Below are 57,671 nucleotides of genomic sequence, written 5' to 3' on the forward strand. Positions count from 1 at the left end.
CCCTTCTTTTCGTTGACCGGGATCTGCAGCACGCCGGGCAGCTGGTATTCGACCGGATCTTCGATGGTAATGAACTTATCTTCGCCCTGGTTGATCTCGGTCAAGGCCGCATACAGGGTAGTGGTCTTGCCGCTGCCGGTCGGACCGGTGGCCAGCAGCATACCGTGGGGCGCGGCCGACAACCGGCGCAGTACACGCACGGTGTCGGCATCGAAACCCAGCGAGTCCAGCGTCAGGCGCTGCACCTGGTCGATCAGGGCTTGCTTGTCCAAAATCCGCAGCACGGCATCTTCGCCGTGGATGCTGGGCATGATGGAGACGCGGATATCGATATCGCGGCCCTTGGCGGCAATGCGGAAGCGGCCGTCCTGCGGGATGCGCTTTTCGGCGATATCGAGTTCGGCCAGCACCTTGATACGGGCGATGGCCTGTTCGGCCAGCGCGGTTTTGTTGACGGTGGCAATGCGGTTCAGCACGCCGTCGATACGGAACTTGATCACCAGGCCTTGCGGGAGCGATTCGAGGTGGATATCGCTGGCTTCGCAGCGCAAGGCATCGAACACGGTCGAGTTGATCAAGCGCACGGCCGGACTGGCCTCGCCCTGGATCGATGCCAGGGTCAGGTCGGCGCTGGCGTCGCGTGCCAGTTCGATCGACTGGTCCAGGCCGACCGCATCGGCCACGGCGCTGAAACCGGCCTCGTGCCGTTCCAGTTCGGCGCGCAGCAGGGCCGGATCGGCCAGGTAAAGCGCCGTCAGCGGCAAGGCTTGGGCGGCCAGCCATGGGCCCAGCCGGCTATCCAGCGGCTGGCCGATGGCGGCGCAGAGCCGGCCGGCGGCGTCGTGCCCCACCAGCAGCACTCTTTCCGCCATGTCGGTGTAGGCCACTTGCGCGAAGTCCGGCTGGAGCGGCCAGCCGCTGGCGCAGGCAAGCGGCGGATAGGCCAGCAGGGTGGCGGCCTCGGCCAGCACTGCCTCGCGCGATTGCGGGGAACGCTCGGCCAGCCAGCTCAGCCAGTCGCCGCCGAGGCCGGCGGCTTGGCAGGCCTGCGTCAGTTCGGCCAGAGTCAGGGGGGCATCAAAGTGCATTGGCCATCTCGAAAATCGGGGTATACAGCATCAATACAATGGCGCCGATGACCAGGCCGATGCCGACCATCAGCACCGGTTCGATCAGCCGGCCAGCCACATCGAGCCAGGCAGCCACTTCCTGGTCGTAGAAATCGGCGATCCGTTCCAGCATCTCGTCCAGCTGGCCGGATGATTCGCCGGCCAACAGCAAGCGGTCGGCCACTTCGGTACTGAGGCCTTGCGCTGCCATCACCTGCGACAAGGGGTGCCCCTCGCTGACCGCCCTGCCCGCTTGCTGCAAGCGCGCCTGCATGGCCAAGGGCAAGGCGGCCTCGCTCATCTTCATGGCGGCGAGGACGCTGACGCCGCTGCGCAGCAGCATCCCCAGGGTGCGATACAGGCGGGCCAGTTGCAGGGTCCAGACCTTGTCTCCCAGCCAGGGCGTGCGCAACACGCGGCGGAACACGCCGGCGCGGACAGCCGGTTGCAGCGCCACCAGCAAGCCGCCCAGGGGCAGCGCCAGGCACAGCCCCCAAGCCAGCCAGGGATACCCGTTGACCAGGCTGCCCCAAGCCTGCACCAGGCGCGACATATCCGTCTGCCGGGGCACATCCTCGAATACCGCGCTGAAACGCGGCACCACATACAGCAGCAGGAAGGTCACCACCATATAGCCGACCCCGACCAGGATCGCCGGATAGACGGCGGCGGCCAGCAGTTGGCCGCGAATGGCATCGACCTGGCGCTGGTAGTGCATAAAGCGCTGGATGGCGGCGCGCACGCTGCCGGTGGTTTCGCTGGCGCGCAGCATGGCCAGGTAAAGCGCCGGAAAGACCGAGGGCAAGGCCGCCATCGCTTCCGATAGTTGTTTGCCGTGCCGCAAGCCTTGCAACAGGCTGTCGTAGACGGCCCGATGCCGGCCGGTCCGGTCGTTGCGGCCCAGGATCTCGATCGCATCGACGATGGGCTGGCCGGCTTCCAGCAAGGCGTGCAACTGCTGGTTGAACACCAGCAGCTTGAAGGCCGCGGCGCGCTTGAGACGCGGCAGGCCGTGCCGCACCGGCAGCAGGGTCAGCAGCCGACCGCCGCTTGCTGCCAGCACGCGGCGCGCTTCCGCTTCGTCGGCGGCTTCCAGCTCGACCTGCGTCACTTGGGCGTCGGCCTGGAGGATCTTGGCGCGATAACGCAGCATCACTTCGGCTCGACGCTGTCCCAGTTGGTCACGTCGGCATCGTCGCCGCTGCCGCCGGGCTTGCCATCCTTGCCGTAGGCGATCACATCGGCGTCGCGGCCGTTATCGCCCGGCGACTTGTAGACATAGGCATGGCCCCACGGATCGGCCGGAACGCGCTTCTTCAGGTACGGACCGCGCCAGTTGCCTTCGTTGGCCGGTGCCGCCACCAGCGCGGCCAGGCCTTGGGCAGTGGTCGGGTAGCTGCCGACATCGACCCGGTATTGGTCGAGCGCCTTGTCGAAACCGTCGATTTGCGCACGGGCGACCTGGGTTTGCGATTTGCCGATCTGCGAGAAGTACTTGGGACCGACGAAACCAGCCAGCAGGCCGATGATCAGCAGGACGACCAGCAGTTCGAGTAGGGTAAAACCAGCGTATTTGGGTCTCATTTTCCGCTTTTTTCCGGTTCGGTCGGGGCATCCGGCCCCGTCTCGGGTTGATAGATAAACTGCCAATCTCGGTAGTGCTTGGCGTCCTTGAAACTTGCCAGTTCCGCCGGAAAGCCATCGATTTTCTGCGGCGCCTGCATGGAGAGGGAATACACCCCCATGATGCCGCCGCTGGGGGCCGTCACCAGGCCCAGTCCTGGCTAGCCCGGATGGGGTCACGATACAGGCGGCGCAACGGCCGCTGCGGCCGCAGCGGGCGCTGATCCAGCAGCAAGGCTTCCAGCGTGGCCGGGTAGCGCACGCTGCCGCTGCCAGTGCGGTAATAGGTACGGATGGCAGCCCGGTAGGCTTGGCCGACATGGAGCAGCTCGACTTCGCGTTCGCGCAGCTCGGCCGTACGGCTGTTTTCCAGTGCACGCGTGGTCAGCACCGCCAGGATGGCAACCAGGAACAGTGCGACCAGATAGCTGAAACCGTGCTGGCGACGCATCACCAGTCCTTGAACCAGCTTTTGTCGCGCGCCTGGCCGGGCGCCGCGCTGCGTACATCGGCAATGGCGCCGTTGCCGCTCTCGGCCGGTGCGATCGGCAGCCAGCTCTCCTTGCTCTGTGTCAGTGGGTCGACCGGAATGCGGCGCAGATATTTATGGTCGACCAAGTCTTGCAGCGCTTCCGGGTATTGGCCCCGGTCGGCATAAAATTTGTCGATGGCATCGCGCAGCAGGTACAGATCCTCGCGCAGCACATCCTCCTTGGCCCGTTCCAGGTTGCCGAAATAGCGAGGCGCGGCCAACGACAACAGCGTGGCAATGATGGCCAAGGTGACCAGCAACTCGATCAGCGTAAAACCCTTGGTGCGCATGCTTACCACTCCCTGTAGGCCACGCCGTTCAGGCCGGTCTGCGTGGAGAGCGAGTAGACGTCGAACACATCGTCGCCGGCCAGCGGCTGGTCCGGCGGCGAGTCGAAGCGGCGCGTGCCCCAGGTCTGTGCAGCCGGCGTGGTGGCGTTCGGATGGAAGGGATCGCGCGGCACCCGGCGCAGAAAATACAGCATGGCCCCGCCCTGGGCCTTCGCATTCGGCACACCGGCCGCCAAGGCGGCGAGCGTGGGGGGATAGCCGTTCTGGCTGCCGGCGCCATCCGCCTGGACGATACGTCCATCCGTCGTGGCGACCTTATAGGCATCGATCGCCTGGCGGATATCGCGCAGCGCACGCCGCAGCTCGTGCTCCTTGTGGCGCTTGAGCGTGGTCTGCGCCAAGGGCATGGCCATGGCCGCCAAGGTGGCGATAATGGCCAGCGTGGCCAACAGCTCGATAAAGCTGAAACCATCCGCACGCGAGGAGAGAGACAGGCGCGACATGGTCAAGGCAAGATGGCGAGCGGATGGTGCAGCGGCAGTACCGGCGCGGCGCGGGGCCCGACCGGCGCCATGCCGACCAGGCTGATCTCCGCCGCCAGGTCCGCCTGCAGCGGCTTCAGCTCGATCAGCAGCAGGTTGCCCTGCCCGCTCACCCCGTCCGGGCCGGAACCGGCCAGACCGACCGTGATGCGGCCGCTGGCCGAATCGACCAATTGACTGAAGCTGACCGGCGCCGTGCCGAAGAAATCGCCCAGCCGGACCGACACCACTTCAAGGCGACTGGGGTCGAACAGTAATTGCATCGGTGCGGCGCGCAAGGCTTCTGCGCTATCCAGCCGCAAACTCAGCTGGATGGTCTCGCCGAGCTTGGCTTGGCTCGGCCCTTGCCAGCTTAGGCGCAATCCGACGGGCGCCGGCACGGCCTCGGACGGCTTGGCGGCCGGCTCGGCCGCGGCGAGGGGCTTGGCCACCGCGACCGGCGTCTCCAGGTTGCGCAACTGCAAGGGCTTGGTCCGCAGGCTGGCTTCCGTACCGGACCAGAACGATTCCGCCGCCGGCGACTGCCGCTGGATATTGCGGATCAAGCGCGGCGTGATCGACAGGACGATCTCGGTCCTTTGCTTGTCGTCCTTCTGGCTGGAGAACAAACGGCCCAGCAAGGGCAGATCACCGAGCAAGGGGAGGCGATTGGCCGAGGAACGGTCTTCGTCGCTGATCAGGCCCGCCAGCACCTGGGTTTCGCCATCCTTCAGCCGCAGCACGCTATTGGCGCTGCGGGTGCCGATCTGGTAGGCCTGCGAACCGTTGGTGGTCTTGACCGCACCGACCAGCGAACTGACTTCCAAGGCCACCTTGAGGCCGATCTCGTCGCGCAGATGCACATCCGGCTCGACTTCCAGCTTCAGGCCGACATCCATGTACTGGATATTTTCGCTATTGAAGCCGGTCGAGGTGGACGTGGTGGTGACGATGGGCACTTTGTCGCCGATCAGGATCTTGGCCTTCTCCCGATCGCGCACGCGGATACGCGGATTGGCCAACAGCTTGGCATCGCCATCCTCCTGGTGGAAGGTCATCGTGGCACTGGGCAAGGTAATGCCCAATTTGCTGGCGTTCAGATTGCGCAGTTCGCTCAATTTGAAGCTCGGCGAGGCGGCATTGGTGGTCGAATTGCTGGCGTTGTTGGTGAGCGGTGCCACCGTCAACTGGTCGGTCAGCTTGACGCCGAGATCGAGCAGGCGCGAGCGCTTCACTTCCAGCACTTCCACTTCCAGCATCACCTCCGGCTCGTCCAGGTCTTGCAGTGCGATCAGTTTTTCCGCCAGGGCAATGGTGTCGGGCGTTTCGCGCAAGATCAGCATATTGAGCTTGTCGTCGACGTACACTTCCTTGAGCTTGAGCACGGTCTTGAGCAGATTGGCGGTCTGCTTGGCTTCGCTATTGGCCAGGTAAAAGGCCTTGACCAGCAGATCCTGGTATTCGCGGCTCTTGCCGCCGGTATTCGGGTAGATCAGCACGCTGCCCGCGTTGAGGATCTTCTTGTCCAATTGGTTGGTGGTGAGGATGACATCGATAGCGTCTTCCAGGCCGGTCTGCTTCAGGAAAACCGTCGTGCGCTGATCGCCTCGCACCTCGCGGTCGAAGATAAAGTTGATGCCGGTGGTGCGCGATAGGGCCTCGAACACCATCTTCAGGCTGGCATCGCGAAATTCCAGATTGATCGGTTTCTGATACATGGCCCCGAGACTGGGTGCGCTCAGCAAATCTTTCGCCTGCAGCGTCTCGATCTCGCGCCGCAGCGCCTTGGCCTCGGCATGGTTGGGGTTGTCGGCCAGGGCCCGCGCCAGCCATTGCGCGGCCTGCTCGCTATCACCCTGCTGCAAGGCGGTGCGCGCCCGCCCGGTCGCGTCGACGGCTTGCGCCAGCCGGGTGAGTTGCACCAGTCCTGCCTTGGCACGGGCATTGTCGCGATCGAAGCTCAGAATGGCGCGGTAGTGCTGCTCGGCCTCCGCCTCGCGCCCCGCCGCCAGTGCCGTTTCGGCCCGGCTCAGCAATTGCCGGACGGCGGTTTCGCGCTGCTGCAGCCAATCGGCCCGAAAACGGGTATCGCGCGGCTCCAGCTCGGCCGCCTGCTGCAGCTCGCGGATGGCCTCGGCGTATTGGCCGTCCGCCATGGCGGATAAACCGGCACGGTGGTGGCGATCGGCGGCGCAGCCACCCAGGCCCAACAGGACCAAAAGAATCAAAGTGCGCCCAGGCGCGGTAGTGAAAATCGGCATAGCGGTTTATTCCGAGGCAGCAATCGGGAGAATCTGCTTGTCCCCGGTCGGTAGATATTCGAATTCGATGTGCTGGGCATCCATGCGCAGCACCTTGTAGCGGCCTTCCAGCGTATCGCCGGGACGCGCCAATAGCGTCTGTTCGTCGTGGCTCAGGTACATGACCTGCGCACCGCCATCGTTGAAGCTGCCCATATAGCGGAACGGCAGTGCAGGTGGAGCAGGCCGTGGCGGCGGAGGCGGCGGCCCCACCAACTCGGCCTCCTGAACGGGGTTGGGTATCGGCGCTGCCACGGGCGGCGGTGCTTGCCAGTTGCGCGGGGCGAACGGGTCGGCCACGGCTAGCAACGGCGCTGCCGGCGCAAGCGGCGGGGTCGTCACCGACGCCGCCTTGACCAACAACGGCCGGGCAGCGCCAGGCGCAAGCACCCCTTCGACCAGCTCGACCTCATCCTCCTCGACCGGATAGACGATCGCCACCAGCGTAGCCGCCAGCAAACCCGCCCAGATCATCCAACGACGCCGCGCCGCGTTATCCATGGGACGGCTTCCGGTAAAACGCCGAAATTGTCGCTTCACAGCTCAGGTCGGCCAGGCCAATGTCTTCGCGGCTGCATTGCACGCCATCGATCACGATATTGGGCTGCCCTGCCTGCAAACCGGCCAGGAAACGCCGCACCGCCGGATAACCGGCCAATAGCGTCAAGCTGGCGCGATAACGGAGATAGGGCTGGTTCGCACTGTCGTCGAGCGTGAAGGACAGCTCGTCCAGCGGTAGCTTGGCTTGGTCGGCCGCCCGATTGAGCGCGCCGAGTAATTGCTTGCTCTCGAATGCCGGCAAAACCACCGTGCTATCGGCTGGCTTAGCCACCAAGGGCATCGCACGCGGCTGGGATGCTTGCCAGATTTGCGCGGTTTCCAGTGCCAATTGGCCTTGGTGAATATGGGTCGCCAGGGCCAGCAGGAAAGCCAGCACCGCCACGCCCAGCGCAGCCACCAGCCTCGGCTGAGCGTACAGCAGACGACGGGCTTGGAAGCGGTAGCGGGACAACAGCGGGGACATGACGAGCGGGTGGGAGATGAGGCAAAGGGCGCGGATTATATCGCAAGTCTTTTCTGTATGTCCTTATTAATTAAGGATTTTTCCTGAGCAGACCAACCACCACTTACAAATACCACACGGAAGTGTCGGCATGAAATCGAATGTCTTGGATTTCCCGCTAGAGGCGGTCACGTGTGCGCCTGCCGAGACGGTGTATCACCATCAGCATGACTTTGTCCGAGTGTGCGTGGCAATAGGGAATCGGCGCAGGTGACGTTGGATAATCCACTTCCAAGCAGTTACTGGAATAGTTCATTCAGCGAGTAAAAGTTCATTCATCCGCCTTTTTTAGCCCATCAATTATTTCATTCCAATAGCGAACTGCTTCAATATGCTGCTTCCTTGTAAGCATCACTTTATTGCTTGAATCAGTCGGATCCCCCCCAAGAATTATTGGGGTGATCTCAAATATCTCCATCCCTTTCGTAGATGGATCAGCAAGTCGCCGAGATTTGTGCGAAGACATTTTACTGCACCGCCAGAAAATCAATGAATTCATCAAAGCCTGAAGCCAACACTCGGATATCTTCCAAATCCATACCTATAAAAGGGACTTGAACGATCGGTGCGGGTGATTGGCGCGTATCGAAAGCAAACCCTTCTCCTCCCCCGTTCGATCCGATCAAGACAAGTCCAGGGGCGTATTTTTCCACCTGGTATTCCAAATTAAACTGACCCAATTCCTCGGCCGACCAAAGTATCAAGTAATTGTCGCCAATGAATCCTTCCCCCCCATTTTTCCATTCCAGGAACTGTTTGTAGTCAGCAGGGAGCAGCCAAGCCAGCTTGGCCTCCGCATCACTTATCGCATTTTTCGACGATCCCAGCTGATTGTCAAAATCAGCGAATGCATTCGAATCCATGACTCTCTCCTTTTCCCCTTATGGGAGAAATTGTTCTATCGATTTTTGCAAATCCGTCCACCATGGCGTTACTTGTTGGCGGTGAAGGGACCGGTCAATGATCACTTTATTTGCTGGATCAGTAGGGCTGCCGTTAAATTTCACCGGCTGAACCTCATGTATATCCACAGGCTTCCCCTTCAAATCCAGATCTTTGCGAAGCGCCTTGTTGGCCGCATCTGCGGCTTTACGTGCAGCATCGTACTCCGCTGAACCCTTTTTTAGTAGGCGCATCGGCTCCGTAGGCTTTGGCACACCTGGCGGATAGCCTTTCCAATCACTAACAGAAAAATCGCCTGGCTTTATCACACGTGGCCCAGTCGTAATTACGGCCTCAGGCGCCGATTTTGTCACCAATGGGCCAACGGGAATCACCGGTGCCAGTTGCTGCGGCGCGGGCCGTCCACCAATACCACCGCCAGCGGCCGCGGAAGTCATAGCCAGCTGCTGGCCTTCTTGGGAGGCTTCTGAGCAAGCCGCACCACAAAGTTCGCCAATCGATCCCGTCTGCATAGGGCCATTGCTAGCGCCTGCACTTCCCCCCGTGCCACCGCTTACGGTCGTACCGCCAATTGCCGAAGCTTTCCTCTCGCCACCGGCATTGCCGCGTTCGTCGTTGCCGCCATACGAGGTCATCGATAGCATCGTGCTGCCCGGCGACTCACCCTCCATTCGGACGCGACTACCCGTTTGGAAATCCTGATCCAGCTTCCCTATGACATTCTCATTGATATTGGTCTGCCCGCCCTGCCCAGCCGTGAACCCGGTCGGATCGGTCAGGTTGGTCGGATTATTCCATACGTAGCTGTAGCGGTTGTAGCTCTGGCTATGCTCCGGATCCTGGATGATGGGGTCGGCACTCATAAAGCGCGCCACCAGCGGGTCATAGACCCGGCCGTTCATATGCACCAGGTCCAGCCCGTCCAACATCTCGTGACCGGTAAAGCCCTTGTTGTCGATCACCCCGTCCACGTTGTTGGCGCTACCGTTCAGGTTGCGGCGTTTGCCCCAGGCGTCGTAGCTCAGCCTTTCCTTGAGCGCGCCGGTTTGGTCGCTGATGGCCACCACACTGCCGAGCCGGTCCTCATGGGTCCAGTGCTGGTCGGTGCTGCTGCCCTTATCAATTTCCACGCCCAAGCCGTTCGGCCAGTAGGTCTTGATGGACTTGACCGTGCTGCCGGTGGTTTCCGCTTCGATGGCGCCGGCGTAATAGATGGTGGTGCCATCGCTCTTGATCTGCTTGGCGCGCTGATGCTCGGTGCCGTAGGCGAACTGGCTCGATACGCCGCTGGCGCAGCTACCATCGGCGCTGATGCTGCCGGTGGTGATGCAGTGCGGCATATCGAAGCTGGTCCAACTGAGCTTGCGGCCGGCACCTTCGATCAGGTTGCCATTGGCGTCGTAGCGGAAGGCGCCCAGGCTGCTGATGCTGCTGACCGCGTGCGGGCCGCCGCTATTGGCGGCGCGCACGGCCTGGCCTTGTGGCGGGTAGGTGTAGCTGCCCACGCCGGTCTTGCTCTGCAGATTGCCGATGGCGTCGTACGCGAATTCCTGGACGGACGAGCCGATGGTGGCCTTGCTCAGGCGGTTCAATTCGTCGTAGCCAAACGTCTCCGTCAAGTTGCTGGCCGTCCAGAACTGGTCGCGTTGGATGATATTGCCCAGCGGGTCGTAGAAGTAGTTTTCCCGCAGTAACAAGGCGTCCTGTGGGCTCTTCAGATCGTTGTTGCTCAGGCGGCCGGTAAAGTCGTTGTAGCTCTGGATCACCTTGAGGCCGTTACCCAGCTTGGCTTCGACGACACGATTGGCGGCGTCTTGCTTGGTGGCCTCCCACAGCGCTACGCCCTGCCGTTCGATCTTGGTCAGATAGCCGAACTGGTTGTAGCGCTGGTCGAAGCGCTTGGCTTTGCTGATGTCGTTATCGCGTTGGTGAACCTGGGTTTGCAGCCGGCCCCAATCGTCATAGGTGGTCGTACTGGTGTAGGCCTTGTCGAGCTGCAGCGTGGTGGTCTTGAGCCGCCCCTTGTCGTCATAGAGATGCGTGCGTTGGTAGTCCTTGCTGCCGCTACGCAGGGTATACGCTTCGGCAAGTTGGCCGATGCCGTAGGTAGCGGTGTCGTAGACCCAGCGGCTTTCCAGGCTCGGTTCACTGCGGCTGGTCAGTCGGTCCAGATCGTCGTAAGTCGAACGGGTGACCTGCTGCTTGGCATCGGTCTGTTTCCAGACCCGGCCCAGCGGGTCCACGTCGTAGTGGATAGCGCCCAGATCGAGGTCGTTCAGATCGGTCTTGCGGCCCAGCAGATCATACGTAATACGGACGATATTCTTGCCCGGGTCGATCACCTGGGTCAGGTTGCCGAAGGCGTCATGGCCGTACTCGGTGATGCCGCCCTTGGCATCCTTGCTGACTTCCAACTGGCCCAGCACATTGCGGATATCGGTCTTGATTTGCGGCTTGGGGCTGGGGTTGGGATTGGTCAGGACGGTTTGCAGGCCCTGATAGGTGGTCGTGCTGAACTGCTCGCCGCCGCCTTCATTCCAGGTGGTGACCTTGATCACGCGATCCAGATCGTCGTAGTCGTTGCGGCTGGCGCGCACGGCGATGCCACCCACGAAAAAGGGCTGGTCGCTTTCTTTCAGGCGGCCGCGATGGTCGTAGCGGTTGTCAGTGGCGATGACGCGACCATCGAAGCCCCAGCTCTGGCTGCGCAAGGCATGGCCGGCGTTGTCGCTGTAGAGCAGGGTCGGGACGGCGATGCGGTCGGCGCCCTTGTAGCTATCCGTAAAGGCGACGACCGCTGCGCCGGCCAACGGGCAACTACCGTTGCATTGCTTCAGGTAGCTGCGCGTTTCGGTACCATCCGCGCGCAATTCGGCCAATTTGCGGCCGAAGCCATCGACGGTCCAGGTGGTTTTGAAACCGTTCGGGCCAGTCAAACTGGTTTGCGCGCCGGTGCGGAAGTCGTAGACCAGGCTTTCGCTATGGCCGGCGGCGTTCTTGCGGGTTTTGACGAAGCGGCCCTTGGCGTCGTATTGGAGATCTTCGACGGTACGGCTGCGGTCGTTGTTGCTGACCGGGTCGCGCCAGGTCTGGGTCTTTTTGTTGACCAGGCCAAAGGGGTTGCCGCTGCGGTCGAAGGTGGTCAACAGCTTGAGCTTGAGGCTGGCGTCGTTGGGCTCAAGGGTCTCGCTGGCCGGCAGGCCCTTGGCATCGTAGCCATAGGCGACGGTACGGCTGATGGTCTGGCCATAGCCGTCGGTCTTGGCATTGACGGTGCGGCTAAGCAGGCCTTGCAGCCAAGGTGCGTCGCCGGCATTGGCGGCCTGGTAGGTGTTGACCGTCAGGTTGCGGAAGGTCTTGCCGTTGCCGCTGATCAGGCTGTCGCTTTGCTTGAGGTTGCCCCAATCGTCGTAGCTGGTGGCGGTGACGGTATGGCCCAGCGGGCTGCGGTCCAGGTCGTACTTGTCGCCGATCTCGCTGCCGCTATAGACGAACCAGGTCGGGCTACCGTTGGGCTGCGCGAGGGTGCGGACTTGCGCATCGGCGGTGGTCTCGCTGAGGACTGCGCCGCTGGCGGCAAGGGTACGCTTACGTTCCAGCATGCCCCGGCTTTGCCACTGCGCCGGGTCCTGGCGGGTGGTGATCAGGCTGCGGATGCCGCTGGCCTGGGCGGTGGTCTCGATCACGCGGAAGCCGGGATTGGCACGGCCGGTTAGCTCGACCGCGCCGGCGGCGTAGCGATAGCTGGTAACGATTGGATCGGCCACGCCATTGTCGATGCGCAGCTTGCTGACGACCTTGCTGGGACCAGGGGCGATGCGGCGCAGCGGATAACGCACCGTATCGGCAGCGGCGGGGTCAAGCGCAGCGGCGCTGGTCAGGTGGAGATGACTGTCGCGCAGCGAACCGTATTCGACTTGGCTACGGCGAAGCGTGCCATCGGTGACGGCAAGCAACTTATCCAACGCTTCGCCAGGCTGGGCCGTTGACTCGGCGCTAAATACTTCCCATTTGCCGCCTGGCGTGTAGTTGACCAGGTCCATGCGGCCATCGCCGTTGAAGTCGCCGGTAAGAATGCGCGAGGTTTCCAGCCAAGTACTGCCAGGATAGTTAGGACGCCCTTGCGGCTGGGTGGGGTAACCCAGTTGCGGTAGCGTCCAGCTTTCGCATTGGTAGCCACCGCTGCCGGTGATCCGGCAAACGCGCTGCACGCCCAGATAGGGTTCGCCGGCCAGGATGTCGGCTTCACCATCGCCGTCGATATCGCCGACGGCGCGGATCCGGAAGTCGATCTGGTCTCCACCGCTGCCGGTGCGGTAGCCCGTATCGAGCAGGCTGCGGCAGTCCATGCCGGCGACCCCGCCTGTAGGGGATGGCGCACCGGTCGCATAGCACAGCCGCCCGCCGGTCTTCCAGTCCTTGTCGCCGCCGGACAAGCCGAACAGCAGATCGGTGTAGCCGTCGTGGTTGAAGTCCGCCACCAAGCTGCTTTGCCAATGGGCTTCTTCAGCCAGGCGATAGTGGATGGTATTGGCTGGTGGGTTCTTCTCCACGCTGAGCGTCAAATAGTCGATCAACTGGTAATCGGCTGCGCCGCGTTCGGTGCGAAGATTCGCCCAGACGCCGGTATGGGTATTGACCCAATTGCGGCTTTCTCTATCGTAGCTGGCCTGGGTGAGCCGCAAGCTGTCGGCGCGGCCGTCGCCATTGATATCGGCACTGTCACCGCTGTATTTGCGCTCGATCAGTACACCCACGCGGCCCACATTGAACACGCCGTTGCCTTGTAGCCGGCATTGGAAACCCGTATCCGTGGACAGACAGAGTTGGTCGTTATAGGAGGTACCCTCCTCCGCAGAGAAACTACTACCGGGCACCAACATATCGGTGCGGCCATCGCCATTGAAGTCGTAGGTGGTATGGAGGCCGCCCGTGTTGCCACCCGCAATGGCATCTGCCTCAGCCCACGCGTTGCAGGCAAAGCCCTGGCCTTCGCGAAAGCGCGCGTAGCAAATCTGGCGTTTGCTGACGAATCGGCTACGTACCACGCCAATGCCATCGACCATGCCTTCCGCGCCTAGCAAGTCCAGCTGGCCATCGCCGTCGAAGTCGCCCGTTTCCAGCACGGTAAAGGCGGCAGGCTGGCTGGTGAACACGTTCTGGCTGTCGAAACCACGGCCATTGCCCAGGAACAGCCTGTGCATCCGGCCACTGACGCGGCGCTTGTCCAGCATGTCGGTGTAGCCGTCGCCGTTGAAGTCGCCCATCACCACCATATCGCGCGGGTCATTACCTTCCTCGGCCACACGGAAGTTGCCCTCTTGCCGCCAACTCATGCCGGAATGCCAGTCCTCCAGAATGGGACCGTCCCAGTTGCCCAGGCTGACGAAACGCTTGGCCGTACCGGCTGCCGGTTCGCCCCATTGGAAGGTGGTGGCTGGCAGACAGCGGACGGCGCTGTTGCGGTTACGGTCGCCGTCGCAGCGCTGCACGCTGCGCAGCAGACTGCGCGCACTGCGCGGGCTTTGTACGTAATCGAGGGTATAGACACTGGCGATGTCGCCGCCATCGCCATTGGCCGCCGTATTGACCGCCGTGGTGATGGTCTTGAGCCGCTTCAGCAGATACGCCTTGCCGCCGGCGCCCCAGCCGGTGGTGTTGTCGGTGTTGTCCGGACGGTTTTCGTAGTCGAGCCGCACGATCACGTCGGCGTTGGTGGTGGCATGGCCGCCGTAGCGATACCAGGAGGGCAGGTTTTCACCGACGCTGGGGTCGTTCCGGTAGCCGAGGGTCATGCGGTTGCCGGAGCGGTCTTCCACTCGGTCCAAGGCCCAGCTGATGGCCTCCGTCTTACCTTGGGCCTGTACATAGCTATTGGCCTGGCCATCCAGGCCATTGACGCCGAAATAGCGGGTGTGGCCAGACTTGGTCTCGACCTTGAAGCCCAGCTTGCCATTGGCACTGAAGCGGCTGATGCGGCTGAAGCTGTCGATTTCGGTGCGGTATTGGGCGTTCTCCGCCCAGTAGTTGGCATCGTTCATCGCCAAGTTGACCAGAACCAGCCGTTGGCCATCCAGACACAGGCGGTCGCGCGTGTCGAAACGGACGGTGTCGTGCTCGCCATCCTGGGCAATGCTGCGACTGCAGCGTTGCACGCTGGACCGGCCGCTCAGGCTCCAACCCAGCCCGGCGAGGCCGCTGCTGCCGTTGCTGTTGTAGTTGAGACTGAGGCTTGGAGCCAAACCAGCGGTACCCGGCGGGACGGCAATCGGCAGGCTATAGCTGGCCGCGCCACCGCCAACACTGAGCTCGCCTGGCAGACTGCCGGCATCCACCCCGCCAGTGATCAGGCCATCTACATAGCTGGAGGCGAAGCTAATCTTGACGGGGGTATCACCGCCGCCTCCCTGACTGGCCGTCACGGTCACCGCAACCGGCGCACTGGTGGTCACGCCACCCAGACTATCAACCAGTTTGGCCGTCAGATTGGCATAGTTGCCCACCGGCACAGCCGTCCAGCTGTAGCTATACGGCGCACTGCTGTCCTCCCCTAATTTGGTCGCGCCATTGTAGAACTCGACACGGGTAATGCTGCCGCTGCCCACGGTGGCTGTGGCATTCAAGGTGATACTGGCCGGTGCCGTCAGGGTCTTGCTGGCTTCCGGGCTGCTCAGACTGATGGTCGTACTGGGGATGACCTGCACGTAGCGGTGGGCCGCATACAGCGTGGTATTGCCCTGCTGGATACGTGCAGTGATCAGATACGGTGCCGCACGAGGCGCGACCCCGCGTTTGGTCACATAGCAGGTGCCCGCTTCACTATCGGCCGTGACCCCTTGCGCCTTACCTAGCCATGCACCGTCGAACAAAAAGGACACGTCGTCGCAACTACCCGTGCCATTGCTCAGCTTGATCCGCATAAAGATATCGGACACACCCTTGTACACCGCCCCATCGGCCGGGGTGGTCAGGGCAATGCGCAGGCTGCCCGGCATGGTGCAGTTGCGGTCCTCGCAGGGCAGTACCAGGCTGCCGCTGGCGGCAGTGGCCTGGACGAAGATCGGGCTGCCGGCGTAGCTGCTGGTATAGGGACTCAGATCAAAGCGCAGGCTGTGGCCGACGCCGGGGGTGCCGCAGGCGGCTTGCACGGCGGCGTTGTCCAGCTCGTCGCTGAGGTTGGCCAGGTTGGCGGTGCCGATCGGCGTGCCGCCCAGGGCTTGGGTGGGGGCGTTCAGGAAGACCTGGTAGCTCATGGCTTGCGCCGTACCGGCCTGGCAAGTCCAGCCGACCAGCTGCGCCTTGCCGTCGGCACTGCTACGGATGCCGCTCAGGGCGCCCAATAGCGGGCTGGTGGTGATATTGACCGGGAACGGCGTGGAGTCGGTGCTGGCGCCCTGGTTGTCGGTGGCGCGCAGCTTGAACCGGTAGAAACCGGCCGGCAGATTGTGGACATAGCTCAAGCTGGCGGTGGGCGTTGTACCCAGCACGGTCTTGATGGGGGTGGCGCTATAGCCGCTGCCGCTGTCGAGCAGCAGTTCCAGCTTGGCCACTTGGCCACCGACGTCGCTGCCGCTGCCGGTCAAGGTGATGGCGGCGGTTTGGCCGGCCACGATCCGGACATTGCTGGGACTGGCGCTGAGCGTGGCGGTAGGCCGGGCCGGATTGGCGCCGGCAACCGTGTTGAGGAGTTCGACACTGCTGGTCGAACCGCCGGGACCGGTAGCGGTCCAGGTGCAGCTTGACGGATAGCCGACCCAGGCGGCACTGGCCGTGCCGGGGATATTGCCGCTGGTGGCCAGGGCCAGATTGCTGACCGTGTAGCCGGTACCGCTGGCGGTACAGCTTAACGACACGGCGGTGGCGTTGGTGGTAGACCAAGTGGAGGTATACGCCTGCCCCGCCGTCATGGTGGTGGGATTGCGCTGTACCGTGATGGTCGGTGCCGGCGGCTTGACCGTGGTCAGCGTTTCCCCCTTGCTGCTGGAACCGCCGGGACCGGTAGCGGTCCAGGTGCAGCTTGACGGATAGCCGACCCAGGCGGCACTGGCCGTGCCGGGGATATTGCCGCTGTTGGCCAGGGCCAGATTGCTGACGGTGTAGCCGGTACCGCTGGCGGTACAGCTGAGCGAGACGGCCGTGGCATTGGCGGTGGACCAAGTAAGGTTATACGGCTGGCCAGCCACCATGGGCGATGGCACGCGTTGCAGATTGATCGTAGGCGCGGGCGCAGCAGCGACCGTGGTGAAATAGTCCGGTGCGGCAGCGCTGCCGTCCGGGCCTTTGGCGGTCCAGATGCAGCGTGAGGGATAGCCGACCCAGGCGGCGCTGGCCGTGCCGGGCGCGCTGCCGCTGGTACCGACCGTACCTGTACCCGCAAAGCCAGTACCGGCGGCGGTACACTCGAATGTGACCGACGTGGCGTTGCTGGTGCTCCAACTGACGCTATAGGGCTGACCGGCAATCAAGGGCGCGGGCGTGCGCTGCACCGTGATCGTGGGTACCGCCGCCAGGGCGGACACGCCGAGCAGCAAGGCGCCTAAGCGCGCCAGCCAATTCGTACCACGTGTATTGCCCAGTACCGCCAAACGATCTGCCACGCCTGCTTTACGCATTTGGTTCTTTTCGATAAATCAAAGTGATAGCGCGCACAACGAGGAGGATGGCACGCCCGGCTAAGCGCCGGGGCGCGGAATATATATGAGCAGGATTGGAATGGGCAAGCGAATTATTGCGGCGCAACAAACAATCCAAGGCAGCAATGGCTTGTAGACTGGGTTGTGGGCGAAAGCGAGGAAATCTACTTGCGCCTAAAAAAAAAGCATATCGCCATACTTCACTACCTGCCAACAGGTTAGCGGACATGCTCCAAGGTTATGCCAGTACTTATCCCCAGGGTGTGGGGATAGCTTCAGGGAGAGTACGAAGCGGCTATCGGCGCGGCCCGGCTCAGCAACTGCCAACTGAAGTCATGGCAACTCGACAATGAGGCAGATAGGCGAGTTCACGTGTGACCAGCGCGTGAATACATAAACTGCTTGAAGCCGCCGGGGGATAGTTGGGAGACCGCAAAAACCTTGCAACTACATGGTTTTGATGAGATCAGAGCGGCTTGGGAATGGCGCCTCCGACAGGAATCGAACCCGTAACTGGCGGCAAGTCACTGATTAACACCCAACGGACTTGGGTGCTTGCCTGAAGTGCGCCTACATTTTTTTGTCGCTGACGAGAGGAACGTCATGAATAAGCAACGCCGCCACAGGCGTACGGGTCGGACAGCAGGCAATCGACAACGTGGCACCTGGCTTCCAGCCATGCTGTACGACTATGGCGCCGCGCTATTTAAACACTGACGATGCCATTAATGTTTCAGGTTGGGTCGCCCCGTCAATAAATGACAAGCGAGTCGTCACGCTGTTGGTACACGCCCTTTCTAAACAGCATTTCTCGAATATCGTATCGGTTAGTTTTCGGCCGCCAGTATAAACCCGAACAGCACCGAATGTCACACCTCCGCACTCCCCATTTAAATTCATGTTACCCGGCACAGCACGAATTTGGACTTTATAAAGTGTCTTTTTGATTTTACAGGTTTTTGTGACTTCGCGTATTGAGGCCACATGAGTGCCCGCGGCGTCATTCTTTTTCAGTTCAAACGTATCGATCAGATAGCCACCCTTTAGGACATTAAGCTTATCCCCGCCGTACGAAATTCGAAGCATACTTGATTTGACGTCACATTCGACACCAATGAATCTTTGATCATCGCTCGCAATGACATGCGCCGACGTCGCCAAGAAAACCAAAGCTACAGCAACTTTACCAATGTGCATTTTGCACTATCCCCTTGACTGAAAAGAAACCGATAAATATCGATATCTAAAGATAGTCAGCAACGCTCCTATCATTATATTGATAATGTTTCTGACGATATAAGCAGCCCGGCAACATTGACCCGATTTTTCACGCGTCGCAATACTACATTAAGCGATTGGCCATCATCAACGAAACCGCATCTTCTACCTCGGTAGGGTCTGCTGCCAACGGGCAACATCCATCGGCTAGAAGCCAGTCCTGGCACTGACCAGGCTGACCAGAGCCATACTCACTCGATAGCTTGTCGTTCCCAGTGCCTCCATCGAGTTGGTCGCCTTCGCCGTCGAGCTCGTTGTCGCCTTGCTCGCTGTAAAGCAGCTCCTCGCCGGCATTGAGGACATCGTGCCGACGAGGAGGACAATACACCGGTCAAGGGTTAAAAGTCGTGAGCGTGATAGCTCCCTCTCTCACCCCTAGGGTATGACAGAACTATGCCAGACAGCGGCGCAATGGGACTGAATATGGCTTGATATGACAGGAAAAACAATGGGCAGGTGGCGGCAAGCCATTGATTTATATAGGTAGCGCCTGACACCCTACGGACTTAAAATCTCTCGACCGCAAGGTTGTGCCGGTTCGACCCCGGCTCCGGGCACCAGCTTTAAAAACAAAGATTTAATCAAAAAAGCGCGGCCGCACTTCCCGTCTTTTCTGCTTCGCCATGCTGGCCTTGCTTCGCAAAGTTTCGGCTCAAGTCTTCCGCTTCCGCCAAGCGCAAGGCACCATCACGTGCGGCCTGCCATTGCGAGTGTAGCCGATGGGATAAGCCGCCATGGATGGCTTTACTTATCGCCTTGCATACTTTGTCCTGACAATCCTTCGCCAGATTTTCGTTCTTCTCCAGATCCGTACGAAGCTGAACCATATTGAGTGAATAAGCCGTCTTCTTTTTATTCCACCACCATTTTCGTTCTTCCACATGCTCTTGTTTTTCCAGATAGCGTTCACCCATACTATCTTTGTCGAATGCCTTGCCTCTTTGCTTGATAACCAATTCTTGCACAAGATGCTGCTGGACTTCTCCATCGAGACCTTCGGATTCGGACATCGCCAGCAATTTCTGCATTTTCTGGCCTAAACCCAGCCTTTCAAAAGTATCGACCTCCTCTCGCCAAAGGCTTGTTTTTCCCGGCTCAGACTTGGCATGCATCAGCGAAATATAGCTACTTAAAGCCACACTATCAGTACTGAGCAGGACTTTATCGATAAGGAAATTGAACTCGGCATCTTTTATCAATTCTTGCATTACAACATTCATTTGCTTTTCATGACCCTGGCGATATAGTCGCTGAATCGCGGCATTGGCCAAATTGCGTAAATCCGGCTCCTCCCCATTCGGGTATTTAGCTTTAATTTTTCCCAACTCTTTCGAGATATCGTTCCATATCACGCGCTGCATTGATCGCTCGCGAATCTCGGAGATGGATATCGCAGCCGCTTCGAACGAGGGGGCAGAGAGCACTACTTCCGCAATCGCATCCATCTCTCTCTGCTCATAGCCGAAGTAACGTTCGCCTAGCGCCTGCGTCCGCATCTTGGTGACAATGGCGAGGATGGTCAAGCCGCCACCGGTAAGCAGGAAGGGTAGGCCGAAACCGATCAGCGGTCCGCCCAATAGCATCAGGACTTGCCCCGCCGACAGTACAAGGTTGGCTACGATGCCACCCACGATATTCAGGATATTCTGCGTACCCAGGCGGGCAAACAAATCGGTCTTGGTGGCTTTGTCCAGGCAGGAGCCCGCAATGATCTTCTTTTGCGCGGCCAGGCCGATCTGCTTTTTAACACCCCAGCCGGCTAGCGCCACGCCATATAGCGCCACGGCGGCCTGCCCTACCCCCATGGCAAGATGGCCACCCAGACCAAGCACGCCCGCTGCACCTTGGGCGCCCGTTCCGAGGGAGAAATTCGCCAGGGCCGACCCGCCGGCGGCATCGGCCGCCGCTGTGGCCACCAGACTTTGGGCGCAGGAAGTCGCGACAAAGTTCGCCAGTGCGCCTGCCTGGTAGAGCAGCACGCCACCCAGCATGGCATGCGCCCCCAGCACAAGGGCGGGGGTTGCACGGTACTTCACTGCGCTCAATAGATGCTGGTCCAGGCCAGACTTGAAATTCGCCAGCGCATGCAAGACCCCTAGCCGCCGGTTCTCGTCACCCGCATTGTTTGACAACCGTTTAAGGTTGGTGAGCAGGTAAGTGCACATCTTGGCGTCGGAGATGTCTTTCAGATCCTTTTCCAAATCGGGTTCAATCAATTGAATAGCCTCAATCAGCGCCCCCCTGGCCCCGTTAAGTGACTCGATACCGTCGAGATAGCCCCGCTTCGCGTCCGCAAGTTCGTCGCGCGACCCGGTTGCGCCGAGATTTACCAAGGGCAGTATCAGGGGATAGAACACGAAAGCTTGCAGTATTGCGCTGCCATGCTGGGATAGACCGCTGCCCTGAAAAATATTGGCCAGGTCATCGAAACCGTCGATGACGAAGCCGGGAGTGGTCGCGTCTACGCCTGTCCCTTCCGTGAGCGGGCGTATGCCTACCGTACGCTGCGGCTTTCCATGCCTGGCGTATTTTATAAAGGTGGGCCAGTTCCTGGGATCGAACGGGGATCCGGCCACCTTGACGAAGCGCGGCTTGTCGGGCGCCTTGTTCTGCTCGGTCGACTTGCCAACTTCAACCTGGCTCGATTGCGGGCAGGCTTCTGGTTGGCCAGCTTTTACCTTCAAGTCATTTTTGTAAATCGATTTATTTCTAATAGCATCCTTACTACTGCGATGCATATTTTCAGTATATTCACGCGTCCCTACTCCAGACTCGTCCAAGTGTGGTTCTTCCGGATGCTTCGCTATCTCCTGACCAGCTTCCTTTATTCCAGATTCTCTATGAGCCGATGAGGAAAAAAAATGAATGCTACGAAATATAAGCATAGTATGACCAAGAAATTTATTTAAATCGGAGCGAGATTTACGCTACGTAATTGCCGAAAGCATGGTAAAGCTCAATAAACGATAACAATAATCATTCACATATAAAAAGACTACCTCTACTCAAAATCGTTCCCATCCTGGGTACGACATTGTGCAGGCTATGCTCATTCCCACTTCCGCCATAAGAAGCGCTTCGCTCATACGTCGGCAGCCTATCGCAGCGACTTAGTCCAGATGCGTTGCGATAGGTTCCACCGATAACGCGCGCGGACTAGCGCCCCAGCCTGCTTTATCGGTGTTCCCAACGAGGGGGCAAGTGCGGTCGGACGCTTTAGCTCCGCTACCACCGCGCCGAATCCGCTTGCATCCCGCCACGGGCTGCTAAGATGAGTGAACGATGAAAGACGCCAGACTCCCCTTTTCGCCCGTTGCCGGCAATACGATGCCGGCCAATCGTGAATTCAAATTCACTCAGCAGGATTTCGAGCGCGTCAAAAAGCTGATTTACGATTATGCCGGCATCGCCCTGAACGACAGCAAGCACGATATGGTCTATGGCCGCCTGGCCAAGCGGTTGCGGGCGCATGGCTTTACCACCTTCCAGGAATACCTGGTACTGCTGGAACGCGGCAATGAAGCGGAGTGGGAGGCGTTCATCAATTCGTTGACCACCAACTTGACCTCATTTTTTCGCGAGTCGCACCACTTCCCGGTCTTGCTCGACCATTTGCGCGCCAACAAGGCATTTGGCACGCTCAATATCTGGTGTTCGGCCGCTTCCACCGGCGAGGAGCCGTGGTCGCTCGCCATCACGGCAGCGGAGGCCTTTGATTCCTTGCGGCCACCGGTGCGCATTATTTCCACCGACCTGGACACCAATGTCCTGAAGACCGGCCAGGCAGGCATCTATAGCGCAGAGAAGGTGGAGAAGTTGACACCGGCGCAACTAAGCCGCTTTTTCATCAAACGCTCCGACGGCCAGTTCGAGATTCGGGCGGAATTGCGCGAGATGATGACCTTTCGCCGCCAGAACCTGATTGACCCGAGCTGGTCCTTGCGCGCCCCCATCGATGCCATCTTTTGCCGCAACGTAATGATCTATTTCGATCGCGCTACCCAGCTGAAGATACTGGAACGCTTCGCCCCGCTGCTACGCCCCAATGGCCTGTTGTTCGTCGGCCACTCCGAGAACCTTTACCACGCTTCCCATCTGTTCAAGCTACGCGGCAAGACCGTGTACGAACTGGAAAAGCCCAAGTAAAAAAAGCGCCACGAAGGCGCTTTTTTTACGGTGACGCGATCAACGCATCTGTACGTTTTGCTGCTTGCGCAATTGCGCCAGATAAGCCACCAGGGCTTCCTCGCCAGCCAGTTTCTGCAGGGTCTGCGGCATATTCTTGACCATCTCGGGTGGCAGCGCTTGCTGCGCAGCCTTGCCTACGCGGAACAGCACGTAGTTGTCCTTGCCTTCCACGCCGGTATAAGCGGGCAGCTTGGCGCCGGGCAGGCCAAAGATCGCATCGACCGCAGGCTTTTCCAGCCCTTCGGGACGCATACGGCTGACGACCGCGGTGGCCGCCCACTCGTAGCCCGCCGTATTACCTGCCTGCAGGGCGGCCAGCGCCTTCTTGCCTTCCGCCTGGGCCAGCTTGACGGCACGTTCGCGCTTGAGCTGCTCGCCGATCTTGGCCGTCACATCGGCCAGGGGCAGTTGCCGGGCAGCCTCGTGCGCCAGGATGCGGGCGGAGACCAGGGTGCCGGGCGCGACTTCAACGGCTTCGCTGTTGTGCTTCTTCTTCAATACATCGTCGCCGAACACCGCTTCGCGCAGCTTGGCCTGGTTCAGCATCGGGTCGGCGCTGGCTTCGCGGGTAAGCCAGTCGCTTTCACGCACCGTCAGCTTGAATGCCGTCGCGGCGCCCTGCAGACTGTCCCCTTGCTGGTAGACCATATCGGAGAACTTCTCGGCTTCCGCGGCGAAGCGCTTTTGCGCCGCTTCCTGCCGCAAGCGCTGTTCGATAACCGGCTTCAGTTCTTCCAGGGTCTTGGTCCGGATATTTTCCACTTGCAGGATGTGATAACCGAATTCGGTCTCCACCACGCCGCTCAGCTCGCCCTTGGCCAGCTTGAACGCAGCCGCATCGAAAGCCTTGACCATGGCACCCCGGGGGAAATATCCCAAGTCACCGCCCTGAACGGCCGAACCGGTATCCTCGGAGTTTTGCTTGGCCAGCTCGGCGAAACGCGCGGGTTCCTGTTTGACTTGGGCAAGCAGCTGATCGATCTTTTGCCGGGCAGCGGTACGGACTTCCTTGCTGGCCTTCGGATCAGCCTTGATCAGGATATGGCGCACTTGGCGCTCTTCAGCTGCCAGATCGCGTTGATTTTTGTCGTAATAGGCCTGGATTGCCGCCGGCTCCAGTTCCACCGAGCGGGCGAGTTCCTCGCGTGACAACACCAGGTAGGCTAGCTTGACGCGCTCCGGCATGCGGAATTCGGCTTGGTGGCCATCGTAGTATTGTTTGATCTCGGCCGGGGTAACCGTAGCCTGGGCAAGGAAGCGATCCGGCGAAAATAGCAGAGGCGTGACTTCGCGCGCCTCGGTCAGTGCCTGCAACAGCCGCTCGCCGGTCTGCTGGGAGTGGATGCTGCTGAGCGATAGCGCGCCGGCCAGGCGACGGGTGCGCAAATCATCGGTCAGCCGCGATTCCAATTGCGCCGGCGTCATTTGCCGTTGGGAAAGAAACTGCTTGTAGCGCTCCAGGCTGAAACGGCCATCTTCGCCCTTGAAGGCCTCGACCTTCTGAATCTCGGCGCGTAGCTGATCTTCGCTGACGCCGACATTGAGCTTCTTGCCCTCATTGGCCAGCAACTGCTGCTGGATCAGGTCCTGCAACAGCTGCGGCCTGGCTGTTTCCGCCACGGCCTGCCCGCCATTGGCCATCGCCAGGTCGCGCTCGGTAATCTCGACGTCGCCAACCTTGGCGACATACGTTGCTTGTCCATTAGGCTCATAGGTCGCCATACCACCGCCGACCATCAAACCGAGGACCACCAAGCCAAGCGCAACACCTACTGCCCGGCGGTTGTTCTGCACGAATTCAAACATCGGGACGCCTCTCCATACCCAGCGGGCGGATGGTTCATAATCGGACAACAAAAAAAAGGGTGAACTTGGCGTTCACCCTTTTTGTCTGGCGGAGCGGACGGGACTCGAACCCGCGACCCCCGGCGTGACAGGCCGGTATTCTAACCAACTGAACTACCGCTCCGATTTCCGTCGGGCCAATCGGGACCGATTGGCAACGGGTGTAACTTGGTGGGTGGTGACGGGGTCGAACCGCCGACATTCTGCGTGTAAGGCAGACGCTCTACCGACTGAGCTAACCACCCTTTTTGCCACCTGAAGCATTCGAAAAATCCGTTGAAGATTTCTCGATCAAGGAAGCCAGCTATTGTACGGCATCCTTTAGAGATTTACCAGCACGAAATTTAGGTTGTTTTGCAGCCTTGATCTTGATGGTCGCTCCGGTACGCGGATTGCGGCCACTTCGCGCACTTCGCTCACCCACATAAAAAGTACCAAAGCCAACTAGCGTCACCATCTCGCCGCCCTTGAGAGTCTTGGTCACAGCAGCAATGGTTGCATCCAGTGCTTTTCCTGCTGCGGCTTTCGAAATCTCGGCTTCGGCGGCGATGGCGTCAATCAGTTCCGACTTATTCACTTAGTATCCCCTTTCGGTTGATAGGATGAGCAACAGCGGTCATTCGCTTCAGCGTTATAGCAAGTGGATTTTTCGCATGTCAAGCGCGAACCCGCGTCGCTGCTGGATTTCCGGGGTATTTGTGCCGTTTTGGATTTAATCTACCCATCGTGACAAATAACACTGTTTTTACGCAACGCCCGGTGTGATCCCACAAGACCAAGGACCCCACCGACGCATCGCAGACTACCCCCTCCGTTTTCCCGCTTCAAAGCCGAAAGTGATACTTCCACCACCGAAACACCGCGCCCGCACTCATCATGCTCCCCTTCATGCGGGACGCTGGCCATACCTGTCGGGAGTGGCCGAGAACCTGCGCTGGCCCCCGGTAAAACTCCCCTCCCGCCAACACCGGGAGGGGCTTGCAGCCTACTTGCTCAATGCTTGGTCGGCGTCGTGCTGGGCGCCACCGGCGGCGTGGCCGGCGCGGCAGCGGTCGTGTCCGCCGCCACCGCAAGCTCCGTACTGCGCGGTACCGGCTGGCGCTCCAATGCCAGGGCCAACACCTGGTCTATCCACTTGACCGGGTGGATCTCCAGCTTTTGCTTGATATTGTCAGGGATCTCGACCAGATCCTTGGTATTGCCATCGGGAATCAGTACATGCTTGATACCGCCACGATGGGCAGCCAGCAGCTTCTCCTTCAAACCACCGATGGGTAGCACTTCCCCACGCAGGGTGATCTCACCGGTCATCGCCACATCGGCACGTACCGGGATGCCGGTCAGTACCGACACCATGGACGTGGTGATGGCGATACCCGCCGAAGGGCCGTCCTTGGGGGTTGCACCCTCGGGCAAATGGATATGGATATCGTGCTTTTGGTAAAAGTCGGTATCTATCCCCAAGCTTTCGGCGCGGCTGCGTACCACCGACAAGGCGGCCTGGATGGATTCCTGCATCACGTCACCCAAGGTGCCGGTGGTGATCATCTTGCCCTTGCCCGGCAAGGATACGGCTTCGATGGTCAGCAACTCGCCACCCACCTCGGTCCAGGCCAAACCCGTCACCTGGCCTACCTGGTTGTTTTCCTCAGCCAGGCCATAGGTGAATTTCTGCACGCCGAGATACTTGTCCAGGTTCTTGGCGGTCACCGTTACCCGCTTGTCCGAAGGCTTGAGCAGCAAAGCCTTGACCACCTTGCGGCAGATACGCGCCACTTCGCGATCCAGGCTGCGAACGCCGGCCTCGCGGGTGTAGAAGCGCACGATATCGCGCAGGGCGGACTCCTGGATAACCAGCTCGTTCTCCTTCAGGCCGTTCGCGGTCATCTGCTTGGGCACCAGGTATTTCTCGGCGATGTTGACCTTCTCGTCTTCCGTGTAGCCGGCCAGGCGGATGATTTCCATCCGGTCCAGCAGCGCCGCCGGGATATTCAACGAATTGGCGGTGGCGACGAACATGACATCCGACAAATCGTAATCCACTTCCAGATAGTGATCGCTGAAAGCATGGTTCTGTGCCGGGTCCAGCACTTCCAGCAGGGCCGAGGAGGGGTCGCCACGGAAATCGGCGCCCATCTTGTCCACCTCGTCCAGCAGGAAGAGCGGGTTCTTCACGCCGGCCTTGCTCATGCTCTGCAGGATCTTGCCCGGCATGGAGCCGATGTAGGTCCGGCGATGGCCGCGAATCTCGGCCTCGTCGCGCACCCCGCCCAAAGCCATGCGGACGAACTTGCGATTGGTCGCGCGGGCAATGCTTTCACCCAGCGAGGTCTTGCCGACGCCGGGTGGCCCCACCAGGCACAGGATGGGAGCCTTGAGCTTGTCCACACGCTGTTGCACGGCGAGATACTCGACGATCCGCTCCTTCACTTTGTCCAGACCATAATGATCCGTATCCAGGACGGTTTCGGCTTCTGCCAAGTTCTTACTGATTTTCGTCTTCTTCTTCCAGGGAAGACCGATCAGCGTATCGATATAGTTGCGCACCACGGTGGCCTCGGCCGACATGGGCGACATCATCTTCAGCTTTTTCAGCTCGGCATCCGCCTTGGCCTTGGCGTCCTTGGACAAACCGGCGGCCTTGATGCGGGTTTCCAGCTCGTCCAGCTCGGCGCCTTCCTCGATCTCGCCCAGTTCTTTCTGGATGGCCTTGACCTGCTCGTTCAGGTAGTACTCGCGCTGGCTTTTTTCCATCTGGCGCTTTACCCGGCCACGGATGCGCTTTTCGACCTGCAGGATGTCCAGCTCGGATTCCAATTGCTTGAGCAAATGTTCCAGCCGCTCGCCGACCGGGAACATTTCCAGGATTTCCTGCTTTTGTTCCAGCTTCAGCGGCAGATGCGCGGCGATGGTATCGGCCAGGCGACCCGCACGCTCGATCCCGGACAGCGAGGTCAATACCTCGGGCGGGATCTTCTTGTTCAATTTGACGAACTGGTCGAACTGGCCCAGCAGCGCCCGGCGCATGGCTTCGGTTTCGGTATCTTCGGCCACGTCCATGGGTACCGGCTTGGCGGTCACGGTGAAATGGCCTTCCTCCTCGGTGATCTGCTCCACCAGGGCGCGCTGGCTACCCTCCACCAGCACCTTGACCGTACCGTCCGGCAGTTTCAGCATCTGCAGGATGGTGGCAACCGTGCCGATATCGTACATGTCGGCAGCGACCGGTTCGTCCTTGGCGGCATTCTTCTGCGCCAGCAGCAGGATCTGCTTGCCGGCTTCCATGGCCGCTTCCAGCGCGCGTATGGACTTGGGACGGCCCACGAACAGGGGGATGACCATATAGGGAAAGACCACCACATCGCGCAGAGGCAGAAGCGGCATGTCGATCGGTTGTGCGGGCAGTTCGGTATGCTGGGACATGGAGTATCCAGTGCGAGAGTCGATGGCTGGAAGATGGGGGGGCGACACGCCGATTTCAATCGGTCACAGGACCATCTTGAACGATATGCAGCCGGCTTCGCAACCAGGCGATGGAAAAAACCGGAAAAAAAGAAACCGCCACGAAGGCGGTTTCCATTGCCGAACGGCAGCGCAATGATACTCGGCTTATGCAGCCTGTGCCCGTTGCGGGTCGGCATGCACCATGATGGGCTGGCCATCGTGATCGATAACGTTCTCGTCGATCACGACTTTTTGCACATCATGCTGCGACGGCAGTTCATACATGGTATCGAGCAGGGCGCCTTCCAGGATGGAGCGCAGGCCGCGCGCACCGGTCTTGCGGACCAGCGCCTTGCGGGCAATCGCCGCCAGGGCTTCGGGGCGCACTTCCAGCTCGGCGCCTTCCAGCTCGAACAGCTTCTGATACTGCTTGATCAGCGAGTTCTTCGGCTCGGTCAGGATGGTGACCAGCGCCGCTTCATCCAACTCGTCCAGCGTCGCCACTACCGGCAGGCGGCCGACGAATTCAGGGATCAGGCCGAATTTGATCAAGTCTTCCGGCTCGGTTTCGCGCAGGGTCTTGCCCACGTCCTTGCCCGATTCCTTGGACTGGACCGAAGCGCCAAAACCGATGCCGCCCTTTTGCGAACGCTGGCGGATCACATTGACCAGTCCGTCGAAGGCGCCGCCGCAGATAAACAGGATATTGGTGGTATCGACCTGCAGGAACTCCTGGTTCGGGTGCTTGCGGCCGCCCGAAGGAGGAATGGACGCGACCGTCCCTTCGATCAGTTTCAGCAAGGCCTGCTGCACGCCTTCGCCCGATACGTCGCGGGTGATGGACGGATTGTCGGACTTGCGCGAAATTTTGTCGATTTCGTCGACATAGATAATGCCGCGCTGCGCCTTCTCGATATCCCAATCACACTTTTGCAGCAGCTTGGCGATGATGTTCTCGACATCCTCGCCGACATAGCCAGCCTCGGTCAGCGTGGTGGCATCGGCCATCACGAAGGGTACATCGATCAAGCGGGCCAGGGTCTGCGCCAACAGCGTCTTGCCCGAACCGGTAGGCCCGATCAACAGGATATTGGACTTGGCCAGCTCCACGTCGCCCGCCTTGGCAGCCGGGTTGGCAAGGCGCTTGTAGTGGTTGTATACGGCAACCGCCAAGGTCTTCTTGGCTTTGTCCTGGCCGATCACATACTGGTCCAGCGAAGCGCGTATCTCGGCCGGCGAGGGCAGCTTGTTACCGCCCGGCGTCTTGGCGGCCGCGCTGGTCGCGGCGCCGCCGCCTTGCAGCTCTTCGCGCACGATATCGTTGCACAGTTCGATACACTCGTCGCAGATGAAAACCTGCGGTCCGGCGATCAACTTGCGTACTTCATGCTGGCTCTTGCCGCAGAAGGAGCAGTAAAGGAGTTTTTCTTTATCGGTCATGGCAACCTCGCCATTGCTAAGCGATCGCTCACGCGACCGTATTCGGAAAACCTGCGGACCGGCAGCGCCGGTCCGACGGGATGAAAGCCTACAAGCTTAAGCAAGGGCCTGACGCGAGGTAATCACCTGATCCACCAGGCCATAAGCCTGGGCTTCGGCGGCAGTCATGAAATTATCGCGGTCGCTGTCGCGGGTGATCTCTTCCAGAGAACGCCCGGTGTGCTCCGACATCAGCTTGTTCAGCCGCTCGCGCAGGCTGAGGATGTACTTGGCATGGATCTCGATATCGGTCGCCTGGCCCTGGTAACCGCCCAGTGGCTGGTGAATCATGACCGTCGAATTGGGCAGGGCAAAACGCTTGCCCTTGGTGCCGGCCTGCAACAGGAAAGCACCCATGCTGGCCGCCATGCCCACGCACAGGGTGGAAACATCCGGCTTGATGAATTGCATGGTGTCGTAGATCGACATACCGGCCGAGATGGACCCGCCCGGGCTGTTGATGTACAGGAAGATGTCCTTGTCCGGATTCTCGGATTCCAGGAAGAGCATCTGCGCGACCACCACATTGGCGGTGACGTCGTTTACCGGACCTACCAGGAAGATCACCCGTTCCTTCAAAAGGCGGGAATAGATGTCGTAGGCACGCTCCCCGCGACCACTCTGTTCGATCACCATCGGCACATAGCCGAGGCCCTGTGGTTCGGTTTGGGTATTGCGCCAGTCGGCGGGATTCCAGTTGCTCATGCTGTCCTTCTCAATCGGCGAGTCGTAGAGGGGTGCCGGATGAAAAAAGGCCCGGCCGGCACTTACCTATCTTAAGGTAAGGCGGGCGAGCCCGTTTTCAAGCAGCGGCTAGAACTTTAGACAAACGTCAGGCTTGTTGGCCCATCAGTTCATCAAATGCCAACTGCTTTTCGACCGTCTTGGCCTTGGCAAACACAAACTCAACCACATTGTCTTCCAATGCCAGTGCTTCCGGCCCTTCGAGGCGATCCCGGCTGGCATAGTACCACTTGACCACATCTTCCGGATGCTCATAGCTCTCGGCGAATTCTTCGACGATGGCGGTGATCTGCTCCGGCTTGGCTTGCAGGCCGTTGGCGCGCACCACTTCGGCGAGGATCAGGCCCAGGCTGACGCGGCGCTTGGCTTGTTCTTCGAACAGTTCCTGCGGGAAAGGCATGTCCTTGGGGTCGAAGCCGCGTTGTTGCATTTCCTGCTTGGCGTTTTCGACCAGACGGCCGATTTCCTGGCCGATCAGCGCGCGCGGCACTTCGATCGGGCTGACTTCCAGCAGGGCTTGCATGACCGCTTCTTTGGCACGGGCGGTCAGGCGACGCTTCACTTCGCGTTCGACGTTCTTGCGGATCTCGGCGCGCAGCTTGGCCACATCGCCATCGGCGATACCCAGCAGCTTGGCGAATTCGCTGTCCAGCTCGGGCACTTGCGCGCCGGCCACGTTCTTCACGCTGACTTCGAACTGGGCGGTCTTGCCGGCCACTTCCTTGCCTTGGTATTCAGCCGGGAAGGACAGGTCGAAAGTCTTGCTGTCGCCTTCCTTCATGCCCAGCACGGCGCTGTCGAATTCCGGCAGCATCTGGCCTTCGCCAGCCTGGAAGGCATAGTTCTCGCTGGAGCCGCCGGCAAAGGCGACACCGTCGATGGTGCCCTTGAAGTCGACGATCACGCGATCGCCCTTCTCGGCGGCACGTTCGACGCGATCGAAACGGGTGCGCTGCTTACGCAGGATCTCGATGGTCTTGTCCACTTCGGCATCGGTCACGGCCAATACCGGACGCTCGATTTCCTTGCCGGACAGGTCACCCACCACGACTTCGGGGTAAACCTCGAAGGTGGCGCTGAAATTGAATGCATCGCCTTCGGCCGGCTTGCCTTCAAAACGGGGGAAGCCCGCCACGCGCAGCGCTTGTGCCTGCACTGCCTTGGCGAATGCCGATTGCACTTGCTCGCCCAGTACTTCTTCGCGAACCTGCATGCCGTAATTGGCCGCCACCAGCTTCATGGGCGCCTTGCCCGGGCGGAAGCCCTGGATACGTGCGTTACGCGCCACCTTCTTGAGACGGGCATCCACGGCGGTTTCGATATCGGCGGACGGGATGGCGAAGTCGAGACGACGCTCCAGTTGGCCCAGCGTTTCCAGTTGTGCTTGCATGGTCAATCTATCCTGTGTTGCGAATATGCGCTCAAACCGCCGGCAGGTGCCGACGACTAAAATAATCCCGTGGCGTAGGAGAATGCGCTCGGCACCTCTCCCACACTAAGCCCGCGATTGTCTGAAACTTTTCGGTAATTGGCAAGGCGTAGTTGCGCGCCAGTACGCCGACGCTTTCGGACATACAAAAAAAGCCGCCTGGGGGCATCCCATTGCGGCTTTTTCATCCTTGCTTGCAGCTGGTGGGGGGTAAGAGACTCGAACTCTTACACCTCGCGGCGCCAGAACCTAAATCTGGTGCGTCTACCAATTCCGCCAACCCCCCCACGACCTTGCCTTGGCAAGGAGGCGAGGATTATAGGCGAGAACCGGCAAAAACACCACAGATCATCATTCCGACAGAAGCCACGCCCACTAATCGCCAAATTTGATCGTGCGCGCCGCATCCGGGCCGCCCGGCCCGATCTGGCCAAGGAAGGGAGCCAGCTGTGCTTCCGCCCCAGGCGCGGCCTTCAGGCTGACTTCACCGCGAAGGCCCTGCTTCGCCTGCCAGTCACCCCCGCCATTCAATTGCAGCACACCCGCCAGGGTCGCCAGCTGCAATCGCCAGCCGTCGCCGGCCGGCACCAGGGTGGCACGGTAGTCGCCCAAGGGATTGAGGCTGGGAACCAGGGTGGAAGTCGCGCCCAGCCAATCCACGCTGAGCTGGCCGACCGGCTTGCCGTCCTTCCAATGCAGCTCGGGACTGGCCACGCGTAGCTGGCCGGTAAGGCCATAGGCACGGGTGCGTGCATCGAGCCGCAGCAAGGGGCCGGCGGCGAAGGTCAGATCGGCCTCGCGCAGTTCCAACCCACCCAAGCCAAACGACAGCAGCGCCTGGCCACCGTCGAGTTTGATGGCATAGCCCAGCTTGCCGCGCAGCAGGCCGGCAGGCTGCCAGGCCCATTCCAGCCGCTCGGCCAGCGCCGCATCCTGCAGGATAGGCTGGGCCGAACCCTGCCACAGACTGCCCTGGCTGGCCGCCAGCTGCAATTTACCGTCGGTCTGCGCCGCCACCACCATGCCCAGGATACTGGCCGGCAAGCGCAGCACCAGGAAAAGCAGGGTCAATAGCACCAGCGCCACCCACCATGGCCAAGTCAGCCGCTTCATCGCGTCCACTCCAGGTCGGCATCGACGGTGTCCGTGCCATCCGGTGAACGTACCGACAGTTTGCTGAGCTTCCAGCCTTGCGACTGGGCGGCCGCCATCAGCGCGGTCAGGCTGGGCCAGGCGACGGACTTGGCGTGCACCGCGCCATGCTTGTCATCCTTGCTATCGACCGTTGCGGTGCCAGCGGGCCAACCCGCCGCCATCACCAGGGCTGAGATATCGCCGCTATTGGCTGCACCGGCCGGCTGCCCCTTGGCTTCTTGCAGATCACGCTGAAAACGCGCCACGTCGGCCCGCAAGCCCGGCAGGCTGGCTTGCAGGCGAGCCCGTTCGCGCGCTACCGGCGCGATGACCAGGCCATAGATCAGGGCAAGCAGCAACAAGCCACCACCGGCGGCCAGAATGGCGCGTTCGCGCGTATTGCGCTGCTTCCAGAATTCGATCAGGGGAGCGAGATGGGATTTCATGGATTGGGTGTCAGGCTCAGTCGGGTACGGTCGTTTCCGCTCGGGCTGGTTTCCACCTTGCCGTTTTGCGACAGGGTTTGCACCAGTGCGGCCAATTGCTCGGGCTTGGCCAGGTATTCGGCCTGGAAGCGCCCGTCGGCATACTCCAGCGCCAGCAGCTTGATCTCACCCGCCATCAGGCGGGGAGCGGTATTGAGTAGCGCGGTCAGGGCGCCACTGCTGGTTGGTGCGGCGGTGGCCTTGCTGCTCAACATGGTTTGCAATTGCAGCTGGGCATCGACGATAGGCGTATTGGGAAAAGCCTGGCTGAAGGCGCCATTGATACTCTGCTTGAGCGCCCCCTCCTCGCTCCGCCAACTCCACCATTGGCCGAGCAAGGTCACCAGGCAAAGGGCGAGCGCGCTACCGGCCAGTACGCCCGCCGGTTTGAGTCGAGGCCAGTCCACATCGATCTGCGCCCCGGCGGCAAACTCGCCCTGCATCAGATTGATCGCGTCGCTTTCGACCGTGGCGGCGAAGATATCGCCCGCGTACAGCGACACCGGGCAACCCAGCCTGAGTTGCCAGCGGGCCAGATCAACCTGCTCGGCCAAGGCCGGCTCGATCGCCAGCGACAGGCTCTCCAGCTCGCCCAGCGCGGCGACCAGCAGCGCAGGCGGTTCGGTCGGCGAGGCCGCATCGAACCATTGCGCGGTTTCCTGGCTGCGCCTGGCCCAGCCATTGCCGTACCAAAGCAACATGCCGCCATCGCCCGGCACCAGGACGTCCGCCGCCCAGGCAGCACGTGGGCGGCGCCCGACCTGGGTCAGGGTATTGAGCAGCTCGGCGAAGAATTCACGCTGCACAGCAGCGACGCGGCACTGCTCGCCGGCCAACTGGTGGGCTAGATGTTGCTCCGCAGGCTCCGACAGCAAAACCTGGTCCAGCGCGAAAGGCAGTAGTTTGCCAGCCTGGCGGCCGGCGCCTTTCGGCAGGGTAACGGTGGCGCGCAACACCCTCGCCGGCGGGAGGAACAGCTCGACCCGGCTGGCAGCCGGCAGCTGGCTCAAGGCGGAACGGCCATGGCCGATCTGGCTGCCGGTCTGGGTGCGCCAGGCGACTTCGGTCGCAGCACTGGCGGGTAAAGAGGATTCGGCAGGAAAGAGTCGCAGTATGGTCACGACGGGGGCCGCTTGAAAGTGGGTGGGAAAATGCGCGCCAGTATGACACAGCACCGGCGGGCAGCGAGGCCCAACAGGGCGTAGAAGCGTTGCTGTAGAACTTTTCCGACAATGCCGCCGGGACGGGCGCGAATCGACGATATGCCTCATCGCCCCCGAAGCTCGGTCTTTACGGCACCTCCGAACACATCACCACTCGAGCGTAAGCGAGGCTCCCTCGCGGCGCGAGGGCGGGGCCGCCCGGGTGAGGGAGAGTGGGATAAATCAGCGAGGAATCGTTGAGATATTCACGGTCCGCAAACACACGGCTCTGCCGGGTGCTGCTCCAAGCGCTCAGCCTTCCCACTTGTTCGGAGCTTCCATAGCGTAAAATGCCGGTTTTCCGCTTTCAAAACCGGCCCATCATGACCGTTCGCACCCGCTTCGCTCCCTCCCCCACCGGCCTACTGCACATTGGCGGCGTACGTACCGCTCTGTTCAGTTGGGCGTACGCACGCAAGCAGCAAGGCGTATTCGTGCTGCGCATCGAGGACACCGACCTGGAACGCTCCACCCCGGAATCGGTGCAAGCCATCCTGGACGGCATGCACTGGGTGGGCCTTGGCTATGACGAAGGTCCGTTCTATCAGATGCAGCGCATGGATCGCTATAAGGCGGTACTGAAGGACATGCTGGTCACCGGCACCGCCTACCATTGCTACTGCAGCCGCGAAGAATTGGACCAGATGCGCGCCGAAGCGGAAGCGCGCGGCGAGAAGCCGCGCTACGATCGCCGCTGGCGGCCCGAGCGCGGCAAGCAATTGCCGGAGATTCCCGCCGGCGTGGCGCCGGTCATCCGCTTCCGCAATCCGATCGACGGGGTTGTCGCCTGGGATGATGCGGTCAAGGGACGTATCGAGATCGGCAATGCCGAGCTGGACGACCTGATCATCGCCCGCCCGGACGGCACGCCCACCTACAATTTCTGCGTGGTGGTGGACGACTGGGACATGGGCATCAGCCATGTCATCCGCGGCGACGACCATGTCAACAACACCCCGCGCCAAATCAATATCCTGGCTGCGCTTGGCGCCCCCCTGCCCATCTACGGCCACTTGCCCATGATCCTGAATGCGGACGGCCAGAAGATGAGCAAACGCCGCGATGCGGTCAGCGTGGTGGATTACAGCGAACAGGGTATTTTGCCGGAAGCCTTGCTCAACTATCTGGCGCGGCTGGGCTGGGGCCATGGCGACGAGGAATTCTTCACCCTGGAACAGTTCGTCGAATGGTTCGACCTGAAGAACGTCAGCCCCAGTCCTTCACGCTTCGACCGGGACAAGATGCTGTGGATCAATCAACAGCATATGAAAGCCGCGGACAATGCCCGCCTGGCGGAACTGACCCGACCGTTCCTGACCAAACTGGGCTGCGATACCGAACAGGGCCCGGCCCTGCCGGCGGTGATCGCCATGCTGAAGGAACGCGTCAGCAACCTGGTCGACCTGGCCGCCCAAGCCGGCTACTTCTATCGCCACGAAGCGGCGCCGGCCGAACTGGCCGCCCAGCATCTGAACGAGGAAGGCCGTGCGCGCCTGGCGCGATTCCGCGCCATCCTGGCGCAAACCGAATGGGAAACCGCCGCACTGTCCGCCGCCATCAAGACCTTTGTCGCCGCCGAAGGCGTCAAGATGCCGCTGATTGCCATGCCACTGCGGGCCGCCGTGTGCGGCACCACCCAGACGCCGTCGATCGACCAGGTGCTCGCGCTGCTTGGCCAGCAGGAAGTACTGAAACGCCTGGATGCCGTCCTGAACGCATAGCCACGACGCGAAACACGCGCTGAAAAGGGCCGCATGGTTTACGACCTGCGGCCCTTATTTTTCCCCGATTTGCTGCCGCACGGCAGGGCAGGCGGAAGCCGACGACGGGTTTCGGCGCCGCTTTTGGCAAATTTGTGTAAATACAAGCGGCATTTGGCCGGTACAAGCACTAGATTGAGCTTTGCGAATGGTAAAAAATGCCGCCGGCCGGCGCCATTGCACGGCTAGCCCGCAGGCGTCACCAAGCCGGACGGCTTTTCCGGTAAAATTCGCAGCCTCTCGTAGCCCAACCAGACCGGTTCGCTCCATATGCCCACCCACATCAAGCTGCGCGGGGGCCTTGCCCTCTCGGCCTTCCGCCTCGACAAACTGACTAACGGCCTGAAAGCGGCCGGCGTCAGCGGCCTTGCCCCCTACGCCGAGTTCTGGCATTTCATCGAGCTGGAAGGCGCCCTCGACGCGGATGAAGAAGCCAAGCTGGCGCAGATCCTGCACGATGCCAATCCGGCCGAACCGGCCCGCGCCAACGGCTCCATGGTGTTGATCACGCCGCGCGTGGGCACCATTTCGCCCTGGTCGTCCAAGGCCACGGACATCCTGCGCCTATGCGGCCTGAGCAAGGTACTGCGTATCGAGCGCGGCGTCGCCCTGTATGCCGGCCGCCAGCTGAACGCGGCCGAACAGGCTACCCTGGCCGAACTCGCGCATGACCGCATGACCGAAACCGTCTGGGACAGCTTCGACGGTACCGAAGCGCTATTCCGCCATATCGCCCCGCAGCCCTTGGCCAGCGTGGATATCCTCGGCGCCGGCCGGCCGGCGCTGGAAGCCGCCAACCGCGAGATGGGCCTGGCCCTGTCGGCCGATGAGGTGGATTATCTGGTGGAGAATTTCCGCAAACTGGGCCGCAATCCGAACGACATCGAATTGATGATGTTCGCGCAGGCCAACTCGGAACATTGTCGCCACAAGATCTTCAATGCCGACTTCGTGATCGACGGCGAAGCACAGGACAAGACCCTGTTCGGCATGATACGCGACACCCATAAGGCGCATCCGGAAGGCACCGTGGTCGCCTATTCGGATAACTCCTCGGTGATCGAAGGCGCCGGCATTCTGCGTTTCCATCCGGAACCCGGCAGCCAGACCTATCGCTACCACGCCCGCCCTACCCATATCCTGATGAAGGTGGAGACGCACAACCACCCCACCGCCATTTCGCCCTTCGCCGGCGCATCCACCGGCTCAGGCGGCGAGATCCGCGACGAAGGCGCGACCGGCCGCGGTTCGCGGCCAAAGGCCGGGCTGGCCGGCTTTACCGTCTCCAACCTGAATATTCCCGGCTTCAAACAGCCCTGGGAAGTCCATTCGGACACTCAGCTCGAATACGGCAAGCCGCAGCGCATCGTATCCGCCTTGCAGATCATGCTGGATGGCCCGATTGGCGCCGCGTCCTTCAACAATGAGTTCGGCCGCCCCAATCTGACCGGCTACTTCCGTACCTTCGAGGAAAGCTACCTGGGCGAGATGCGCGGCTACCACAAGCCCATCATGATCGCCGGCGGCTTGGGCAATATCGACGGCGACCATGTCGGCAAGCACGACATCCCGGCCGGCGCATTGATCGTCGTACTGGGCGGCCCCGGCATGCTGATCGGCCTGGGCGGCGGCGCCGCCTCGTCGATGGATACCGGCGCCAACGCCGCCGATCTGGATTTCGATTCGGTCCAGCGCGGCAACCCGGAAATCGAACGGCGCGCGCAGGAAGTCATCGACCGCTGCTGGCAGCTGGGCGACAAGAACCCCATCCTCAGCATCCACGATGTCGGCGCCGGCGGACTATCCAACGCGCTGCCCGAGCTGGTACACGGTTCGGCGCGCGGCGCCAAATTTTCGCTGCGCGATATCCATATCGAAGAAAAGGGCATGTCGCCGCTGCAGATCTGGTGCAATGAATCGCAGGAACGCTATGTTCTGGCCATTCTGGCCAGCGATCTGGACAATTTCCGCGCCATGGCGGAACGTGAGCGCTGCCCCTTCGCGGTAGTCGGCACCGCCACGCTGGAACAGCAGCTGGAAGTGGCGGACAGCCATTTCGGCAACAAGCCGGTCGATATGCCCATGGACGTGCTGCTGGGCAAGCCGCCCAAGATGACGCGCGAAGTGCAGCGGCTGGACCCGCCGCTGCCCATGTTCGACTCCTCTTCCCTTGATCTGCACGACGCCGCCTACCGGGTGTTGCGCCTGCCGGCCGTGGCTGACAAGAGCTTCTTGATCACCATCGGCGACCGCTCGGTCGGTGGCATGACCGCCCGCGACCAGATGGTCGGCCCCTGGCAGGTGCCGGTAGCCGACGTGGCCGTCACCACCATGGGCTATGAAACCTACCTGGGCGAAGCAATGGCGATGGGCGAACGCACGCCGCTGGCACTGATCTCCGGCCCGTCATCCGGCCGCCTGGCGGTAGGCGAAGCGCTGACCAACCTGGCCGCCGCGCCGATCGCCAAACTGGGCGACGTCAAGCTGTCGGCCAACTGGATGGCCGCCGCCGGCCATCCGGGCGAAGATGCCAAGCTGTTCGATACCGTCAAGGCGGTACGCGATCTCAGCATCGCGCTGGGCATCAGCATTCCGGTCGGCAAGGACAGCCTGTCCATGAAGACGGTATGGCAGGAGCAGGGGCAGGACCGCGCGGTGATCGCACCGCTGTCGCTGATCGTCTCCGCCTTCGCACCGGTGACCGATGTCCGCCGCACCCTGACACCGCAACTGCGTACCGACCAGGGCGATACCGACCTGCTGCTGATCGACCTGGGCAACGGCAAATGCCGCCTGTCCGGTTCGGCCCTCGCGCAAGTCTACAAGCAGGTCGGCAACCATATGCCCGACCTGGAGAATCCACAGGCCCTGGCCGACTTCTTTGGCGTGGTGCAACAGCTCAATGCCCAAGGCAAGCTGCTGGCCTACCACGACCGCGGCGACGGCGGCCTGCTGGCGACACTGGTGGAGATGATGTTCGCCGGCCATGTCGGCGTCACCTTGGACGTGGACGAGCTGTGCATCGAACGTCGCCGCAATGAACGCGAATACGGAGAGATCAACCCCGAGTCGGTTGCCCGCGCCGAGAACGGCCGCCTGATGGGCGTGCTGTTCAATGAGGAGCTGGGCGCCGTGCTGCAGGTACGCCGCAGCGACACCCATGCGGTAATGGCAGCCTTCTTCGCGGTCGGTATCCGCAGCCAGCTGCATGTCATCGGCACGCTGAACGACGACGACAAGCTCAAGATCAAGAAGCGCAACCGCCTGGTGTTCAGCGAGCCGCGCATCGAACTGCAGCGCGCCTGGTCGGAAACCAGCTGGCAGCTGCAACGCCTGCGCGACAACCCGGCCTGTGCCGACAGCGAATTCGCCCGCCTGGAAGACAAGCATGCGCGCGGCCTGTATGCCGAGCTGAGCTTCGACCCGGCCGAGGACATCGCGGCGCCTTATATCGCTCGCGGCAACAAGCCCAGGATCGCCATCCTGCGCGAGCAGGGCGTCAACGGCCATATCGAGATGGCGGCGGCATTCGACCGTGCCGGTTTCACCGCTCTCGACATCCATATGTCCGACATCCTGGGTGGACGTGTTTCGCTGGCCGATTTCCAAGGCTTCGCCGCTTGTGGGGGCTTCAGTTACGGCGACGTACTGGGGGCCGGCGAAGGATGGGCCAAGTCCATCCTGTTCAACGCACGCGGCCGCGACGAGTTCGCCCGCTTCTTCCAACGCGGCGATAGCTTCGCCCTGGGCGTCTGCAACGGCTGCCAGATGATGTCCAACCTGGCCGAGATCATCCCCGGCGCCGAAGCCTGGCCGAAATTCCGCCGCAACGCATCCGAGCAGTTCGAAGCGCGCCTGGTCATGGCGGAAGTCACCCGTAACCCCAGCCTGTTCTTCGCCGGCATGGCCGGCTCCAGGATGCCGGTGGTGGTCTCGCACGGGGAAGGCCGCGCGGTGTTCGAGCGGGCCGGCGACCGCAAGTCGGTGCTCACCGCCCTGCGCTATATCGACGATAAGGGCCAGGCGACCGAGGTCTATCCGCAAAACCCGAACGGCTCGCCCGACGGCGTGGCCGGCGTCACCACCGCGGATGGCCGCTTCAGCATCATGATGCCGCACCCGGAACGGACCTTCCGCACCGCCACCCTCAGCTGGCACCCGGATAACTGGGGCGAGGACAGCGGCTGGATGCGCATGTTCCGCAATGCGCGGCATTGGCTCGGCTAATCGGCCGCGCCCTCACGCAAGCTTGTCGGCAGCGCCGGAGTTCCGGCGATGCCGACAAGCTTGCGTCGCCCTCAAGGTATAATCCTCGTTTTCGCCGGTCCGGTCAGCAAACCCATGCACGCTCCCCTTTCTCCCTTGCAGCTCAAGCTGCCGGTCGGTGTCGTGCTGGCCGTGCCGGCCTCATGGATTCAGCAGCCCTGGCCGGGTCATTACGATGGCCTAGCGCATTTCGCCTATGGCTTGTGCTTTAGGGCACAGGCGAGGGAACAGTTGCCTGGCCATATCGGTCTATCACAGCTGCCAAGCCTTGCCGGACAGCGTCGGCGGGCGCCGGAGCAAACGATATGATGCAGACACAGGCACTGGAGGTATTGCAGAAGGTCTTCGGCTACGAGCAGTTCCGTGGCCGCCAGGCCGAGATCGTGGCCCAGGTGGCCGGCGGCGGCGATGCGCTGGTCTTGATGCCCACCGGTGGCGGCAAATCGCTGTGCTTCCAGATTCCAGCCTTGTTGCGGCCAGGCTGCGCGGTGGTGATCTCGCCCTTGATCGCCTTGATGCAGGACCAGGTTGAAGGCCTGCATCAATTGGGTATCGCGGCTGCTTTCCTGAACTCCACCCTGGATGCCCATGCGGCGCGCGAGGTGGAGCAAAGTTATATGCGGGGCGAACTGAAATTGCTTTATGTCGCCCCCGAGCGTTTGCTGACGCCGCGCTTCCTGGCCTTGCTGGAACACACGCCGGCCAGTCTGTTCGCTATTGACGAAGCGCATTGCGTGTCGCAATGGGGGCACGATTTCAGGCCGGAATACATCGGCCTGTCGCTGCTGCACGAGCGTTTCCCCTCGGTACCCCGGATCGCGCTGACCGCGACCGCCGATGCTGCTACCCGCCGGGAAATCGTCACGCGGCTGGCCTTGGAAAATGCCGCCCAGTTCGTCTCGTCTTTCGATCGGCCCAATATCCGCTACCGCATCATCGAGAAGGACAACGCCCGCAAGCAGCTGCTGGCCTTTATCGAGCGCGAGCACCATGGTGACGCGGGAATTGTCTACTGCCTCAGCCGCAAGCGCGTGGAAGAGACCGCCGCCTTTCTATCCGCCAACGGCATTACCGCCCTACCCTATCACGCCGGCATCGCCGCCGAGATCAAGGCAGGCAACCAGACCCGCTTCCTGCGTGAAGACGGCATTGTCATGGTGGCCACCATTGCTTTCGGCATGGGCATAGACAAGCCGGATGTACGCTTTGTCGCCCATATCGACCTGCCCAAGAGCCTGGAGGGCTACTACCAGGAAACCGGCCGGGCCGGCCGCGATGGCCTGCCATCGAATGCGTGGCTGGCCTATGGCTTGAACGATGTGATGCAGTTGAAGGAGATGATAGAAAGCGGCGGTTCGCCCGATGCGCAGAAGCAGGTCGAACGGGACAAGCTGAACGCCATGCTGGGCCTGGCCGAAACGGTGGCTTGCCGGCGCCAGGTCATCCTCGGCTATTTCGGTGAAAATGCCGTGCCGTGCGGCAATTGCGACAACTGCCTCGTTCCTCCCACCACTTGGGATGCCACCGATGCCGCCCGCAAGGCGCTCAGTTGCGTATTCCGCACCGGCCAGCGCTTCGGCGCCGGCCATGTGATCGATGTGTTGCTCGGCAAGACCACCGAGAAGGTCAAGCAGCACTTCCACCATACGGTCACCACTTTCGGTATCGGCAAGGAGCTGCCGGAAGCCGGCTGGCGTTCGGTACTCCGGCAATTGCTGGCCGCGGGTTTCCTGCAGACCGATACGGAGTTCGGTGGCCTGCAACTCACGCCCGCTGCCCGTCCCCTGCTGAAAGGGGAAATGCAGCTGCGTTTGCGCGGCCTGCCGGAAAAACAACGCGACAAGACCGACCGCGACAAGAAACGTTCTGCTGCCAGCCTCGATATCGCGGCTACGGACGAGCCATTGTGGCAGCGCCTGCGCAGTACCCGACGCGCCCTGGCCGACGAGCAGTCGGTGCCGGCCTATCTGATTTTCACCGATGCCACGCTGAAAGCCATGCTGGATGCCAAGCCCGCCACACTGGCGGATATGGCACACATTTCCGGCGTGGGTGCGCAGAAGCTGGAGCGCTATGGCCTGGCTTTTCTGGATGCGTTGCACGCGGGCTGAGCGGGCTGGACACCGGGCCTGCGCGCGTTTTCCAAACCGGGGCCGGCACGCCTTATGCTGCCTGCACGGTGGGCGGCCGCCCCGCCATGTTCATTGCAGTATCGCAAGTCGGCCGCGCTCGCTATCATCGCCTCGCCATGCCTACCGCCGCCCTGCTCACCGATGACCTGATCGCCTTCCTGCAAGGTGGTCGCCTGCTGACCGTGGCGTCATGCGACGCTTTCCATAGCCCTGCCCTGGCGCCGGCCATAGGCTGCGAAGTCGCCCACGACCGAAGCAGCCTGACCGTATTGCTGGCACGCAGCCAGGCCGGCCGCCTACTGGCCGATGTCGCCGCCAATGGCGGCTTGACCCTGCTGTGCTCGCAGGCCGGCCAATCGCTGCGCTTGCAGATCAAGGGGCGCGACGCGCGCGAAGTCGCTATCGGCGCCGCCGAGCGGGCTTTGCTCGCCCGCCAGCGCGAAGCATTGGCGGCCGAACTGCTGCCGCTTGGCTTTGCCACCGCCTACGGCTACGCACTATGCGACTGCCCGGTCGATGAACTGCTGGGCCTGCGCTTTACCCCTTGCGAAGTACTGCGCCCCTTGGCAGGCATGCCCAATAGCCACGGATACCGGTCATGAACCCGCTGGATATCGAACAGATCCGTGCCTGCTTCGATGGTGGCCTGCCTTGTCAGATCGCCAGCTGCTCGGTCGATGGCGTGCCGGATGTCTGCGAAATCGGCCAGCTGCATTTTGTCGATGCCCAGCATGTCGCATTGCCGTATGCACATACGGGCACGCTACGCCGGAATCTACTGGTCAACCCACGTCTTTCCGCTTGCGTGACGCATCCCGCCAGCGCCGCCCGCTTCCGTTTGGCGCTGGAGTATCAACGAACGGAATCGGAGGGCCCGCTCTTTGTCGGCATGCGCGCCAAGCTGGCCGGTAGCAATGGCGCCATCCCCCTGTTGGGCGCCGATATTTGCCGGGTGCTGGCCGTGGAGGCCCTGCCCGGCCCACGCCTGCCCTTGCCGCCGCCGCCTTGCAACCGTCTGGCGGCCGTTCGGCAGTTGTCGCAGCGCCTGGCCGCCGCGGACGAACTCTCGCAGGCATTCGACCTGGTGCTCGACGGCCTGGCGGGACAGATGGGCATAGATCACGCCCTGGTGCTGTGTGTGGATGAGTCCGGCAAATGGCTATATACCGTGGCCAGCCGCGGCTACGCCCAATCCGGCGTGGGTTCGGAAGTGGAAATCGGCCGAGGCTTGATCGGCATCGCCGCGCAATTCCGCCATCCGATCAGATTGGCCAGCCTGACCAGCGACTACGGCCATGCCGCCCTGCAAGGTGGATCGGTGCCCATGGGCGGCGAAATTCCCTTTCCCACCCTGCATCAACCACACAGCCAACTGGCCGTTCCGATCGAAGCGGGCAACTGGCTGGCCGGCGTGCTGTACGTGGAAAGCGCCGAAACACGCCGATTCGATTTCGAGGACGAAGACGCACTGGTTGCCGTGGCCCAACAGCTTGGTTTGGCCATGCGTTGGCTGACCCGGCCGGTCGAGGCGCCGGAACCCGTACCGGAGCCTCCGTCTCCGCCGGCCGCGCCACCGGTAGGCAGCCCGGTGACCATCCGCTACTTCGCCACCTCGCAAAGCGTCTTCATCGATGAGGACTACCTGATCAAGGGCGTGGCCGGCGCGGTACTCTGGCTATTGCTGAACGATCATGCCCGCGATGGCCGCTGCGAATCGAGCAACCGTGCGCTGCGGCTGGATCCCAGATTGCGCCTGCCCGACTATGACGACAATCTCGATACCCGCCTATTGCTGCTGCAGCGGCGGCTGGCGGAACGTTGCGACTATCTGTTCCTGGACAAGCTGGGCCGCGGCCGCATCCGCCTACGGGTGGAACGCCCTCTGCGCCTGGTGGATGGCGAATTGACGCCGGCCACTTGAGTAGCGGCGGCGGAACCGTCCGCGCGCACCGACGATAGTTAAAAAAAAAGGCCGCATTACGCGGCCATAAGTCCCAATTCAGCTACTCGAAAGAGCCGTTTGGGCAGATACCGACCGCAGCGGGGGGGTGTGCGGCAAGCATCGGAGCATTCGGGGGTAAAGCGGTTCAGTTGGTGCTCAAGGCGACCGTGAGCTTGCTCCAGTCCTTCGGCGGCAAGAGCGCCCGCATCATGGCGAGTACGCCATCGAATACCTCGGCGGGTGCGCCGTAGCGGAGCATTTCACCCAACATCAGGGCGCGTTCGTCCGGCGCCAGGTTGGGCATGGTCCAACGCAGCATGGGCAACATATGTTCCGGTGGCGTGGCGGTGACGATGGCACGCTCCATGGCAATGATTTCATCGTCGCTGTGGGTCTCCCACAGCACGCGGTTATTGATGCTTTCTTCCACCGCCATATGTTCCAGATTGTCCGACACGAACATGGCCAACTCGCGATAGAGCCACTCGCCGGCGCTTTCCAGGTTGTAGTTGTTGGCTGAATCGACCGTGCTGGCGACATCCTGCAATTGCTCGATGGCATGCAGGTGCGCCATGTGATCGGTCGCAGCCTGCCTGGTCGAGCCAGGTTGGCGCGCTTCCATGGCGGGATGGATAACCCGGTCTTCCTGGGTAAGATGAATGCGGAATACGGTAAGCAACTCGCGCACCGCGGCAATGCTGGCCGTGCGATTGGCCGTATCGCGCCAGTCGGTCCGGCCGACTTCCAGCAATACATGGCTGAGATAGGCGCGCAATCCCTTGTGTATCAAGGCATAGATATCGTAGCGGCGGTAGTTGCTCTGCATTTCCTGTCTCCTGCCCGGCATTTGTTGGCCGGCTATGTGGACGACAGTTTGCCTCTGGACGAGAAAACGCTCCGCTAAATCAAGGCTAAAAAAAGCCTAAGTTTTCCCTAAGGCGGCTCAGCCACTGCGTAGATCGGCTGCTGTACAGCAGCGCCCCTGAACCGGAAGCAGGCGATATGCCATGTGACGGCTCCAAGCTTGTCCAGTGCGTGAAGTGCAAAGGCAGCGTGGTTTTTTGTAAGCGTGGCTTGATACTTGGTGGCACGCTGTTATCTAGCCCTTTTGCCAGGGCCAAAAATATAATTCCGGCGGCATTATACATATTTCCCGTGTAAATCCATTCTAATTAATTAATATGAGGCGAATTTATGATGAAGAGAAAACTAAGGGCTGCATTTTTATTGTCCAGCGTGCTTGGGGCGGCTAGTCCGGTGTTTGCCGGAGTGTGGTTTAGCCCGGTGTGGACGAGCAAATTCGTCTTCCTTAACTACGACACCGCCTCTTCCTTTGATTTAGACCTTGGAAATCCCGTGGCGGACAATGGCAATGAAATCAAGGAGGGAGAAGATCACCGTAATTTCAAGACACCCACTTTTACCGGAGAAAACTACGGCAGCTATACCTTCAATTGCGGTCTCGCCCACGGCGATCTCGGTTGCAAATCAGCCTCGATCCACGTACCGCCTGCGACCATGGTAAATGGCCGCATCCAGCCGGCGCAGGTGGTCATTCCCATCCAGGTCAATGCGACGATACGGGGAGAGCGCTTCTCTCCGGAGAGCGGTAGCTGCTATAACGCCAGCTACCGAATTCTCATGACGATGAACGAAAATGAGCGCCGTGCCATGACTTATTCTCTTATCACGTCCCTCTGCCACGTTGGTATTTTTCAAGGCGCCTTTCCATCACGATTTTTTTTCAATTTAGAGACGGATAAGAACGGATTCCCCGCCGAGTTTCACAATGGGAATACCTTGGTTTGGGCGCCCAGTCCCTATGGGGGCAATTATGAGAATCTCAATTACCTGGGCTGGCTCGCGTGGAATGGCGAAATGTGGGATACAACCGCGCGGTCCAACCCGCTTAATTCGGGCGTATGTGTTTTACCTCCTGCTTCAAGGGGGGGCAATACGGTAACTTGCCCGACGGACTTTAAAAATTATTGAAATACAAACAATTGCATCGGGATCGAAAGGCGCCTCAGCAGGTGTTGGCGGGTACGCTGAAGCCCGATTGCAGCAGTACCGTGGCCTCGAACGGCTCATCCGTCAGCAAGGGCACGATCTTGCGTAATTGCAGGCGCTGCTCTCCCTCGGCACAGACCGCGATCAAATAGGCGGGGTCCGGCTGCAACAGCATAAACCGCCAGCGATCGGCAGGATCGTTCAGTTCCGGCTGGGTAAATAATTCCACCTGCCCTGCCGCGCCAAGCTCGAAGCGGAATTGATCCAGCGGGATGGATAGACCCAGGCCACGTGCTTTGATATAGGACTCCTTCAGGGTCCAATACTGGAAGAAGCGCGCCTGCCGCTCGGACGCGGGAAGTCGGAACAGGGCTTCCACCTCGGAGGGAGCGAAAAAGTGCGCTGCAATGTCGACAGGGGCCGGACGCTCGACGATATTCTCGACATCCACGCCCAGTGCCGTGCCACAAGCTATCGCCAGCACGATCAAGCTATCGGTATGGGAAAGATTGAAGACGATACGGCCGGCCAGCTCGCCGGCATTGGCGATCTCGGGCCGACCATGGGCCGTGGCGCGGAAACACCAGTCCTCTGGCGCAATAGGCGCATAACGCGACAACACCGTCCGCACCAAGGCACGGGTAAGTAGGTAACGATGCCGGTCCTTGGCGAAATGGAAACGATTGGCCTGCTGCCGCTCGGCTTCGCTCAGCAGTCGCCAATACGCAGCCAGCAAACCCTCATCGCGAATATCGGCAAAGGAAACGCACCACAGCGTAAGTTGCCCGGGTTCCAATGCCAGTCTTGAAGTAAGGTAATTCATCGAATGAGTCGCTGCACCCAATTGCTTCAGCCTTGGGCCGAAAGTTTCGTGCAACGCATCAGCAGCACCCGCTTGGCGTAATGCTCGTTGCACCAGCGATGCTTGGCGGCGACTTCTTCAGGAGCGCTTTCGCTGAGGGCGAAACCCATCGATGCGTAAAGGCCGTGCAGGTTTTCGAAGGGCAGACAATATAGTTCGTCGAATTCGGGGCGGTCGATCAGCCAAGTAATGATCTTGCGCGACAGGCCAAGGCCCTGGTACTGGTCGAAGACGTACATGCCGCCCAGCTCGGCCGTGCGCGATCCAACCGACACCACGCGGCCTATACCTGCCGGCACGCCATCGACTTCGGCAATAGCGATGCTGTCACCTGGCTTCGAGGCGACAAAATCTACTTCGGAATAGCGTTGATTGACCCAGTCCAGTTCATCGGGATGGGCGGCGCGGACGGTGATGGTGTGGTTCGGCATAGCGCACAATGCTAAACCAATTTGCGCTTAGGCATTGAAGGCGGCGACGCGGCTTGCTGCCAGCCACCGCTTACAATCTGCCACACGCTTGTCTCACCCGACCCGGGACTGGTCGAAGGAGCCGACGTAAGCCTTTGAATTTATTGGCGCGCCCACCTGGGATCGAACCAGGGACCTTCAGCTTCGGAAACTGACACTCTATCCAACTGAGCTATGGACGCAACTGCAGAGGAGCGCAAGGATAGCCGTTTTGTGTTGCACCGTCCAGCCACAAGCGGCCGCGTTTGGTCACCGATGGCAATCCCCGCTATAATCGCCGGGTTTTTCCCGTACCGTAGTTCACTACACAAGCGCATATAAAAAGGATGGCAGCATGAGCGAAGCGCAAGCCGACTCCCAGATGTCGGCCAAGGCCCTTATCGGCATCGTACTGGCCGCAATTGTCGGCATCCCGGTATTTATCCTGCTGGTCATCCAGTTGGCCACCGGCGGCATGAAGAACAACGCCGCCAGCCCCAGCATGACCAATGAAGCCGTGCTGGCGCGGATCCAGCCCATCGGCCTGGCCAAGCTCGACGACTCCGGCCCACCTGGCAGCCGTAACGGCAAAGCAGTATACGAAAGCGTCTGCATGTCCTGCCACGCCGCCGGCCTGGCCGGCTCGCCCAAGTTCGCCGATGCCGGCGCCTGGGGTGCGCGCATCAGCAAGGGCTTTGCTACGCTGGTGGAACACGCCAACAAGGGTCTGGGCGCCATGCCGGCCAAGGGCGGCGCGGCGGATCTGACCGACGACGAAGTAGCCCGTGCCGTTGCTTACATGGGTAACGCCGTCGGCGCCAAATTCACCGAACCGCCGGTGGCGGCAGGTGCGGCTGCGGGCGGCAAGATCGACCCCGCCGTCAAGGGCAAGGAAATCTACGATTCGGTCTGCGTGGCTTGCCATGGCACCGGCGTTGCCGGCGCGCCCAAGTTCGCCGACAAGGCTGCCTGGGCCTCGCGCCTGAAGGGTGGTGTCGAGGAAGCGATCAAGACCGCCGCCAAGGGCATCAACGCAATGCCGGCCAAGGGTGGCTACACGGGCTCCGACGCCGAGTTCCACGCCGCTGCGGAATACCTGATCAACGCCTCCAAATAAGGCGTACCCATCAGGAAAAGGCGCATCGGGGATGCGCCTTTTTTCATGTCCGGGCGCCTCGCGGCACCAGTGATACAATCCCTATCCATATGTACCCAAGTCCCTGCCGAGAACAATCATGGCCCTGATGATCACCGATGAATGCATCAATTGCGATGTGTGCGAGCCGGAATGCCCGAACCATGCCATCTCGCAGGGCGTCGAGATCTATGAGATCAATCCGGATCTGTGTACCGAATGCGTCGGCCATTTCAACGAGCCGCAATGCCAGCAGGTCTGTCCGGTAGACTGTATTCCGCTTGATCCCGAGCGCGAAGAAAGTCGCGAAACGCTGATGCAAAGGTACGAAATCATCGTCGCTCGCGGGTAAGCCACGCTTCCCGCTCTCCATCGGCAGCTTGGCATGGCTATTGCAGCATTTTCCTGCCATGCGTGCCGAACCTATAGAACCCACCCGCTCCCTAGCCGGTACTTCGCCCCACGTCGAAGCGAAACCGCCCTCACATGCCCCGCCGGGCTTTGACAGCTGGCTAGCGCATGCCCTGGCGGCGGAACCGTCCCGGCCAGACCCCACCCTACAGTCCGGCCCGGCCGATTTCGGCCTGTGGGGCGTCACACCCGATGCCCACGGGCGCCTGGATCTGGATGAAGTCGCCAGCAATCTGCGCGCCACCTTGCCGGCATTCGCCGGCAATCTCGGCAAGGTTTGCCGTGGCGGCGGCATCGCCGTACCGCCGCTATTGCGAATGGAAGCCGGCGGCGCTGCCGGCATACCCGCCCTACCCTTTGATACGAGAGAACAGGCGCTCCAGCAGCTATTCGAAGCCTGGCCTGGCATTGCCCGGCAGTTCAGGCGGCTGATGTCGGGATTCGGCTTTGTCCGCTGCAGCGACGCGCTGCGCGCCTATCAAAGAGTGATTGGACGCCTGGGCCCCAGTCGCCTGGCCCACACCCTCGGACAGCATGGCGATGCACACGCCTCGCCGCGCCTGGCGCTGGCTTTCGACGGCAGCGTAGCCTGGCTGGAGGAAGTCAGCACCGGCCAATGGCGGCCATTAGCCAATCTGGAGCAGTTGAGCCATGAGCTTTTGGATGGCGAAGGATTGGCCACGCAAAGCACGGCCCGGCCCTCCGTCTCCATCGAACAGGCATTCGACCCCATAAGCGCGCGTCTGCGCGCTGCCCGATCAAGGTAGCGCGCGTCTGCGCGCTGCCCGATCAAGGTAGCGCGCGTCTGCGCGCTGCCCGATCAGTAGCGCAGGTCTGCACGCCACCCGCTCGCGGTAGCCGCCGCCCTAAGCCAGATTCAAGCCGATCACGCCCAATACGATCAAGACAATGGAGACCAGCTTGAGCGGACTGATGCTCTCGCCGAACAGCACGATGCCGATCACCGCCATCAAGGCGGTCCCGGCACCGGCCCATACCGCATAGGCAACGCTGACTTCCATACGCTTGAGCACGATCGACAGCAGCCAGAACGACAAGGCATAGGTCAACACGAAGCTGGCGGTAGGCAGCAGTTTGCTCATGCCGTCCGACAGCTTGAGACTGGTCGTCCCGATCAGCTCCGCCACGATCGCCGCGACCAGTAATAGCCAGATTTTCCACATCATTTTCACCTACGTTTGCGATTTGTCCGTATACCGGTGTCGTAATGCCGCAGGCAATGCGTCCAGCTTTGTTAAACTTGCGCCATTTTCCATCTCGACCTGAAGGCACCTTATGGCCCAATACGTTATGTCCATGCTCCGCGTGAGCAAGGTTGTGCCGCCCAAGCGGCAGATCATCAAGGATATCTCCCTGTCCTTCTTCCCCGGCGCCAAGATCGGCCTGCTGGGCCTGAACGGCTCGGGCAAGTCCACCGTGCTCAAGATCATGGCTGGCGAAGACAAGGAATTCGAAGGAGAAGTTCAGCACCAACCGGGCATCAAGGTCGGTTACCTGGCGCAGGAGCCACAGCTGAACCCGGCCAACACCGTCCGCGAGGAAGTGGAATCGGGGATGGGCGAGATCTTCGAGGCCAAGCAAAAACTGGAAGCGGTCTATGCCGCCTATGCCGACCCCGATGCCGATTTCGACAAGCTGGCCGAGGAACAGGCCCGCTGCGAAGCCATCTTGTCGACCGCCGGCCAGGACCTGGAAACCCAGATGGAAATCGCCGCCGATGCGCTGCGCCTGCCGCCCTGGGATGCCAATGTCGGTGTGCTGTCCGGCGGTGAAAAACGCCGCGTGGCGCTGTGCAAGCTGCTGATGTCGCGTCCGGACATGCTGCTGCTGGACGAGCCCACCAATCATCTGGATGCCGAATCGGTGGACTGGCTGGAGCAGTTCCTGGTGCGCTTCCCCGGTACCGTGGTGGCGGTGACCCACGATAGGTATTTCCTCGACAATGCCGCCGAATGGATTCTCGAACTGGACCGCGGCCACGGCATCCCCTGGAAAGGCAATTATTCCAGCTGGCTGGAGCAGAAGGAAGCCCGGCTCAAGCAGGAAGAGTCCGGCGAATCGGCCCGCCAGAAGGCTTTGAACAAGGAACTGGAATGGGTCCGGCAAAGCCCCAAGGCCCGCCAGGCCAAGTCCAAGGCCCGTATTGCCCGCTTCGAGGAGTTGAACTCGCAGGAGCAGATGAAGCGCAACGAAACGATGGAAATCTTTATCCCCATCGCCGATCGCCTGGGCAATGAGGTCATCGAATTCGAAAATGTCAGCAAAGCCTTCGGCGATCGCCTGCTGATAGACGACCTGAGCTTCAAGGTTCCGCCTGGTGCCATCGTCGGCATCATCGGCCCGAACGGCGCCGGTAAATCGACGCTGTTCCGCATGATCGCCGGGCAGGATGTGCCGGACAGCGGTACGGTCAAGATCGGCAACACCGTCAAGATGGCCTATGTCGACCAGAGCCGCGGCGCCTTGAACAGCGACAAGACCGTCTTCGATGAAATCGCCGAGGGCCGCGACATCCTGCAGGTCGGCCGTTACGAAACGCCCAGCCGCGCCTATATCGGTCGCTTCAATTTCAAGGGCGGCGACCAGCAAAAGATCGTCGGCAATCTATCCGGCGGCGAACGCGGCCGCTTGCACCTGGCCAAGACCCTGATCGCCGGCGGCAATGTCCTGCTGCTGGACGAACCGTCCAACGACCTGGACGTGGAAACCTTGCGCGCGCTGGAAGATGCACTGCTGGAGTTCGCCGGTTCGGTCATGGTGATCAGCCATGACCGCTGGTTCCTCGACCGTATCGCCACCCATATCCTTGCCTGCGAAGGCGATTCGAAGTGGACCTTCTTCGACGGCAACTACCAGGAATATGAAGCCGACAAGAAGAAACGACTGGGTGAAGACGGCGCGAAGCCAAAACGTATCCGCTACAAGCCGATCAGCCGCTAAGCTGACTTAAGCCAGGGGCCGGCGGTCCTCCCCGCCGCCGGCCTCCTTATCCTGCAACAGGAGTACTGAACCAATGAAGAAGCTCTATTTTTCGGCACTGGCCTTGATCGCGCTACTGAGTACCGCAGCCATTGCCGCGCCCAAGATGTCCGCTGTCCGCGACCAGATCCAGCCCGTGGCGGCGGACAAAGGCCGTATCTATTTTTACCGGGACAGCAGCTTCTTCGGCATGGGCGTACAGCCCGAGATTCGCCTGAACGGCGAGACCATCGGCCAGTCCTCGTCCGGCACCGCCTTCTTTGTCGATCGCGCCCCCGGCCAATACGAGGCGTCGGCCAAGGACGATGCCGGCAGCAATAGGCCATTCGCCGTCGAAGCAGGTAAGGTCATCTATTTCAAAACCAAGATTTCCATGGGTTTGTTGTCAGGCCACTTCAGCTTCAACGAAATGCCGGCGGAGCAAGCCACACTGGAAATGAGCAATCTGAATTACTCCGGGCGGCAGGATCTGCTGGCCACGCCGGGCAGTGTGCCGGTAGCCGCGCCCGCGGCCGCTCCGGCAGCGCACGAGGCACCCGCCAGCGCCGCGGTGACCACCACCACGCTGGACGCAGCCGCCGCCCCGGCCGCCGCTCCGAATCTTTCGATGGACTCCAGCATCCAGTCCGACAAGGATCTGAAGCTGGGCACCTGGTCTTACGATGCCGAAAAACTGGCGCAAAAGCATGGCTGTGTCAGCAATGGCAGCGGCGCCTGGGTGATTGGCAAGCAGCAGGGCGTCAATGAAACCTATCGCATCCGCTGTGCCGACGGCAGCAAGTTCCTGGTGGTGTGCGACAGCGGCGAATGCCGACCGATCTGAACGCTTGACCGATCCAGCCGTCATTCCTGCGGGAGTGACGGCATTTCCCCTGTCAAGCTACGCTCACTGGTAAAGCACCGTAGCTCGCCGCTGACCGGATCGGCGAATTCGATCGATCGGGCCAGCAGTTGCAAAGGCTTGCTGAAATCCTCGCCCTTGTGCGCCAGCACTTCGGGGTAAAGCGGATCGTTCAGGATGGGTATGCCCAAGCTGGCCATATGCAGGCGCAGCTGGTGCTTGCGGCCGGTATGCGGCTCCAGGCGATAGCGGGCGTACTCCCCCAGCCTTTCGATCAGGTCCACCCTGGTTTCGCTATTCGGCTCGCCCGCCACCTCATGCATGGCAAATGCCTTGCCGCTTTCCACCATGCGGCTGCGATGCACATGCGGCAAGTCCAGCGAGGGTCGATAGGGTGCAATGGCTTCATAGCGCTTGCTGATCTCGCGCCGCTCGAACAAGGTCTGGTAAGCGCCGCGATAGGCCGGGTCGAGGCAGAACAGCACCACCCCGGCGGTTTCGCGATCGAGCCGGTGCACGGGTGTCAATTGCGGCAGGTCCAGTTGCTTGCGCAAGCGTATCAGCAAGGTTTCGTGCAGATACTGGCCCGACGGGATCATGGGGAGGAAGTGGGGCTTGTCCACCACCAGCAGGCGCTGGTCACGGTGCAGCACCACCGCCTCGAACGGGACGGGCATTTCCACCGGCACTTCGCGGTAGTACCAGATCCGTCCACCTTGCCGGTAGGGACTGTTGGCGTCCAGGGGCCCTTGATCGCCCACCAGATCGCCCTTGGCCATGCGCTGCAACAGCACGGCTTCGCCCACGTGTGGAAAGCGCTGGATCAGGAAAGCCAATAGATTGGGCCATTGGCCTTCGGGCAGCCAAAGATAGCTGGGTGCGATACCGTCGCGCAAAGGAAGAGGAGCAGTCACGGCAAGTCGAATCGAATGAATAATGACGCAGTCTACCTTGGCCCTCGCCACCGTTCAGCCGGCGCGATTGGTATTTTCAATCGCTTCTTTTTCCCGGCCAGGTCGCTTTGGCCGGTAAAATAAGCACTTACATCGCTTTATTCCGCATCAATTCCAGACACAAGAGAACTTCGCCATGCCGATCTTCGGCCTTGGGCTACACGTCATCGTGGCCCTTTATTTCGCTGTCCACGCCATTCGCAACGGTCAAAACATGTATTGGCTGTTTGTATTGTTCGCCTTTCCCATGTTGGGCAGCATCGTCTATTTCGCGGCGATCTACTTGCCCGCCATACGCCAGGGCCGTAGCGGCATCCTGGCCAAGCGCGCTTTCAATCAATTGGTCGACCCCAATCGCAATCTGCGCGAAGCCCGCAAAGCCTTCGATCTTCTGGCCACCGTGGACAATCGCCTGAAGCTGGCAAATGCCCTGCTCGATACCGGCGCCGCCGACGAAGCCCTGCGGCATTACCAGGAAGCCGCCCAAGGCCCTTTCGCCCGCGACCCCGCCCTGCTGGCCGGTCTGGCGCGCGCTCAGTTCAGCACCCAGGACGCAGCCGGCAGCCTTGCCACGCTGGAAGCGCTGTTTGCCCACCGGCCGGAGGCACGGCGCCAGCCCATCCCCGCCCTGCTGTATGCACGCGCCCTGGCGGCCGGCGGCAGCGAGGCCAGCCGATCGGCCTTCGAGTCCGCCTTGGCGGTCGCCAGCGATCCGGAACCCAAATGCCATTTCGCCGACTGGTTGATGGCACGCCAGGACCCGGCCGATCAGGACCGCGCCCGTGCGCTGTATGAAGAGATCATCAAGGACAGCCGGCATTGGCACAGCCATGCCAAATCGATCAACAAGGAATGGCTGCAACGCGCCCGCGCCGGCGTGGCCAAAGCCACTGCTTAAAGGGTACTCATGAACACCGCCACCCATACCGGCCAAGGTCTTACCCTGGAAAAAATGCTGACCGACCTGGTGGATTTCTATGGCTGGCCCGACCTGGGCCAACGCATTGAAATCCGCTGCTTCCAGGTAGACCCGAATATCAAATCCAGCCTGTCCTTTCTACGCCGCACGCCATGGGCGCGCGCCAAGGTGGAAAGCCTGTACGGCAAGTACCTACGCGATCTGGCCAAGCAATTGAAGCAGGCAGCGGCGGAACAGAACGATTCGCCGCAGTAAGGCGAAAAAAAGGGAGCGTCCCGGACGCTCCCTTTTTTGCCTGGATGGCAACGTTTATCAGTTCTGCTGGATACCAGCGACCACCCAACCCGCGCGGCCCTTGTTCGCCTTGGTCAAGTGCCAGATTTCGTCGAAAGGCATCGCACTGCCGTCCGCGGTTTCGCGGACCAGCCCATGGAAACGCACGCTGGCGATATCACGGTGCCCTTCCTGCACGTATTCCAGCAACTCCGCGTCCACATTGACCACATCGGTGTGATTGGATGCACCCTTGCGTTCGTTGATCTCGAGCTTCACCTCGGCAAACATCTCCGGGGTAGTGAACTCGCTGATATCGTCCAGGTCGGCCTTGTCGTAGGCCGCTTGCAAACGAACATAATTGACCTTGCCCACCCGCAGGAAAGCTTCGACATCGAAGCCCGCCGGATAGACGCTGGCGCCGCCCGACGCGGCGCTGACCGGCTTGAAGGGAGTTGACCCGGCCGGTGATTTCTCGAAGGAAATCGGGCTATTGCCCGCTTGGCCGGCACCCGGCGCACCTGCGTATTGCATCCCCTGCGCCCCCTGCATGGCCGGCTTGTTGCGATTCATGAACCAGCGGATGGCCAGGAAGGCGACCCCGGCCAACAGCGCCAACATGATGAAATTGCCCATGCCGGCGCCAATGCCGAGATGCGAGAACAGTGCCGCCAGACCCAGCCCGGCGGCCAGGCCGGCAAGGGGGCCCATCCAGCTACGCTTGGGTGCCGGTGCTGGCGCGGCCTGTACCGGTTGATCGGCCTTGCGCTGAGGCGCGGCGTCGCGCTGCGGCGTGACATTGCGCTGCATACCCGAGGACCGTCCACCGCCGAAGCGCTTGGCTTCCGCCTCGGGCGCCAGGATGGCCACACTGACGAACAGCGCGAACAGGGTTGTGAAAAAACGCTTCATTTCAGCTTACTCCTATTGAAAGCCGGCTTAGACAGACTCAATCGAGCCAGGCCGAACGAATTGCCATGCCTGGCCAAAGCGGGCCAGTCATTCCCATCATAGATGGATGCGGGCTCGCGATATTACAAGCGATCTGCTTTGACAGGGAGTTTCGTAGACCACGCCCAATAAAAAAGGTTCACGCCTATCGCCATCGGCAAAGCCGGCCAGGCGCATTAAACTGCGGCATCGATGGACTCATGCCCAAGGTATCAAAGCCATGCCCCCCTCCCCTCTTTCTACCGCTGCGGAACGCCAAGCGCTTCGCCGCCAATGCGATATCGTCGTACCCGGGTTTCCGCAGCTTTCACCCGCAGCGGAGTTTCGTGCCCTGGCCGACTGGTGCGAGGCCAAGCAGATCGAGCATGACAGCTATGGCGAGGGCGAGTTGCTGGCCAGCCTCGAAAGCAAGCTGGCCAAGCTGTTGGGCAAACCGGCGGCGGTTTTTATGCCCAGCGGCATCATGGCGCAATTGGCGGCGGTGCAGATTTGGGCGGAACTCAGCGGCCACCCGCGCTTTGGCATGCATCCGACTTCGCACTTGGCCATCCATGAGGAAGAAGCCTATCAGGCACTGCTCAAACTGCATGGCGTGCCGGTCGGCAATCGCTTGCGGCCCATCACGGCGGCCGACCTCGAGGCGGTCAAACAGCCACTGGCCTGCCTGCTGGTGGAGCTCCCCATCCGCGAAGCGGGTGGCCAGCTGCCAAGCTGGGAAGCCTTGCAGGCACTCAAGGCCAAGGCAGCCGAGCGCCATCTGCCCCTGCATATGGATGGCGCCCGGCTATGGGAAAGCCGCGCCTATTACAATCGATCCCATGCCGAGATAGCGGCGGGGTTCGATTCGGTGTATGTCTCCCTCTACAAGGGCATAGGGGGCGTGGCCGGCGCGGTGCTGGCCGGCGAGGCCGACTTTATCGCCAATGCACGTTTGTGGCAGCGCCGCATGGGCGGGGTGCTGGTACAGCAGAGCCCGATGGCCGCCTCCGCCGCCATGCGCCTGGACGAACGCCTGGCACAAATGGATGCCTGCTATCAGCGTACCCTGGATCTGGCCGAAGGCTTGCGTCGCATCGCCGGTTTGCGCGTCAATCCCGCCGTGCCACACACCAATATGCTGCACCTCTACTTCGATGCGGAGGCCGAAGTGGTGATGTCCGCCCGCGATGCGCTGGCGAAGTCGGATCGCTGCTGGCTGATCGGCAATGTGCGCGCCACGGAGGTACCTGGCTGGAGCTATACCGAGCTCAATGTGGGCGGCAACCTGCTCACGCTGGAGAACGCGCAAGTCATGCCGTGGTTCGAGCAACTGCTCGCGGCATGCCGGGCAAGCCGAAACGACGCCGGCGGTTGAAACGCCGCCGCCCTGCCATTTGGAGCAGAAATCATGGAAAAGCCATACTCGCCGGCCTGCGAGCGCAACCGCGATCCCATCCTGGCGCAATTGCGCGACCACTTCCGCGATAGCCGGCGGGTGCTGGAAATCGGCAGCGGTACGGGCCAGCACGCCGTGCATTTCGCTCAAGCGCTTCCTTATCTGACGTGGCAGACGTCGGACCGGCCCG

At 61.2% G+C, this 57,671-nt stretch carries 46 protein-coding genes and 4 tRNA genes (2 of these 50 running past the window's edge); 17 read left to right on the forward strand and 33 right to left on the reverse strand.

The window, feature by feature from the left end:
• The 14 genes from FNU76_RS06335 to FNU76_RS06405 form a co-directional block, all read right to left on the reverse strand.
• Positions 1 to 1,088: the 5' portion of a GspE/PulE family protein gene (locus FNU76_RS06335; protein WP_143856922.1), read on the reverse strand. 580 nt of this gene lie to the left of the window's left edge; only the first 1,088 of its 1,668 coding nucleotides appear in the window; the start codon lies at positions 1,086 to 1,088; its stop codon lies off the left edge, out of view.
• Positions 1,078 to 2,262: a type II secretion system F family protein gene (locus FNU76_RS06340; RefSeq protein ID WP_143856923.1), complete on the reverse strand. Its 1,185-nt coding sequence runs from the start codon at positions 2,260 to 2,262 to the stop codon at positions 1,078 to 1,080. The genes FNU76_RS06335 and FNU76_RS06340 overlap by 11 nt, the downstream gene beginning before the upstream one ends.
• Entirely contained in the window at positions 2,262 to 2,693 is a 432-nt protein-coding gene (gene gspG, locus FNU76_RS06345) for a type II secretion system major pseudopilin GspG (protein WP_143856924.1), read from the reverse strand. The genes FNU76_RS06340 and gspG overlap by 1 nt, the downstream gene beginning before the upstream one ends.
• Entirely contained in the window at positions 2,690 to 2,878 is a 189-nt protein-coding gene (locus tag FNU76_RS06350) for a hypothetical protein (protein WP_143856925.1), read from the reverse strand. The genes gspG and FNU76_RS06350 overlap by 4 nt, the downstream gene beginning before the upstream one ends.
• The gene (locus FNU76_RS06355) at positions 2,875 to 3,183 is read right to left on the reverse strand and encodes a type II secretion system protein (RefSeq protein WP_143856926.1); all 309 of its coding nucleotides are present in this window, start codon (positions 3,181 to 3,183) and stop codon (positions 2,875 to 2,877) included. Before FNU76_RS06355 ends, FNU76_RS06350 begins: the two co-directional genes overlap by 4 nt.
• Positions 3,183 to 3,554 carry a type II secretion system protein gene (locus FNU76_RS06360; protein ID WP_143856927.1) on the reverse strand — a complete coding sequence of 124 codons (372 nt, stop codon included), beginning with the start codon at positions 3,552 to 3,554 and terminating at the stop codon, positions 3,183 to 3,185. Before FNU76_RS06360 ends, FNU76_RS06355 begins: the two co-directional genes overlap by 1 nt.
• 2 nt (positions 3,555 to 3,556) lie before the next feature.
• A complete protein-coding gene (locus tag FNU76_RS06365) occupies positions 3,557 to 4,057 on the reverse strand; it encodes a type II secretion system protein (protein ID WP_143856928.1) in 501 nt (166 codons plus the stop codon).
• Between the two features lie 2 nt (positions 4,058 to 4,059).
• Positions 4,060 to 6,336 carry a secretin GspD/PilQ domain-containing protein gene (locus tag FNU76_RS06370; RefSeq protein WP_143856929.1) on the reverse strand — a complete coding sequence of 759 codons (2,277 nt, stop codon included), beginning with the start codon at positions 6,334 to 6,336 and terminating at the stop codon, positions 4,060 to 4,062.
• Between the two features lie 6 nt (positions 6,337 to 6,342).
• The gene (locus FNU76_RS06375; RefSeq protein WP_143856586.1) at positions 6,343 to 6,876 is read right to left on the reverse strand and encodes a hypothetical protein; all 534 of its coding nucleotides are present in this window, start codon (positions 6,874 to 6,876) and stop codon (positions 6,343 to 6,345) included.
• Entirely contained in the window at positions 6,869 to 7,399 is a 531-nt protein-coding gene (locus FNU76_RS06380) for a GspMb/PilO family protein (protein ID WP_143856930.1), read from the reverse strand. Before FNU76_RS06380 ends, FNU76_RS06375 begins: the two co-directional genes overlap by 8 nt.
• Before the next feature lie 506 nt (positions 7,400 to 7,905).
• Positions 7,906 to 8,301, reverse strand: a complete 396-nt coding sequence (locus FNU76_RS06390; RefSeq protein WP_143856932.1) for an SMI1/KNR4 family protein — start codon at positions 8,299 to 8,301, stop codon at positions 7,906 to 7,908.
• Positions 8,302 to 8,319: 18 nt separating this feature from the next.
• Entirely contained in the window at positions 8,320 to 16,953 is an 8,634-nt protein-coding gene (locus tag FNU76_RS06395; protein WP_143856933.1) for an RHS repeat-associated core domain-containing protein, read from the reverse strand.
• A 723-nt stretch (positions 16,954 to 17,676) separates the two neighbouring features.
• A complete protein-coding gene (locus tag FNU76_RS06400) occupies positions 17,677 to 18,171 on the reverse strand; it encodes a hypothetical protein (RefSeq protein WP_143856934.1) in 495 nt (164 codons plus the stop codon).
• Positions 18,172 to 18,833: 662 nt separating this feature from the next.
• Positions 18,834 to 21,032: a hypothetical protein gene (locus FNU76_RS06405; RefSeq protein WP_143856935.1), complete on the reverse strand. Its 2,199-nt coding sequence runs from the start codon at positions 21,030 to 21,032 to the stop codon at positions 18,834 to 18,836.
• Between the two features lie 502 nt (positions 21,033 to 21,534).
• Between FNU76_RS06405 and FNU76_RS06410 the strand changes: the two genes are divergently transcribed.
• The gene (locus FNU76_RS06410) at positions 21,535 to 22,398 is read left to right on the forward strand and encodes a CheR family methyltransferase (protein ID WP_223879248.1); all 864 of its coding nucleotides are present in this window, start codon (positions 21,535 to 21,537) and stop codon (positions 22,396 to 22,398) included.
• Positions 22,399 to 22,437: 39 nt separating this feature from the next.
• Here the strand turns inward: FNU76_RS06410 and FNU76_RS06415 are convergent, their stop codons facing one another.
• From FNU76_RS06415 to gspL, 12 genes are all read right to left on the reverse strand, one after another.
• Positions 22,438 to 24,246: a peptidylprolyl isomerase gene (locus FNU76_RS06415; RefSeq protein ID WP_143856936.1), complete on the reverse strand. Its 1,809-nt coding sequence runs from the start codon at positions 24,244 to 24,246 to the stop codon at positions 22,438 to 22,440.
• Positions 24,247 to 24,332: 86 nt separating this feature from the next.
• Positions 24,333 to 24,409, reverse strand: a tRNA-Asp gene (locus FNU76_RS06420).
• A gap of 45 nt (positions 24,410 to 24,454) precedes the next feature.
• Positions 24,455 to 24,530, reverse strand: a tRNA-Val gene (locus FNU76_RS06425).
• Positions 24,531 to 24,589: 59 nt separating this feature from the next.
• Positions 24,590 to 24,862 carry an HU family DNA-binding protein gene (locus FNU76_RS06430; RefSeq protein ID WP_143856937.1) on the reverse strand — a complete coding sequence of 91 codons (273 nt, stop codon included), beginning with the start codon at positions 24,860 to 24,862 and terminating at the stop codon, positions 24,590 to 24,592.
• 416 nt (positions 24,863 to 25,278) lie between these two features.
• Entirely contained in the window at positions 25,279 to 27,708 is a 2,430-nt protein-coding gene (gene lon, locus FNU76_RS06435; RefSeq protein WP_143856938.1) for an endopeptidase La, read from the reverse strand.
• 186 nt (positions 27,709 to 27,894) lie between these two features.
• Complete coding sequence (gene clpX, locus FNU76_RS06440; RefSeq protein ID WP_144277416.1) at positions 27,895 to 29,169, reverse strand: ATP-dependent Clp protease ATP-binding subunit ClpX; 1,275 nt, start codon at positions 29,167 to 29,169, stop codon at positions 27,895 to 27,897.
• A 96-nt stretch (positions 29,170 to 29,265) separates the two neighbouring features.
• The gene (clpP, locus tag FNU76_RS06445) at positions 29,266 to 29,913 is read right to left on the reverse strand and encodes an ATP-dependent Clp endopeptidase proteolytic subunit ClpP (RefSeq protein WP_144277417.1); all 648 of its coding nucleotides are present in this window, start codon (positions 29,911 to 29,913) and stop codon (positions 29,266 to 29,268) included.
• Between the two features lie 127 nt (positions 29,914 to 30,040).
• Positions 30,041 to 31,342, reverse strand: coding sequence for a trigger factor (tig, locus tag FNU76_RS06450; RefSeq protein WP_144277418.1), 1,302 nt, complete (start codon positions 31,340 to 31,342; stop codon positions 30,041 to 30,043).
• 240 nt (positions 31,343 to 31,582) lie between these two features.
• Positions 31,583 to 31,667 (reverse strand) — tRNA-Leu (locus FNU76_RS06455).
• A gap of 89 nt (positions 31,668 to 31,756) precedes the next feature.
• Positions 31,757 to 32,494: a type II secretion system protein N gene (gene gspN, locus FNU76_RS06460; RefSeq protein ID WP_144277419.1), complete on the reverse strand. Its 738-nt coding sequence runs from the start codon at positions 32,492 to 32,494 to the stop codon at positions 31,757 to 31,759.
• A complete protein-coding gene (locus FNU76_RS06465) occupies positions 32,491 to 32,961 on the reverse strand; it encodes a type II secretion system protein M (protein ID WP_144277420.1) in 471 nt (156 codons plus the stop codon). The genes gspN and FNU76_RS06465 overlap by 4 nt, the downstream gene beginning before the upstream one ends.
• Positions 32,958 to 34,121, reverse strand: coding sequence for a type II secretion system protein GspL (gspL, locus tag FNU76_RS06470; protein ID WP_179958376.1), 1,164 nt, complete (start codon positions 34,119 to 34,121; stop codon positions 32,958 to 32,960). The genes FNU76_RS06465 and gspL overlap by 4 nt, the downstream gene beginning before the upstream one ends.
• Positions 34,122 to 34,525: 404 nt before the next feature.
• Here gspL and gltX point away from each other — a divergent pair, with 404 nt between their 5' ends.
• The 6 genes from gltX to FNU76_RS06500 all read left to right on the forward strand — a co-directional run bounded on the left by gltX (position 34,526) and on the right by FNU76_RS06500 (position 44,281).
• A complete protein-coding gene (gene gltX, locus FNU76_RS06475) occupies positions 34,526 to 35,923 on the forward strand; it encodes a glutamate--tRNA ligase (protein ID WP_144277422.1) in 1,398 nt (465 codons plus the stop codon).
• Between the two features lie 309 nt (positions 35,924 to 36,232).
• Positions 36,233 to 40,189, forward strand: coding sequence for a phosphoribosylformylglycinamidine synthase (purL, locus tag FNU76_RS06480; RefSeq protein ID WP_144277423.1), 3,957 nt, complete (start codon positions 36,233 to 36,235; stop codon positions 40,187 to 40,189).
• A gap of 114 nt (positions 40,190 to 40,303) precedes the next feature.
• On the forward strand, positions 40,304 to 40,537 hold the full coding sequence (locus tag FNU76_RS06485) for a hypothetical protein (protein WP_144277424.1): 234 nt from the start codon (positions 40,304 to 40,306) through the stop codon (positions 40,535 to 40,537).
• Positions 40,534 to 42,339: a DNA helicase RecQ gene (gene recQ / locus FNU76_RS06490; RefSeq protein WP_223879249.1), complete on the forward strand. Its 1,806-nt coding sequence runs from the start codon at positions 40,534 to 40,536 to the stop codon at positions 42,337 to 42,339. Before FNU76_RS06485 ends, recQ begins: the two co-directional genes overlap by 4 nt.
• An 86-nt stretch (positions 42,340 to 42,425) precedes the next feature.
• Positions 42,426 to 42,962: a hypothetical protein gene (locus tag FNU76_RS06495; protein WP_144277425.1), complete on the forward strand. Its 537-nt coding sequence runs from the start codon at positions 42,426 to 42,428 to the stop codon at positions 42,960 to 42,962.
• A complete protein-coding gene (locus FNU76_RS06500) occupies positions 42,959 to 44,281 on the forward strand; it encodes a GAF domain-containing protein (RefSeq protein WP_144277426.1) in 1,323 nt (440 codons plus the stop codon). The genes FNU76_RS06495 and FNU76_RS06500 overlap by 4 nt, the downstream gene beginning before the upstream one ends.
• 166 nt (positions 44,282 to 44,447) lie before the next feature.
• Here FNU76_RS06500 and FNU76_RS06505 read toward each other — a convergent pair whose 3' ends face one another.
• Entirely contained in the window at positions 44,448 to 45,128 is a 681-nt protein-coding gene (locus FNU76_RS06505) for a hemerythrin domain-containing protein (RefSeq protein ID WP_179958377.1), read from the reverse strand.
• A gap of 368 nt (positions 45,129 to 45,496) precedes the next feature.
• On the opposite strand from FNU76_RS06505, the gene FNU76_RS06510 reads away from it, so the two are divergent.
• Positions 45,497 to 46,294 (forward strand): DUF4179 domain-containing protein, encoded by a 798-nt coding sequence (locus FNU76_RS06510; protein ID WP_144277428.1) that lies wholly within the window; start codon positions 45,497 to 45,499, stop codon positions 46,292 to 46,294.
• A 34-nt stretch (positions 46,295 to 46,328) separates the two neighbouring features.
• On the opposite strand, the gene FNU76_RS06515 is transcribed toward FNU76_RS06510, so the two are convergent.
• From FNU76_RS06515 to FNU76_RS06525, 3 genes are all read right to left on the reverse strand, one after another.
• Positions 46,329 to 47,135 carry a 4'-phosphopantetheinyl transferase family protein gene (locus FNU76_RS06515; RefSeq protein WP_144277429.1) on the reverse strand — a complete coding sequence of 269 codons (807 nt, stop codon included), beginning with the start codon at positions 47,133 to 47,135 and terminating at the stop codon, positions 46,329 to 46,331.
• Between the two features lie 26 nt (positions 47,136 to 47,161).
• Positions 47,162 to 47,605: a GNAT family N-acetyltransferase gene (locus tag FNU76_RS06520; protein ID WP_144277430.1), complete on the reverse strand. Its 444-nt coding sequence runs from the start codon at positions 47,603 to 47,605 to the stop codon at positions 47,162 to 47,164.
• Positions 47,606 to 47,749: 144 nt separating this feature from the next.
• Positions 47,750 to 47,826: transfer RNA gene (locus tag FNU76_RS06525), tRNA-Arg, on the reverse strand.
• 152 nt (positions 47,827 to 47,978) lie between these two features.
• Between FNU76_RS06525 and FNU76_RS06530 the strand changes: the two genes are divergently transcribed.
• From FNU76_RS06530 to FNU76_RS06540, 3 genes are all read left to right on the forward strand, one after another.
• Positions 47,979 to 48,740, forward strand: a complete 762-nt coding sequence (locus FNU76_RS06530; protein ID WP_223879250.1) for a c-type cytochrome — start codon at positions 47,979 to 47,981, stop codon at positions 48,738 to 48,740.
• A 118-nt stretch (positions 48,741 to 48,858) separates the two neighbouring features.
• Complete coding sequence (locus tag FNU76_RS06535; protein WP_144277431.1) at positions 48,859 to 49,110, forward strand: YfhL family 4Fe-4S dicluster ferredoxin; 252 nt, start codon at positions 48,859 to 48,861, stop codon at positions 49,108 to 49,110.
• Between the two features lie 58 nt (positions 49,111 to 49,168).
• Entirely contained in the window at positions 49,169 to 49,936 is a 768-nt protein-coding gene (locus FNU76_RS06540) for a hypothetical protein (protein WP_144277432.1), read from the forward strand.
• 99 nt (positions 49,937 to 50,035) lie between these two features.
• Here FNU76_RS06540 and FNU76_RS06545 read toward each other — a convergent pair whose 3' ends face one another.
• A complete protein-coding gene (locus FNU76_RS06545; protein ID WP_223879251.1) occupies positions 50,036 to 50,356 on the reverse strand; it encodes a DMT family transporter in 321 nt (106 codons plus the stop codon).
• Between the two features lie 109 nt (positions 50,357 to 50,465).
• Here FNU76_RS06545 and ettA point away from each other — a divergent pair, with 109 nt between their 5' ends.
• Positions 50,466 to 52,130: an energy-dependent translational throttle protein EttA gene (ettA, locus tag FNU76_RS06550; protein WP_144277433.1), complete on the forward strand. Its 1,665-nt coding sequence runs from the start codon at positions 50,466 to 50,468 to the stop codon at positions 52,128 to 52,130.
• Positions 52,131 to 52,203: 73 nt separating this feature from the next.
• On the forward strand, positions 52,204 to 52,992 hold the full coding sequence (locus FNU76_RS06555; RefSeq protein ID WP_144277434.1) for a DUF2846 domain-containing protein: 789 nt from the start codon (positions 52,204 to 52,206) through the stop codon (positions 52,990 to 52,992).
• Positions 52,993 to 53,012: 20 nt separating this feature from the next.
• Here the strand turns inward: FNU76_RS06555 and FNU76_RS06560 are convergent, their stop codons facing one another.
• Entirely contained in the window at positions 53,013 to 53,924 is a 912-nt protein-coding gene (locus FNU76_RS06560; RefSeq protein WP_223879252.1) for an RluA family pseudouridine synthase, read from the reverse strand.
• A gap of 175 nt (positions 53,925 to 54,099) precedes the next feature.
• Between FNU76_RS06560 and FNU76_RS06565 the strand changes: the two genes are divergently transcribed.
• Both FNU76_RS06565 and FNU76_RS06570 read left to right on the forward strand, forming a co-directional pair.
• The gene (locus FNU76_RS06565; protein ID WP_144277435.1) at positions 54,100 to 54,861 is read left to right on the forward strand and encodes a hypothetical protein; all 762 of its coding nucleotides are present in this window, start codon (positions 54,100 to 54,102) and stop codon (positions 54,859 to 54,861) included.
• Between the two features lie 9 nt (positions 54,862 to 54,870).
• Positions 54,871 to 55,137 carry a VF530 family protein gene (locus tag FNU76_RS06570; protein ID WP_144277436.1) on the forward strand — a complete coding sequence of 89 codons (267 nt, stop codon included), beginning with the start codon at positions 54,871 to 54,873 and terminating at the stop codon, positions 55,135 to 55,137.
• Between the two features lie 57 nt (positions 55,138 to 55,194).
• Here FNU76_RS06570 and FNU76_RS06575 read toward each other — a convergent pair whose 3' ends face one another.
• Positions 55,195 to 56,067, reverse strand: a complete 873-nt coding sequence (locus FNU76_RS06575) for a Tim44 domain-containing protein (protein ID WP_144277437.1) — start codon at positions 56,065 to 56,067, stop codon at positions 55,195 to 55,197.
• A gap of 259 nt (positions 56,068 to 56,326) precedes the next feature.
• Between FNU76_RS06575 and FNU76_RS06580 the strand changes: the two genes are divergently transcribed.
• Both FNU76_RS06580 and FNU76_RS06585 read left to right on the forward strand, forming a co-directional pair.
• Positions 56,327 to 57,460 (forward strand): threonine aldolase family protein, encoded by a 1,134-nt coding sequence (locus FNU76_RS06580; protein WP_144277438.1) that lies wholly within the window; start codon positions 56,327 to 56,329, stop codon positions 57,458 to 57,460.
• Positions 57,461 to 57,493: 33 nt separating this feature from the next.
• Positions 57,494 to 57,671: the start of a DUF938 domain-containing protein gene (locus tag FNU76_RS06585; protein WP_144277439.1), read on the forward strand. 419 nt of this gene lie beyond the right edge of the window; 178 of the gene's 597 nt are visible here — the first part of the coding sequence; its start codon is at positions 57,494 to 57,496; its stop codon lies beyond the right edge, outside the window.

The sequence above is a fragment of the Chitinimonas arctica genome (assembly GCF_007431345.1).
GTDB lineage: Bacteria > Pseudomonadota > Gammaproteobacteria > Burkholderiales > Chitinimonadaceae > Chitinimonas > Chitinimonas arctica.

Excerpts from the sequence above, each read along its gene's own strand:
- FNU76_RS06340 (WP_143856923.1), bottom strand. The coding sequence starts at position 2,262 with ATGCTGCGTTATCGCGCCAAGATCCTCCAGGCCGACGCCCAAGTGACG.
- gspG (WP_143856924.1), bottom strand. The coding sequence starts at position 2,693 with ATGAGACCCAAATACGCTGGTTTTACCCTACTCGAACTGCTGGTCGTC.
- FNU76_RS06355 (WP_143856926.1), bottom strand. The coding sequence starts at position 3,183 with ATGCGTCGCCAGCACGGTTTCAGCTATCTGGTCGCACTGTTCCTGGTT.
- FNU76_RS06360 (WP_143856927.1), bottom strand. The coding sequence starts at position 3,554 with ATGCGCACCAAGGGTTTTACGCTGATCGAGTTGCTGGTCACCTTGGCC.
- FNU76_RS06365 (WP_143856928.1), bottom strand. The coding sequence starts at position 4,057 with ATGTCGCGCCTGTCTCTCTCCTCGCGTGCGGATGGTTTCAGCTTTATC.
- FNU76_RS06370 (WP_143856929.1), bottom strand. The coding sequence starts at position 6,336 with ATGCCGATTTTCACTACCGCGCCTGGGCGCACTTTGATTCTTTTGGTC.
- FNU76_RS06375 (WP_143856586.1), bottom strand. The coding sequence starts at position 6,876 with ATGGATAACGCGGCGCGGCGTCGTTGGATGATCTGGGCGGGTTTGCTG.
- FNU76_RS06380 (WP_143856930.1), bottom strand. The coding sequence starts at position 7,399 with ATGTCCCCGCTGTTGTCCCGCTACCGCTTCCAAGCCCGTCGTCTGCTG.
- FNU76_RS06390 (WP_143856932.1), bottom strand. The coding sequence starts at position 8,301 with ATGGATTCGAATGCATTCGCTGATTTTGACAATCAGCTGGGATCGTCG.
- FNU76_RS06395 (WP_143856933.1), bottom strand. The coding sequence starts at position 16,953 with ATGCGTAAAGCAGGCGTGGCAGATCGTTTGGCGGTACTGGGCAATACA.
- FNU76_RS06400 (WP_143856934.1), bottom strand. The coding sequence starts at position 18,171 with ATGCACATTGGTAAAGTTGCTGTAGCTTTGGTTTTCTTGGCGACGTCG.
- FNU76_RS06410 (WP_223879248.1), top strand. The coding sequence starts at position 21,535 with ATGAAAGACGCCAGACTCCCCTTTTCGCCCGTTGCCGGCAATACGATG.
- FNU76_RS06415 (WP_143856936.1), bottom strand. The coding sequence starts at position 24,246 with ATGTTTGAATTCGTGCAGAACAACCGCCGGGCAGTAGGTGTTGCGCTT.
- lon (WP_143856938.1), bottom strand. The coding sequence starts at position 27,708 with ATGTCCCAGCATACCGAACTGCCCGCACAACCGATCGACATGCCGCTT.
- clpX (WP_144277416.1), bottom strand. The coding sequence starts at position 29,169 with ATGACCGATAAAGAAAAACTCCTTTACTGCTCCTTCTGCGGCAAGAGC.
- clpP (WP_144277417.1), bottom strand. The coding sequence starts at position 29,913 with ATGAGCAACTGGAATCCCGCCGACTGGCGCAATACCCAAACCGAACCA.
- tig (WP_144277418.1), bottom strand. The coding sequence starts at position 31,342 with ATGCAAGCACAACTGGAAACGCTGGGCCAACTGGAGCGTCGTCTCGAC.
- gspN (WP_144277419.1), bottom strand. The coding sequence starts at position 32,494 with ATGAAGCGGCTGACTTGGCCATGGTGGGTGGCGCTGGTGCTATTGACC.
- FNU76_RS06465 (WP_144277420.1), bottom strand. The coding sequence starts at position 32,961 with ATGAAATCCCATCTCGCTCCCCTGATCGAATTCTGGAAGCAGCGCAAT.
- gltX (WP_144277422.1), top strand. The coding sequence starts at position 34,526 with ATGACCGTTCGCACCCGCTTCGCTCCCTCCCCCACCGGCCTACTGCAC.
- purL (WP_144277423.1), top strand. The coding sequence starts at position 36,233 with ATGCCCACCCACATCAAGCTGCGCGGGGGCCTTGCCCTCTCGGCCTTC.
- FNU76_RS06485 (WP_144277424.1), top strand. The coding sequence starts at position 40,304 with ATGCACGCTCCCCTTTCTCCCTTGCAGCTCAAGCTGCCGGTCGGTGTC.
- recQ (WP_223879249.1), top strand. The coding sequence starts at position 40,534 with ATGATGCAGACACAGGCACTGGAGGTATTGCAGAAGGTCTTCGGCTAC.
- FNU76_RS06495 (WP_144277425.1), top strand. The coding sequence starts at position 42,426 with ATGTTCATTGCAGTATCGCAAGTCGGCCGCGCTCGCTATCATCGCCTC.
- FNU76_RS06500 (WP_144277426.1), top strand. The coding sequence starts at position 42,959 with ATGAACCCGCTGGATATCGAACAGATCCGTGCCTGCTTCGATGGTGGC.
- FNU76_RS06505 (WP_179958377.1), bottom strand. The coding sequence starts at position 45,128 with ATGCAGAGCAACTACCGCCGCTACGATATCTATGCCTTGATACACAAG.
- FNU76_RS06510 (WP_144277428.1), top strand. The coding sequence starts at position 45,497 with ATGATGAAGAGAAAACTAAGGGCTGCATTTTTATTGTCCAGCGTGCTT.
- FNU76_RS06515 (WP_144277429.1), bottom strand. The coding sequence starts at position 47,135 with ATGAATTACCTTACTTCAAGACTGGCATTGGAACCCGGGCAACTTACG.
- FNU76_RS06520 (WP_144277430.1), bottom strand. The coding sequence starts at position 47,605 with ATGCCGAACCACACCATCACCGTCCGCGCCGCCCATCCCGATGAACTG.
- FNU76_RS06530 (WP_223879250.1), top strand. The coding sequence starts at position 47,979 with ATGAGCGAAGCGCAAGCCGACTCCCAGATGTCGGCCAAGGCCCTTATC.
- FNU76_RS06535 (WP_144277431.1), top strand. The coding sequence starts at position 48,859 with ATGGCCCTGATGATCACCGATGAATGCATCAATTGCGATGTGTGCGAG.
- FNU76_RS06540 (WP_144277432.1), top strand. The coding sequence starts at position 49,169 with ATGCGTGCCGAACCTATAGAACCCACCCGCTCCCTAGCCGGTACTTCG.
- FNU76_RS06545 (WP_223879251.1), bottom strand. The coding sequence starts at position 50,356 with ATGATGTGGAAAATCTGGCTATTACTGGTCGCGGCGATCGTGGCGGAG.
- ettA (WP_144277433.1), top strand. The coding sequence starts at position 50,466 with ATGGCCCAATACGTTATGTCCATGCTCCGCGTGAGCAAGGTTGTGCCG.
- FNU76_RS06555 (WP_144277434.1), top strand. The coding sequence starts at position 52,204 with ATGAAGAAGCTCTATTTTTCGGCACTGGCCTTGATCGCGCTACTGAGT.
- FNU76_RS06565 (WP_144277435.1), top strand. The coding sequence starts at position 54,100 with ATGCCGATCTTCGGCCTTGGGCTACACGTCATCGTGGCCCTTTATTTC.
- FNU76_RS06570 (WP_144277436.1), top strand. The coding sequence starts at position 54,871 with ATGAACACCGCCACCCATACCGGCCAAGGTCTTACCCTGGAAAAAATG.
- FNU76_RS06575 (WP_144277437.1), bottom strand. The coding sequence starts at position 56,067 with ATGAAGCGTTTTTTCACAACCCTGTTCGCGCTGTTCGTCAGTGTGGCC.
- FNU76_RS06580 (WP_144277438.1), top strand. The coding sequence starts at position 56,327 with ATGCCCCCCTCCCCTCTTTCTACCGCTGCGGAACGCCAAGCGCTTCGC.